We start from the raw sequence: 57,671 nt of genomic DNA, 5'->3' as shown, positions 1-57,671 counted from the left end.
AAAGTGCTGATCGATGATGGTTTTGAGGTAATGGTATATACATCAGACGATCCTATTGTCGCGCAAGAATTAGAGAGTATGGGCTGTGTGGCGATTATGCCGCTTGGCAGCCTTATTGGTTCTGGTCTTGGACTCCTCAACCGTCATACGCTCAGCCTTATCATAGAAAACGCTAAGGTACCAGTATTGGTTGATGCTGGCGTTGGTACCGCTTCTGATGCGGCTATTGCCATGGAGCTTGGTTGTGACGGTGTACTCATGAACTCAGCGATTGCCAATGCTCAAAACCCAGTAATGATGGCTCATGCTATGAAACACGCTATTTGGGCAGGTCGTGAGGCGTTTTTGGCAGGACGGATGCCCATGCGTAAGATGGCACAAGCCAGCTCGCCACAAACTGGTTACTTTTTCCAATAAAATGGTTTTGATACCCAGTCGATTATATACTTAACTTAACCGCTGTTCATATCGATGTGCCGACAGGCTACTTGTCATACGCAGCTCATTGACCTTACTCATTGACCCTAAAGGACACCCCATGCGATTACTGACGGCAGTTGATCAGTTATTTTTACTTCTTGAGTCACGTAAACAGCCTATGCATGTGGGTGGACTGTTTTTGTTTGAACTGCCAGTCGATGCGCAAAATGCAGAGGGTGATTTTGTTTATCAGTTGGTCAGACAAATGCAAACCTCTCAAGTACCTCCAAGCTTTCCGTTCAATCAGGTACTTGAGCGGTTGTTATTTTGGAAGCAAGATGAAGATTTTGATGTTGAGCATCACTTTCGTCATGTCGCCCTGCCAAGACCTTCCCGCGTCCGTGAGCTACTGATGTACGTCTCAAAAGAGCATGGGCGCTTACTTGATCGTGCCATGCCATTATGGGAATGCCACGTCATTGAGGGCATCCAACCAGAAACTGACGATAGTCCTGAGCGCTTCGCTCTATACTTTAAGATTCATCACTCATTGGTCGATGGTATCGCTGCCATGCGTCTGATCCAAAAGTCGCTCTCGCAGTCACCAAACGAACCTATGACGTTGCCAGTATGGTCACTAATGGCACGCCATCGTAATCAAGTAGATGCTCTGTTACCCACTGGGCGCTCTGTGACTCGCATTATAAAAGAGCAATTATCTACCATTAAGCCCGTATTTACCGAACTATTGGATAACTTTAAGCATCATGGCAAAGACGATTATGTTGGCACTTTTGATGCTCCCATGAGCATATTAAATCAGCGTATCTCTGCCTCACGGCGTATCGCAGCGCAATCTTATGACATGCAGCGCTTTGATGACATCGCCGACAAACTCGATGTCAGTATGAACGATGTGATACTTGCCGTCTGCTCTGGAGCCATACGGCGTTATTTACTAAAGCTCGATGCGTTACCCAACAAACCCTTGATTGCTTTTGTACCGATGTCATTACGCAGCGATGATAGTGCCACTGGCAATCAAATCTCATTTGTTTTGGCAAATTTGGGCACCCATTTAGATGACCCCATACGTCGACTACAGCTGATTAATGGCAGTATGAATAGCGGAAAACGTCGGTTTCGGCGCATGAATCAAGCACAGGTAATCAACTATAGTGCCATCGCTTATGCTTGGGAAGGTATCAATTTATTAACAGGGATATTTCCCAAAAAACAAGCTTTTAACCTTATTATCTCTAACGTACCTGGTGCCAAAAAACCTTTGTACTGGAACGGCGCACCGCTCAAAGCCTTGTACCCAGCTTCCATTATATTAGATGGTCAGGCTATGAATATCACTCTTGCCAGCTATTTAGACAAAGTAGAGTTCTGTATTACCGCTTGTAGCAAGCTGTTGCCACATGTACAAGATATGCTGGGCTTGATTGAAGAAGAGCTTGCTGTACTAGAAAACGTGAGCAAAGAAAAACAGCTGGGACTACGTGAATAACAAATAACAGTAACGATTTCATCTTATAAAATTATAACGAAAAAAGCTGACTCCATCACAGAGTCAGCTTTTTCAACTTTTTAAACATAACTTTTTAAGTACAGTCTTATCTGTACAAAATCCTATATAGCGTCACGCCATGTTGGTACCACTATTTGCATCAACGGCTTTAATAGTTTGACGTTGCAAGCAAAGATAGAACCTGACTTCATAGAGTTATGTGCGCCTGTATGATCAACCACAACGCCGCGTGCCTCTGATACGATAAGCTCACCTGCTGCGATATCCCATGGCTTAATAGACATCTCAAAATAACCATCAAAGCGCCCTGCTGCCACATAGCATAAATCAAGTGCTGCCGAACCCAAACGACGCATTTGTCCACCTGCCTCAGATACTTTTTGTAAGCTTTCAAAATGCTCTTTGGCATAAGAGATGACTTCGCCATTACGATGACGCTCAAGCGGATGACCAGTCGTAAACAGCCCACCATCGATGGTCTTACGCTCGCTTACGTTGATACGGCGCTGGTTTAGGCGCGCGCCCTTACCGCGGCTAGCAGAGAACATCTCATCACGAACAGGGTCATAGACCACACCGTGCTGGGTAACGCCTTTGTGCTGCACAGCGATTGACACACAAAACTGCGGCACTCCGTGAACGAAGTTTTTGGTGCCATCTAAAGGATCAATAATCCAGCACCAATCTGCATCTTCACCGCGGCCTTCTTGCATACCAAACTCTTCACCCAAAAACGAATGGTTTGGGTAATTGCTTTTGAGGGTCTCGATAGTGAGTTCTTCACTATAGCGATCGATGCGTGTCACTAAGCCATCGATACCTTTTGACTCAGTATCAAACTCAATTTTGTGACGATTTTGATGCGCGTGTAAAATCTCTGCACCGACTTTTTCGGCAGTACGCGCTGCGATGACGACCATGGGTTCCATAAATAACCTATCTACTTGTTGAATAAATAAAATGAATGAAGACTACAGATATTACTATTACTTGCACAGGGTGGCATATCAATTGTCTGCCATCCTATACCTCTCTTATACGGTCTTAAACAGACTGACCGAAACATACTAAAAAATCAAAATCAAACACAAAAATGATAAATACTCGGCTTACCATGGCTAATGGCTACCATCAAAAATCATGCAAGCTGTAAAAAAATTAGCACCTACGGCAAGCAGGTGTTACGCCAAACTATCATGCTTTGAGCTAAGTCAATAAACGCTGTAACTGTGTGACCACGCCATGAGCGTCTAAACCACAATCCGCCAATTGTTCTGCTTGTGAGCCATGGGCAATAAAACGATCAGGAATACCAATATTACAAATAGCTGGACGACTAATAGCAAATGCAGCAGACGCATTGAGCAAATACTCGTTGACAGCGCTACCTGCTCCGCCCATGACCATATGCTCTTCTAATGTCGCAATATGAGTCACACCTTGCTCAATCAACGTCTCAAGCAAATTGGTATCTAGTGGCTTTACCCAGCGCATATTGACGACTTGCACTTGGCAATCGCTTGTCGCACCATCAGCTGTCAACATCTTGGCCGCTTGCTTAGCAGTCGCAACCATCGTACCAAAGGCCAATAACGCAAGCTTATTAGTAGCGCTGGTATTTCCTAATACGGTCTCTACCACAGCTTGACCTATCTTATAGTTCTGTGCCGGACGGCTTACCATCGCACCAGTTCCAGTTCCACGGGGATAACGAACTGCTGTACTACCTTGATACTCATAGCATGTATTAAGTAGATGATAACACTCGTTTTCATCTTTTGGCGCCGCGATAAGCATATTGGGCACGCAGCGCAGAAAAGCCAAATCAAATACGCCGGCATGGGTTGCACCATCTTCTCCAACAAGACCGGCTCGATCGATTGCGAACGTCACATCGAGATTTTGTAGTGCAATGTCGTGAATAAGCTGATCATAACCACGCTGCAAAAAGGTGGAGTATATCGCAACAATGGGCTTGACGCCTTGCGTTGCCATGCCTCCTGCAAGTGTCACCGCATGCTGCTCAGCAATCGCCACATCAAAAAATCGCTCTGGGAACTGACGAGCAAAGTCAATCATCCCAGAACCCTCTTCCATCGCTGGAGTGATTGCTAATAACTTATTATCTTGTGCCGCCTTATCACACAAAAACTGCCCAAATACTTGCGAGTACTTTAGTTTAGCAAGCTTATCTTCGGCAGCTTTACTTTCAATAGTCGCTTTTTCTTTGACAAAGTCACAGGCGACTATGTCTTCAGCAGGTAATTTGCTAATGGCGTGATAACCGACAGGATCGGCCTCAGCGGGTGCAAAACCTTTGCCTTTAGTCGTATAAATATGGACCAATACTGGCCCTTTTACCTGTTTGGCAAGTGACAATACCCGCAATAGCTCAGGGATATTGTGGCCATCAAAGGGTCCAAAATACGTAAAACCAATGGCTTTAAATAAATTGTCTTCTAACTGCGGTACATCACGTTGTTCACTATGACGTTTACGTCGATCAAACGCTTGCATGTTTGGGCGGTGACGCAGCACTGGTGCACCTGTAGCTGAGATATCAACTTGATAACCTGACTCCCAGAGCATGGCTAAATGACGTGAAAACCCACCAATAGAGCAAGATATCGACATATCATTATCATTTAAGATGACCAATAGATCAGCATCTTGTTGCACAGCATCATTCATGGCCTCAAAAGCCATACCGCCAGTCATTGCCCCATCACCAATCACACAGGCAACCGTCTGCGGTCGCCCTTGGTAACGTAGTGCTAAGCTCATACCCAAGCCTGCGGAGATAGACGTCGATGAATGTCCCACACCAAAAGTATCGTAGACAGATTCAGCCCGCTCAGGGAACGCAGTCAGACCATCTTTAGCACGTATACTACTAATCTTATCGCGTCGGCCAGTAAGGACTTTGTGCGCATACGCTTGATGACCTACATCCCAGACAATCTGATCTTGGGGCGTATTAAGCAAGTAATGCAGAGCGATAGTCAGCTCAACCACACCCAGATTTGCACCAAAATGTCCGCCACTTTGACCCGCAGAATACAATAAAAACAAGCGCAGCTCATCGACCAACACAATTAACTGCTCAGTGCTGAGGGCTTTGATATCTGCTGGTGCATCTATCGTATCAAGCAGCGGCGTACAAGGACGCGTGCGCGGTATCTGCATAAAAGTCTGTTGCAAGCCTGATGGGTGTGCAGCAGAATCGGTAGCCAATGGCGTAGATAGCGACGTATGAGGTGACGCAGATGCTGACTGAGACTGTAAAAAATAAGGTGACTGCTGCATAAATCGTACGATACCTACCAAGCTGCTGACAAGGCGCCATCTTACTATATCGTCATACACCGCTATCATATTGATACGGTGTTATGAAACCATCTACAATAGCTAGGTAATATATACTGCTATTACTTATAGATTGCGATATGCTTAGCGCATCGTCATTGTTTATTAGTATTTACATGAAATCATTTACATGCTTTGCTTAAATGTACCGTTATCATAGCGATAAAATAACAGTAACTATGACAATAGTAAGCCAATAACCGTATATTGCATACTATGCACAAATGACGATACAGTAATGTAAGGACAAAGACTTGTCACTGTATCCGTTAAAATAGTATGGCATAATAGCATTTTTTTTAAACTGTCGCTTTAATCATCGTGCGTCGTCTGTGAACTTTGTGTGTTTTTCTCACAAACACGTTGAAGATATTGTCATCATGAACATTATACAATGATAACCAGATAGTTATAGTTATCATAAGCATGGGTTTTGCAAACATACAGCTTGCTTATCCTGCTGTTCGACACATAGTCGTTACGACTATGACCATCATACTATCTACCGCCACGATGATCGGCCTATGCAGGACATCAATGTCATATCAATTTATTACCAGCGCAAAATTACCCACTCGTCACGGTGAATTTGATCTTCATGTGTTTGAAAATGAAGACGGTCAAGAGCATGTGATGCTTAGCGTCGGTCTGCCAGTGGTAAACCCATTGTTAGAAAAAAACGCGACGCAGACACACTCTATAGAACCTCATGCAAAGTCAGCAGATCATCCAACGCCCCTAGTTCGCATCCATTCGGAATGCTTGACAGGCGACGCTTTTGGCTCGTTAAAATGCGATTGTGGACCACAGCTTAACGCTGCTATGGAAGCAATACAAGCAACTGGCTACGGTGCTATTTTATACTTGCGTCAAGAAGGTCGCGGTATTGGTTTGACCAACAAAATCCGTGCCTATGCTCTGCAAGATCAAGGCCATGATACCCTAGATGCCAATCTTATGTTAGGACTACCTGCTGACGCACGCATCTACGATATGTGTAGCCCTATGCTCGCTCATGTAGGCGTTGATGAAGTTCGTCTTATTACCAACAACCCTGACAAGGTGTCTTATTTAACGGACAACGGTATCAAGGTCGTCGAGCGGGTGCCGTTATTGGTAGGCGTCAATGAAAGCAACGCTGATTATTTGGCAACCAAACGTGACCGTATGGGTCATCTGCTTGATAAAGAGTTTTATACCAAAGCTCATCTTAATAAATAAACTTGTCATCAAAAATCTTTACCAACGGCTATAGTGATAGAAATTTTTATGAGCATTCCTAATCTAAACAATACCCCCAAACAGACCACTGACGCTAAAGGCGACCAAACCACGCCAACCTCCGATGACATCGCGCGTGTACGTGAGTTCTTGGTTGATTTGCAAGCGCGTATTTGTCAAGCATTAGAAGCGCAAGAGCGCGACGGTGGCGGCGATGCAACCTTTGTTCCTGATGATTGGGAGCGCTCAGAAGGCGGCGGCGGACGTTCGTGCGTTTTAGCAGATGGCAAGGTCATCGAAAAAGCCGGTGTTATGTTTAGTCATATCCACGTTCATAACCTGCCAGCTTCAGCAACTGCTCGTCACCCTGATATTGCTGGTCGCAAAGCGCAAGCAATGGGTGTATCTCTAGTCGTACATCCCAAAAACCCAAACGTCCCTACCAGCCATGCTAACGTGCGCTTGTTCGTTGCAGAAGCTGCAGGCGAAGACCCTATTTGGTGGTTTGGGGGCGGTTTTGATTTGACGCCGTTCTACCCTGTATTGGCCGACTGTGTTCATTGGCATCAAGTTTGTCATGATCTGTGTGCGCCCTTTGGTGACAGCGTCTATCCTGACTTTAAACAGTGGTGTGATGAGTACTTTCATTTGCGTCATCGAGATGAGCAGCGCGGTATTGGCGGTCTATTTTATGATGACGTCAATACTGAGAGTCGTGGCTGGGATTTTGAGACCTGCTTTGACTTTATGAAAGCGGTAGGTAATGGTTACCTTGAAGGTATCATGCCTATTTTTGAGCAACGTAAAGATACCCCTTATACTGATGAACAGCGTGAGTTCCAACTGTATCGTCGCGGTCGCTATGTCGAGTACAACCTTGTCTATGATCGCGGTACTTTGTTTGGACTTCAAAGTAATGGACGTATCGAGTCTATCTTGGTGAGCATGCCGCCTCTTGCCAGCTGGCATTACCGTTTTGAACCTATCGAAGGCACATCAGAGTTTGAGCTAACCAATTTTTATCTAAAACCGCGAGATTGGCTTGCATTATCGGGCACGTAAACCTACTTATAGCTTGTAGTCTTGACGACGACTGTCTCAGCGCTCTTTTTTTGAATGAGTTAGGTAGTCAAAATGTTACGCAAAGTTACAAAATTGTACGTAAGTGACCTACCTCATTCATAGTCATCACGGTTACATTTAAGACAGTAATTATCCTTTAATAATAATTACTCACAACAAATAATAAAATTTAGACAGCAGATTCTGTCAATACAACCCAAAAGCTGGCATACGATTGCAGGCTTATTTATAGTTATACATAGAGGAGTTATACATATGCTAAAAGCTCAAACGAATAAATCATTAAAATCAGTCTTTGGTATCACATTGATGGCAGCAGCCTTAGGTCTAAGCGCCTGTAGCAATTCTGTGGATCCTGATGTCAAAGCTCGTCAAGACAGCATGAAAAGCTGGGGTGATGCAATGGGCGTGATGGGTGATATGGTCAAGGCTCCTGATACCTTTGATACAGAAATATTTAAAGAACAAGCGGCATTCTTGGCAGAAGACGCGGTAAACCCTTGGGATCATTTTGAGAACCAGGAAGCCACAGGTAATGCCACTGAAGCTGTCTGGAGTAACGTCGATGGTTTTCGTGCGGAAGCCGACAACTTTCAACAAGCGACCGCTGAGTTAAGTGCTGCTGCGCAAACTGCCACTAGCGTCGATGACGTTAAGCCTGCTTTTGGACAAGTTGGGGAAAGCTGTAAATCATGTCATACAGACTTTAGAGTCAAAAAAGACGACTAAAATGGTTTCAACCATAAATAATAATGCGCTGTTGGCTATTATGATTCATTAAGTATAAGGGTCAGCAGTGCGGTCATTTCCTAGGTTTCGTCAGCGGCAAACAATACGTTGCGTACCACAGAGCGAGAATCTGCCGACCCACCAAGCGAGCCTGACAGCACTCCCACCGCTGCCAAAAAGGCGGCCAGTCGCATATGGGCGGCAAAGGTAGCGCCGTCTTTATCAGAAGTCCACGTGCTCATTAGCGTATCCGGAAATACAAAGACCACCACACCGTACATCAACACGCCAAACATAAAAAACAGACAAATCAAGGTCAGCACCAGTGCCAAATAGGTGGCTGCCGCTGTGACCACTGAACTCTCTGACGTTTGTCCCCGCCTTGTTGCAATCAGCCGAAAAGAAAAAGCTCGGTAGAGCACAAAGCTGGCTGCCAAAAAACTTGTAATTACAAAGACTGTCAGCTGTCCATAGGAAACTGAGGCTGCAAAATCCCACGTCTCTCCGCCAAATATAAGGACAATAATCACTGAGAGCGCTGTTGCGATCATGGTTGGCAGCTTGGTGGTGATGCGTAACGGTTTGGCTCTGATAGCGCCGCGATAAATTCGAGGAAGGTTGCCTAAGATGTGACGTATGATAAAGGTGAGTTTACTGCCCCTAGAGTAACGATCATTGGCTTCTTGCGGCAAATTTTTGACCATCTGCTGCTGCTGAGTCACTGTGAAATGCCGCATGGCGTCAAGATCGCCTGACATCTCCACGTGCGCCAGATAGTTGGTTGGCTCTTTTGTATAGCTTAGATTGAGCAGTCGCCCAAAGCAATGCAGCATTAGCGTGGTAAGTCGCTCGGTACGAAGCCCTTTTTGTAAAAGCTTTTCCTCTCCATGATCGACCAAGCGGCGCGTGGAGATCACAGCCACGTTCGTGAGCTGGGATGGCAGCGCAAGAAGGTAGGACATCGATGCGGCGGCAATCTCCACATCTGTAATGATAAGCAAAAAGGCCAGTTTGCGTTCAGTCTTTTCGTTGATACCGATCTGTACAAAGTCGAGGGCTTGGTAGCCTTGCTTACTAGGAGTAAGGCTATGCCCTGTAAAGGAAAACGACGACACCTCAATATCCAGCGTATTTTGGACAACTTGATTAAACTCAACCATAGCTGCTTTAGTTAAGGCATCTAAAGCACTGTGGTCTTCTTTTTGAGCCACGCTAAGTTTCATGACTCCAAGGGCAATGGTTCTTTTAGTCATAGGCAAAGACTACTCATCATAGACAAACATTGCGGCCAAAGCAGAGGCCTTGCTGTAATCAAACTATTTCGCTGCTTTATCGGTATCAACAGCTTGATGTTCATTTAATCTATTGACGATGGCTTTGACTGAAGGATCGCTTAAATCTATCGTCCTTATTGGGAAAGGAATATTGATATCTGCTGCATCCAGCGCTGTCTTGATCTCGACGATAACTTGATGAATTGAGGCGACTTTGTTTGCTTGAGTACCATCTTCGATAAACCAGCGTACCATCAGATCTATGGATGAGCCTCCAAAGCCGGTTGCAATGACGCTCGGCTTAGCCTTAGTTGATACGCTCTCTACCTTATCTAGCGCTTGTATAATCTCTGCTTTGGCCGTCTCGATATCGTCTTCATAGCCGATACCGACTGCCACTTGCAGGCGGCGCTGCTTATACGCTGTATTGACAGTCAATGCTGATGTATAAAGATCTGAGTTTGGAATGACCACTTGCCGACCGTCGTAAGTCTTAATGGTCGTTGCACGAATCTTAATATCCTCAACGGTCCCTTCATAATCGCCTGAGACAATCTGATCACCGATACGAAATGGTTCTGAGAGCAGCAGCAAGATACCAGATAGTAAGTTTTGGAAAATATCTTTAAACGCAAAACCAATCGCCACCGAGCCAATACCGAGTGCGCCAATCAGCTTGGCGGGCGTAAACCCTGGCACCGCAATCACCATCGCAATCATAAAGCCGATAAAAATAATCAGTGCCCCGCCTACCCGCTGAAACACCTTGACCAGATTTTGATGTCGACTCCGACTACCCAATAGTTTATGAACGATTTTTTTGAAGATTATCGATAAAAACCAAAAAATTAGGACAACGATAATTGACGCTACAAAATGCGGTATACGCTCAAAAAAACCGACCAGTATCTCATTTGCTGAATTAATAATACTGTGATACGTCAGCTCATCGGGCGTTGTAGATGGATCAACAGCGATAGTGTCTGCCTCAGTGCTAGGCATGTAGGGGGCACTCCTTAAGTTATTTACCTTTTTTGCTCAATCATCGAATTTTTGACGCTGCAATCTAACGCATCAAATCAGCTTGTACGATCTCAATCCAGTAACCATCGACATCTTTGATAAAAGCAATATTTTTCATACTGCCATCTTCGGGACGCTTTTTAAATTCCACATCGTTTTTATCAAACCAAGCTATCGCTTCATCTAAATTGGGTACACTAAAGCAAATATGACCAAAGCCTTGCGGCTCACTATTACCATCGTGATAGCTAAAGTCGGCCTTGCTCTCAGTTCCATAGTTGTGAGTTAGCTCTAAGATACCGCGCTGACGGAACGCGAAAATCTCCAAATCACTACCTGCTGGCAAGTTTTCACGCTCGCTTTCTGTCAGCTTGGCTAAAAAGTATAAATCAAATTCCATATCAGGAAATTTTTTGACTGCCAATAATGTCATGCCAAGTACGCCGGTATAAAACTCAAGTGACTTGGCAGGGTCTTTTACCCGTAGCATGGTGTGATTAAACGTAAAACCTGAGGTTTGAGCTGCGATGGATTGAACACCATTTGCGTTTACGCTAGTCGTAGGTTGGGCTATCGTTGCTTTGTTGTCGTCGGTTGCCGAGTTAGAAGCTAAATGAGACATAATTATCCTAGTATTTGACAGAAAATGATTGGGAAGCCAGCAAACCCCTATAGTAGCGAGCTGCTGAAACACTTCATCATAATAAAAATTTATAAGACCATTGATAGGGTTTTGTAAGAGCGTGTCCTTAATATGCTTAGCTTACAATACTAATTAACTCTCCAAAAACCGTACTTTACCTGTCTTTAAGTCATACTCTGCACCAACGATAAGCAGTTGACCACTATTGGTTAAATCCTCTAGCGCACGTGAGCCATGTTTTAGTTGACTGACCGACATACGCACGTTGGCACTGATAGAGCGCTCAAGCAACTCGTCTGCATCGACGTCTTGACCATTGGCCGTCGCAAGCTCATGCAAGTTATAGACGCTTGGACGAATACGATCGACGATAGATTGTAGGTTTGGCGTATAGTTTTGCTCAGGGTTGATAAGCGCCTCAACACAAGCCGTCACCGCCCCGCAGTGTGAGTGACCGAGCACCACTACCAGCTTGGTACCGAACTTTTCGGCAGCAAACTCAATTGAACCAATTTGCGAAGGAGCAACCACGTTACCTGCCACCCGAATGACAAACAAATCACCTAAGCCTTGATCAAAGACAATCTCAACCGGCACGCGCGCATCTGAGCAGCCCAAGATAATCGCTAAAGGGTCTTGATCACTGATAAGCTCTGGACGTCTTTGCATACAGGGATCGGTATTAGTCAAGCTATCGACGTAGCGTGCATTGCCTTGTTTTAAAAGCTCAAGTGCTTCTTGACCGGTTTTTGGGCGTGTATCGTTAGGCATAAAGTCTCCTTAATTATTAATAACTCTTAGAATGTTAAATGGCTTTAGATCTCGTTTTTAGATATCACTTAGCTCAATGGTTTGTTAGTAATTATTAAGCTATTTGGCTCATTATGTTTGTCAGCCATAAAGTAATTGTATAGGAATAGAGGCTAAAAAATGACAAAAAATTTGTGTTAAAGTCATTTTATTCAAGTAAGAACTATTGACAGTGTCGAATATTTCAGCGGTAAGCAAGCTATCAAACACTTATGTTAAATGTGGAGATCATAATGAAATATTTGAATAAATACAGAGACCTCTACCACCGCAACCTACGCAACAGATAACGAACTTACCTTAATTTATATTATCGGTTTGTTATAATACGCAGCAACTAGACCATGCTTACGCTCATGTTAGCCCTTGTCGTGTCTTATACTAAAAAAGTACTGATATTAAAAAAGGTACTGATATTAAAAAAGGTACGGACAGGCGGGAGGCTTAGGAACCAGATTTATGACCCAATCTTCAGCACACGCGCATACCAACCCTGCGTCACCAGACACTGTACTGCTACAACTGACTGGCCTAAAAAAAACCTATGATCAAACTGAGGTCTTAAAAGACATCAATCTTGATATCCAGCATGGTGAGTTTTTGACCCTGCTTGGACCATCAGGCTGCGGCAAGACCACGCTGCTACGCTTAATCGCGGGGTTTGAGCAGCCGACGGCAGGGGCGATTTATCTAGACGGCGTGCAGATGGCAGGGCTGTCCGCGGATAAGCGTCCGGTCAATACCGTGTTTCAGCAGTATGCGCTGTTTCCGCATATGAGTGTCGCGCAAAACGTCGCCTATGGCCTCAAGCTCAAAAAAGTCCCCAAAGACGAGATTCGGTCGCGGGTGCGTGAGATGCTGGCAATGGTGCAGCTAGAGCACCTTGCCAATCGCAAACCACAAGATTTATCCGGCGGTCAGCAGCAGCGCGTGGCCATTGCGCGCGCGGTCATCAATCGCCCCAAACTACTGTTACTCGATGAGCCTTTATCGGCGCTCGATCACAAGCTGCGTCTGCAGATGCAGTCAGAGCTCAAACGCTTGCAGCGCGAGCTTGGCATTACCTTTGTCTTTGTCACTCATGATCAAGAAGAAGCACTGTCGATGTCCGACCGTATCGCGGTGATGAAAGACGGCAAGTTTCAGCAAATCGGTACGCCGATCGAGATTTATGAAACCCCTGCCAATCTATTTACCGCCAAATTTATCGGTGAGACCAATCTGTTTAAGGCAGAGGTCAAAGGCGTGTACCCCGATCAGCCAGATCGTGATGGCCGCGTGACCAATGGCCGCATCGAGGTTGAAGTCTGTGAAGCGCAGGTGCAAGAAGGTAAAGCCACATTGCGTAATCTACGCCGTCCTGCTTTTGCCAACGATGTACAAGTAGGCGACATCGTCAACCTACTGCTGCGTCCTGAAGACTTACGCATTTATGATCCCAAAGACGACAGCCATGCAGGCTTGCTGGGCCGTGTCATCGAGAGTAACTATAAAGGCAGTACCTTAGACTCGATTATCGAGCTGGCCAATGGTCATATCATCAAAGCTTCTGAGTTTTTTGATGAAGACGATCCTAGCTTTGATTATAAGCTCAATGAAGCGGTCAAGGTGGCGTGGGTCGATGGCTGGGAGTGGGTATTGCCCGAAGACAATTTAACAGAACCACAAGCGCCTGAGCAAAGCGCGGCTATACAAAAAACAGCCATACAAAAGGATGTCAGCTAATGGCGCGTACTAGCCGTTTTAACTTGGGCAATAAAAGCCCGTTTCGTACAGCAACGCTATGGCTCATCTGGGGTTGGCTGCTGATATTTGCTTTGTTGCCAAATATCTTGGTCATCGCGGTCAGTTTTTTGACCCGTGATAGCAGCGCCTTTATCAGTTTGCCCGTCAATATCGACAGCTATATACGTATGGTGGATCCGCTGTATTTTGAGGTATTTGTCCACTCCCTCTGGATGGCTGGTATCACCACGGTGATTTGTTTATTACTCGGCTATCCGTTTGCTTGGCTGGTTTCCAAAGCCCAGACGCGCTGGCAGCCGCTGCTGATGATGCTTTTGATTTTGCCATTTTGGACCAACTCTTTGGTGCGGACTTACGCGCTCAAATTATTGTTTGCCAATAATGGTTTGATCAATAAGTCCCTACTGACGCTGGGTATCATCGACGCGCCTATCGATATTTTGTACACACAAGGCGCGGTGATAGCAGGCCTGACGTATTTGCTGTTTCCGTTTATGGTGCTGCCGCTGTATGCGGTCTTTACCGATCTGCGTCATGATATGCTGCTGGCCTCGCAAGACTTGGGTGCGTCGAAAACTCAGACTTTTTGGCACGTGGTGCTGCCACTGACCACGCCTGGGATTATCTCAGGGGTGCTCTTGGTGCTGCTGCCTGCGATGGGGATGTTTTATGTGGCAGACGTGCTGGGCGGCTCGCGTAACCTGCTGGTGGGTAATATCATCAAAAACCAGTTTTTGGATGCGCGTGACTGGCCCTTTGGAGCAGCGGCAAGCGTGCTGTTGACACTGGCGATGGCCGTGCTATTGCTGGCTTATCGTGCCAGTAGCCGCCGCATTGGTAAGACTGATTTTAATGAGGTGGCCTAATGTCTGATAACCAACGCCACATCAAACCACCAAGCCTCGGCAACATCGCGGCCAAAGGCTATCTGGGCCTGATTTATGCTTTGCTATATCTGCCCATCATTGTCTTGGTGGTGATGTCATTTAATAAATCAAAAATCGGCTACAACTGGGGCGGCTTTAGCCTCAAATGGTACGAATCGCTATTTAATAACCAAGCGATGCTCGATGCATTTTGGCATTCTATCGTCTTGGGTTTGGTTGCGGCCACCGTCTCAACCTTAATCGGCACGCTCACCGCCCTTGCCCTACATCGTTACGACTTTCGCGGCAAAGGCTTGTTGAACGGGCTGTTGTTTGTACTGATGATGTCGCCTGAGATTGTCCTTGCGATTTCACTGTTGGCCTTATTTTTGTTAATTGGTCTGCAGTTAGGCTTTGTCTCGCTGCTGCTTGCCCATATCACCTTTTGCTTGCCCTTTGTGGTCATCACTGTGTTTGCGCGCCTAAGCAGCTTGGATGAGCGCTTGATGGAAGCGGCACGCGACTTGGGCGCTAGTGAATCGACCATGGTACGCACCGTCCTGATTCCTGTCATCTTACCGGCGGTAATGGCAGGTTGGTTACTGGCCTTTACCTTATCACTCGATGATGTGGTGGTATCGACCTTTGTCACGGGGCCTAGCTATGAGATTTTGCCGCTGCGGATTTATTCGATGGTACGCGTCGGCCTCAAACCTGAGGTCAACGCCGTCGGTACGTTGCTACTGGTAGCCTCTTTGGTACTGGTCGTCATCTCACAGCTATTATTACGGCGACGCTAGACGTTGAAGGCTGGCTAATGGCAGGCACTTGATAAAAATATTTGAGTGGAATTCACCGATAGATTGTTTATAATGAATTTTTCTCACTCAAGTGCTTAGGTTATCTTATGTTAGAGCTTCGTCATCTCAATACATTGACGGCACTGCGCGCGCATGGCTCGCTGGCTGCGGCCGCCGATGAGCTGCATGTCACCGCCTCTGCCGTCTCGCATCAGCTAAAAGAGCTGGAAAACTATTATGATGTCAGCCTCGTCAATCGCCGCACGCGCCCGCTGAGCTTTACCCCAGCAGGCAAGATAGTGCTGGCATTGGCCGACAGCATCTTGCCGCAAGTCACCCGCACCAAATCCAATCTCAAACGCCTCGCCCATGGGCAGGCTGGTCGCCTGCGTCTGGCCTCTGAGTGCCATAGCTGCTTTGATTGGCTAATGCCAATACTCAACCAGTATCGCCGCGAGTGGTCGGATGTCGAGCTGGACTTTGCCACAGGGTTTGAGCCTGAGCCGCATCATCTATTGATGGAGGGTGATATTGACCTGCTGATCACCACCAGTGATTTGCCGATAGAGGGTATCAGCTATCAGCCGCTATTTGAGTATGAGAGCCGCTTGGTACTGTCGCCCACGCATGACTTGGCGGCGCAAGACTTTATCGCGCCTCATGACTTAATCGATGAAACCTTGATCGCTTATCCCGTCGAAGCCAAACGCCTCGATATCATCGCAGGCTTTATGACGCCAAGCGATGTGAGCTTCAAAAATGTCCGTACCACAGAGCTGACAGCGATGCTGATACAGCTGGTCGCCAGTGAGCGCGGTGTGGCTGCTCTCCCTGATTGGGTAGTGGCGGAGTATGAGAAAAAAGGCTGGGTGGTATCCCGTCCATTAGGTAGTGGTGTACATTGTCAGCTATATGCCGCGACGCGTACGTCAAGTCAAGATACCGCGTATATGCAAGGGTTTGCGAGCTTATTGGAAGGGATAGTAAAACCTTTGTAGTTTCATTACTAATTACTTTCTTATAGTTATATAATATCGACTACTTTCTTATATCTTAACAGACTTTATATTAAATGATGGTTCCCTAGTGAGGACTTGAATCTTTGGCTGTGAGCTAATGGTATTAAGGTTTCAACTTGCTGAGATAGCCACAGTGTACTTCATGATGTACTTACCATAGATATTCTATCTATGATCGGTGCGCTAGTGAGGACTTGAAGAGACCATCCCAGATTCTGTGTAACTGACGTTTAGATTAAATACTTACACAAAATTTAGGAAGGTCTCTGAAAATTAACCACCTGACACAACTCGTCACCTACTAACAGATCTTGGCGGTCATAAAAGTTGCCCCAACGCTTATAATTATTATCCGTTCTCGACTCAGGGTTATAAGTAATGGCGATGTAGGTTTGAATTTTATTAGTGTCCTAAATTAGTTGACCACCACCAGATTCTTATCAAAGACTTCATCATCTATTATTCGCCAAACGGCAACTTGCTGATGGTCTTTGGTGGTGACTAGATTTAAAGTTTGTTCAATCATTGCTTGAGGTCTCATATCCTTATGATGTTTATTTGCTTCAAACCCAGTTACTTTACACTTAGCGGTTTAATTAAGCTACTTACTTGAGCTATTTGCTTCAGTTATTAGGCTTGGCTACTTACTCAACTTCAATATTCTAAAGGCGCCCTGAATAACTAAAGCAAATACGATGCTACCAATAATCAAATCAGGCGTACTAGAGTGTAACCAATTAACCAAAATCCCTGCAACAATTACCCCTAAATTGATAATCACATCGTTTGAAGTGAAAATCATACTGGCTTGCATATGGGCTTCTTCTTCTTTGCTTTTCGATTTTTGTAGTAAATAGAGGCAAATCGAGTTTGCAATTAGCGCAAGAATCGATATGACTATCATGGTAGAAAAGTCAGGTAACTGCTCATTGCCAAAGAAACGTCTTAGTACTTCTAAAAAACCAAGAATCGCTAGCGTAATTTGAAAATATCCGGCAATTCTAGCAATCCGTTTTTTCTTAATGACCGTTCCACCGACCGCAAATAAGCTAATTCCGTACACGAAGCTATCTGCTAACATATCTAAGCTGTCGGCGACCAACCCCATCGAACGAGAAATCAGTCCCGTGCTCATTTCAATAATAAAGAAAGCAAAGTTAATGACCAGCACTATCCATAGTAGCTTTCTTTGCTCAGCATCTTTTTTGTGACTAGAATCAGCATCAATTTTAAAATTATTGTTGGGATCAGAGGGGTCAATGGTTTCGGTCGAGAGTAGGGTGTCTCCTAATTTTAGGTCATGAATAGCAGTCTCTATCCCTTCTATATTGTCATGATGAAACACAGTTAATTGACGGTTAGGAATGTCGAACTCAAGATGTTCAATATTCGAGTGGCCCTCTAATTTCATTCGGATTAGGTTTTCCTCCGAAGGGCAGTCCATCTTCGATATTTTAAAAGTTGTTTTATTCATAGCTACATTTATATCCGGGTGGTGGTTCAAAAAGTAGGCTGGAAAAAAACAGGCTGAGAAATTGATAAATAGTGAAATGCAAATGACACTATACATCAAATGCCCAGCCTGTCTAAGTGACAATATAAAGAAAAATGGTTTCAAAAGCTATACCTCAAGGGAACCAGCTATTTCATCATTCAAACCTATTAATAGACCACTTAAAATAGACTGCTGTAAAGCAACCACTTATATCAGACCATTAAACGAGTAATATATAGCAAAGCTTATAAAACCAACTTAAAAAAATAAAACCCAATCGCGGTTGCCAATAAAGTCAGTCCGACGTGCAACCCTATCAATGCCAAACCTGCCAACAGCCGTCCATCATGGATAAAGCTAAATACCTCAGCACTAAAGGTACTAAAGGTCGTCAATCCGCCCAAAAACCCAGTTATCACAAATACCCGTACATGATCAGGCAGATGGCTCCCCATACGCTCAAACCATACCAGCGCCAGACCAATTAGCAGACCGCCCAACACATTCGCGCCAAGCGTACCAAGTGGTATCCAGCTATGTACGGGATTAAAACGCGACAGCCACGCCCGCAGGCATGCGCCAAGTGCTGCTCCCAAACCGATGGCAAGCCACTGCATAGATTATCCTTCCTTTGTATGGCTTTTAAACTGTATATGGCTGCTAAACATTACACCGCAGGTAGCTCCGTCATCGGCCAACGCGGTACGCAGCTGACGGCTAGATCATCAGACTGCCCTGCTTGCAGACGCTCATAGCCTGCATAAGCAATCATCGCCCCATTATCGGTACATAACGCTGGCGGCGCGTAATGCACGGTGGCATTGATCTTGGCCAGCTCACGCTCCAAGGTCTCCCGCAAGTGCGTATTGGCGCTGACCCCGCCAGCAATCACTAGGCGACTCATCTCTACTTGTTTTAACGCTTTCACGCATTTTTTTACTAGCGTATCGACCATGGCATGTTGGAAGCTGGCGGCAATATCGGCACGCACTTGTGGGTCGCTGTCAGAGCCAGCAGTGTCTTTGATAAGATTATGCACCGCTGTTTTCATACCGCTAAAAGAAAAGTCCAGACCACGATGCAGCATCGGACGCGGCAAATCATAAGCACTGGGATCGCCATTTTCGGCTAATTTAGCAATATTAGGGCCACCAGGATACGGAAGGCCGAGCATTTTGGCCGCTTTATCAAAGCACTCACCTGCGGCATCGTCGATGGACTCACCTAGGATTTCATATTGTCCAATACCGTGTGCGGCGATCAGCTGCGTGTGCCCGCCAGATACCAGTAGCGAGACAAACGGAAACGCTGGCGGATTGGCACCCATCAGCGGCGCCAGCAGATGCCCTTCCATATGATGGACCCCAATCGCAGGGATATCCAAGCCGTATGCCAAACTGCGACCAAACAGCGCGCCCGTCATCAGCGCACCGATTAGGCCTGGGCCTTTGGTATACGCGACGGCATCGAGCTCACTTTTTTTGACATCGCACTGCTCGAGCAGCTCATTGAGCAACGGCACCAGTTTGCGAATATGATCGCGGCTGGCAAGCTCGGGTACCACGCCGCCATAAAGAGCGTGCAGCTCTATTTGTGAATACAGCACCTGCCCGACCAAACCTTGATTGTCGCTACCCATTTGCTCACTGTCAAAGATCGCCAGCCCCGTCTCATCACAAGACGTCTCTAAACCCAATACCTTCATATTTTTGCCTTTATCATACCTTGGTCTGCGTGTTGGTTTTGATCACGCTTTTATCTGCGACTCTCTATCTAAGCACTTGCACAAAAAAACCGCCATTGTCTGTCACAATGACGGCCAGTTTAGCAAATTTCAATGGCTCATATGGCCTAAATCAGCTTACGGCAGCTACCATATAATCGACCGCTGCATAGACCTCCGCTTCGCTTACTTTGTCAGTCGCCTGCGCGGGCATCTTGTTAAAGCCCTGCGCTGAGTGCATATGTAGCGTATCTATACCCTTAGCAAGGCGGGGCGCCCACGCTGCTTTATCACCGTATTTTGGTGCATCGAGCAGACCTGCTTCGTGGCAGACTTTACAGTTGGACTCGTATAGCTTCGCCCCTGCATCAGCTGCCAACACTTCAGGCTCATCTGCTGTTGATGGCTCGACTGCTTCGGCCGGTTCAGCTGTCGTCGTTGCTGGCGCTTCTACTGCGGCTGGCTCAGACGTCTGCAGTTCAGACGTTAACGGCTCAGACGCTTCAGGCGCGGTGGCAGGTGCCTCCTCTACTGCCGTGCTCGTTTCGGCAGGCGCGTCAGCGGGCGGCTCGGCAGTGTTATTATCACTACAAGCGCTCAATAACAACAATGTGCTAATACCAAAAGCATATAAAGTCAGTTTTTTTATCATCAGCACAGCTCCTTTCGTAGTTTAGGTTAGCAGCTATTCAGTCGTCGCTGGCTCAGCGTCGCTCTCTGTTGTTTCGGCATCAGTAGCTGGCATATTTGCATTATCAGCCACCGCTGCGTCTGTATTGGTATCATCAGCAGTAGCTTCTGCCGTAGCAGGCTCAGTCATGCCTTCTTCTATAGTCGTAGTAGCTCCTGCTTCCGTACCGTCTGCGGCAGCTTCGCCCTCTACAGGCATTGGCGCTGTCTCTGGAAACTCCATGTCTTCGGCCTCAGGTGCATTTTGACGAGCCAGTTCAGCGGCTTCCTCCACTCTATCTACTGCTAAGACCTCATGAGACTCGCCTTCTTTATCACCACTACAGGCGGTAACGCCAAGCCCAAGAGTAACAACCATTGTCGCACTTAACACTGTATTTAGTACTGTTTTTTTCATTCCAACACCCTTAATAAAATGGACACATCGTCTTGAATATGCCTACTGCTATATGGGAATTATCATAGCATAAACTCAAACCAAACCGTTATAAGCAGTAAGGGTTTTTTGTTCTTTCACTTATCCTCGCTTATTTAGTTTTAGTCAAGTTTACAAAGATTTATAACCTGGACAAAGACGCATATTTATCGTCCACCTTACATGACAGTACTGATAGTTAGATGTACTAAAAGCATTGACTTTGTTGCCATTTTTTATTAAAATACCTGCCCTTGTGCTATAGCGCAAAAATTATCCTAGTTTGAGCTGATGCCGGTAATCTTGAGATATTACGGCTAAATACTAATACACAGCCAAATTAATGCCTTTATATCTCATCCTAATCAAGGAGTCTTCATGCCTGCAGTTAAGGTTAAAGAAAACGAACCAGTTGATATCGCTATCCGCCGTTTCAAACGTGCTTGTGAAAAAGCTGGTGTATTATCAGACGTACGTAAGCGTGAGTTTTATGAAAAGCCAACGCAAGTACGCAAACGTAAAAAAGCTGCTGCCGTAAAGCGTTATAAGAAAAAACTACAACGCGAAACTATTCGTACCACTCGTATGTACTAATCAATAATACGATTAGTTAAGTACAAGCGCTACACTAACGCCACTGTTATCGATGAATAACAGTGGCGTTTTTTATGCTACAATTTTTGTTATTGCTGTTGTTTACACAGGCTTTTATTGACGAGCCAAGCAAAAATTGCTTCTTTAAAAGCCTAATGAATAAAATTTAACGAATAAGGATAATAATAGTGAGCCAACTTAAACAGAACTTATCGGACAGTATCAAAGCTTCTATGAAAGCGCGCGAGCTTGAGCGCGTCAAAGTACTACGCAATGTGCAAGCGGTCATCAAACAAATCGAGATTGACCGTCAAAAAGAGCTTGATGATGCAGGCGTCTTAGAAGTGCTACAAAAGCAGCTAAAACAACGCCAAGAGTCATTGGCTATCTTTACTGAAAATAGCCGTGATGACCTAGCGACCAAAGAGCAGTTTGAGATTGATATCATCAACGAGTTTATGCCACAGCAGATGAATGATGCTGAGCTTGCAGCTTTGGTCAATGCAGAAATCAATGAGCAAGGCGCAACATCGATGCGTGATATGGGTAGTGTTATGGGCGTGCTTAAAAATAAAACCGCTGGTCGCGCTGATCCGGCACTAATCTCTAAGCTGGTAAAAGAAGCGTTACAAGGCTAACAATTACTGCCTCATAACAGCTGCTATATAAACAACCGCCTAAGGTTTAAATTCTTTGGCGGTTTTTACGTTTTTAATTTCTTGTTTAATACTTGCTAATAGTGGACGAGCACTGCTGCTCTGTGCGCCAGCGTGTAATTGCTCGGCCAACTGCTTGGCCTGCGTAAGTGAGATAAGTGCCGACTCGTAACGGCCATTCCATAGCTGATCATGACTGCGATAACGCAGCGCATTAATCGTAGCGATACGGGCAACCTGCGGTGATGTAGCGGTTTTGGCCAGTTTTTCATTGGCCAGCTGTAGGCTTTGCCAGGCATAGCGATCACTTGGCTGCTGCTGGGTCAAAGGCTTGAGTAGCGCTTGTGCTTGGGTCGACTGATTACTATTGGTTAACGCTTCTGCCAAATACAGACGCAAATCGCGGCGCTCAGGATACAGGCGCTGTTGCTCTGCCAATACGTCTGCTGCCTTTGACCAATTATTTTGTTCACTCAATACTTGGCTATGGGTGATAGATAATAGTGGCTCTAGCATTTGTTGCTCAGCTGCCGGTAATACCTGTAGCTGCTGTATTATTTTATTCGCTTCCTCAAAGCGCTGCTGCTCGCCATACCAATGCGCTAAAGCCAGCTTTGCCCCGACGCTATTTTTGGCAGCAGTCGTTAAAACTGTCTCTGAGACATGCTGACCCGTCGTCTGTACTCGCCAATAAAGCAGGTCAAATAAAGCTTGATGACGCTGCTGCTGGGTCAATGATAAGGGTGGATAACGCTGAGCTCGGCTTTGTGACTCGCTTAGACGTTCATTACTAAGCGGATGTGAGCGTACAAAGCTTGGCAAAAAGCGGTTGGCAACTTGATTTAACTGGTTTCGCTGGTTCATTGTGGCAAAGAATCTTGGCATTGCTCGTGGATCATAGCCTGCCTGCGTCATAATCTGCATGCCCACGCGGTCAGCCTCGCGCTCATTATTACGGCTAAAAGCCATGCTACTATTCATGGCAGCAGTTTGGCTGCCCATCATGACAGCGGCACCAGCATCACCGTCAGCTGCTGAGGCAGCAATAGCTGCCAACATGCCGCCTATCTGCATCAACATGGCTTTTTTGCGCTCATCTGCACCGCTTTCGTAATGACGCTGGCTAATGTGGGCCACTTCATGAGCCACAACGCTTGCCAGCTCATCCATGCTGCTGGCCGCTAGTATCGTCCCTGTATTGATACCTATAACGCCCCCTGGCGCGGCAAAAGCGTTGATACTTGGGTTATCAATGATGACCACGGCCAAAGGTGCTTGCTGCCGTACTTGGGCGTTGAGACGCCATGTCATGCCTTTTATGGTTTCTTGAACCCAAGGATCATGCTCCATCTTGGCACGACCATTGATATTTTGTAGCGACCATTCACCCAGCAGTTTATTTTGATACTGGTCAGCGAAGCTTAAGCCCTGACCTTGCAAATTTGGTAGCTGTAACTCATCAGGTTTTTCAGTTTGCCAAGTGCCATACGTTGAGCCAGTCATTAATGCTGATGGCGTTAATGGTGTTGTCGGCTGCGGGGTAACAGTAGCAGCGTAGCTCTGATGGCCAACTAGCATTGAGAACATAAGCAGGCCTGCATGTCGCAATGTAGGCTTTTTATATAGCTGGGATAACGCCCACAATCGAGTGAGCGGCTTGTCGGTTACACGTTGGTCTGTTGTAGACTCAAGGCTTAAAAAACGATTTGAATAATTCAAAGATATGTCCTGTTCTATTAGCTGCTGATGGCCATAGCGTTTTTTGGCTATACGAGGTTGACTGCTTATCGTCAATTCTTAGGGTAATTTTAATAGGTCAATCATAACGATGACTATATTCAACTGCTTTTGCTCTATTACAGTTTGTTATAATATAACCATTGTTTTAGCATAACTATGTTTCATAATTATAATGGTTTTACTTTGTAGTAGTTTACAACGACTTTAAACGTTGAGTTTTAAAGCTTAATTAATCAAGACTCAGATGCTAAGGATTTTATCTATGTCTGCAAAAGGCAATTTGAATACTACGATATACGCACCTCATCAGGTCTGCTTACAGCAATCATTATCTGATAGCGAGCAGGATAAGATTGCGTCATTACTACGTTTATTACCAACTTACTGCATCAACTATATTGAGTCAACAGAGGCCCTAGACCATACGCAGCCTGTCATTAAAGTAAAAGGTATGGTGGATGGACGCGGACTTGCTTGTCCCATGCCACTGTTAAAAACTAAAGTCGCACTACGTAGTGTCGTTAGTGGTGAGTCGTTATATGTCGTGGCAACTGATCCCAACTCTCAAGCAGATATTACGGCATTTTGTCATCAATCGCGTCAAACCAATGATGGCGAGCTGCTGCTTTTAACTGTGAATCAAACGACTACTGGGCAAGAGACGGATAGCACCTTAACGAAGACTTCCGATACAATATTTCACTTCATCATTACCAAAACCGATAGCAACTAAGCGTCGCTATCCTTTACAATTAAGACAATAAAGATTTTTATCTGAATATTTGCTCGTTTAATATTTGCTTACCTATTTAATCAAGGTCAAGAATATGACTACTCCATCTACTGAATCTTCCACAACAAAAAAGACGCAAGACAGTGCTGGTACTGAAAAAAATGCTGCACGTGAAGCGGCGCTGAATGCTGCAGCGCAGCGCCCACCCTACGATGCTAGTGCACTAGAAGACACCAGTACACGCGATTTAGTACCTGCCATGCCGACTCATCTGTCTGCACCAGGGGTGAATTTGGGTGCGTATATCAATACTGTCCATCAAATCCCTATCTTGACACCGACTCAAGAGCAAGAGCTTGCCCATCGCTACTACGATGAAGGCGATGTTGAGGCTGCACGCTTACTGGTCATGTCACACCTGCGTTTTGTCATTCATATTGCTCGTAGTTATTCAGGGTACGGTCTACCGCAAGCCGATTTGATTCAAGAAGGTAATTTAGGATTGATGAAAGCGGTCAAACGTTTTGATCCCAATAAGGGTGTACGTTTGGTGTCTTTTGCAGTGCATTGGATCAAAGCTGAAATTCATGAATTTGTGATTCGTAACTGGCGCATTGTGAAAGTTGCCACTACTAAGGCACATCGTAAGTTATTCTTTAATTTACGTAGTCTCAAAAAGACCAATAATCAGCTGACATTAGAAGAAGCAGATGCTATCGCAAAGGATTTGAATGTCACACGTAAGCAAGTGCTAGAGATGGAGTCGCGTCTGACGTCATACGACGCATCGTTTGAGACGCAATCAAGTGACGATGATGATGGACGCTATGCACCGCAGTTGTTTTTAGAAGACGGTATTGATCCTGCTGAGATGATAGAAGAGTCTGATTGGGAAGAGAGTAACTCATCAGCATTGATAGCAGCGATGGATACCTTAGATGATCGCTCGCGTGATATTGTTGAACAGCGTTGGCTGACAGAGCAGAAGTCTACTTTGCATGAGCTGGCTGCCGTCTACTCTATCTCAGCAGAACGGGTACGCCAGATCGAAAAAAATGCCATGGACAAAATTCGTGATGCGATGACTATTGAGAGTGTCATTTTACCTGATGACATTCAATAAATAGTCAGATATCAGTCTAACTGTATTACTTATAATAAGCGTGGTCGTATGTTGAATTGGATAAGTGTTGCAGCGATAAATCTCGCTATCGCTGTTGGTCTAGGCGCGTTTGGAGCACACGCTATCAAAAGTATGGTCGATGCTCAGCAGCTTGAGTGGTGGCATACGGCAACGCTGTATCTATTTATTCATGCACTTGGGTTATTGGTCGTTGGACTCTTGATTCGCCTAGGTTATGCTACTCATGTTAGTGCTTGGCTACTACAGATTGGTATTGTTATATTTGCTGGTAGCTTATTTGCGATGACTCTAGGCGCACCGCGTTGGTTTGGAGCCATAACACCTGTGGGTGGTATCTTATTAATAGCGGGATGGCTGTGGCTTGCTGTCACTGCATTTAAAATGAGTAGATAACGTTAAAATGTAAAACGTCATAGTCCTAATATGACCAATCAAATAGCTATTGAGTTGAATCATTGTTTTGAGGGAACAAATATTATGAGTACTATTCATGTTAATGGAAGAACTTTACAGACCACTCATCAAACTGTCCAGTTAGTTGTTAATGAATTGGGACTTAGCAGTGGTCGCTATGCGGTCGAAGTTGATGGTGAGCTCGTCCCCAAAAGCGAGCTTGCACAGCTACGTATCGTCGAAGGTATGAATATAGAAGTCGTACAAGCAGTCGGTGGTGGTTAGATTTTATCCGTCTTTTGTATTGAACCAATAACATATAAAAAGACCTCAACATAAGATGTGTTGAGGCCCTTTTTTATTAAGTTTTTATTGTATTTATTAGGGCTTTATTGCCTGATTTTTATTAACTGACTAATGCTGTCGTTAAGTCGCTGGAGCCGCTTCAGCTCCCAATACTTCTTCATAGCGCCCTTCACGTCCTGCACCGCGGACCTTTTTACGCTCTTGACGAGTTTTGTATTTGCGCACTTGTCTATCAAGCTTGTCTGCCATCTCGTTAATGGCTTTATACATATCATCTTCACACGCTTGGACGAACATTTCTTGACCTGAGACTCGCATGATCGCTTCAGCTTTATGGCTTTTTTTGCCTCCGTCATTTGCTCCACTATTATCTAATGATAATATCACTTGGATACTTTGAATCTGGTCAAAGTGACGCTCTACTTTTTCAAGCTTTTCACGTACAGCTGTGTTCATTGCCTCGGTTACGCTGATATGGTGACCACTGATAGAAACGTTCATATGCTGATCCTTATATTTATTACTCATAGTCAACAGATGGTTTGGCACTCCGGCCTATACCACCTTGCCTTATCAATAACAGTAGTAGAGTCATCGTATATTCATTCTGTGGTAAATCCTCTAATAACCACCTACTCATAATATAGATCAACTGCTGCAAATTTATTATTGATATGCCTCTAATTTGTCATGAAAGCACATAAGTAGCAATACGCTATATTGTAACTAAACGTAACCAGGTCTTTTGTTATTTTCACAATTCTATATAATCAGGAATTTTTATTTTTTATTTATGACGTTGTATAAAGCAATCTTTCTAATAGATGTCAGCCTCTACCAAAACGCTAAATCTTTTATTTAGTATTATCTAATTTTTATAGTTGAAGTACTTTTTACAAAATAGGCAATTTTTAATACTTTTGTTTGCGCTGCGTAGAAGAGCTGATATTCATTGCTTCTCGGTATTTGGCCACTGTACGTCGTGCGATATCTATACCGTCAGTAAGTAGCTGAGTTTGGATACGGCTATCGGATAAGGGCTTTTTGGGATTTTCATCCCTTATAAGCTGTTTGATCATGGCGCTGATGGCGGTGGACGAGATGTCCCCATCATTACTACTAACGTGGGATGAAAAGAAGTGTTTGAGAGAAAATAGACCTTGAGGGGTTAAAATTGTCTTGCTAGTGGTCAGACGCGAGATGGTAGATTCATGCAGTTCTACTTCTTCTGCTACATCTTTTAGAATCAGCGGCTGCATCGCTGTGGCACCATGTTGCAAAAACTCGTCTTGACGGCGTACGATACTAGTGGCGACCTTTAACAAGTTTTGATTGCGCTCCTCGATACTACGAATAAACAGTCGTGCATCTGTGAGGTTTTCGCGTAAATATTGATTGTCAGGACTGTCATCACCGCGCTTAACCAAACTTGCGTACTCTTGGTTAATCCGTAGTTTCGGTAATGTGGCTGGATTTAGACGCACGTGCCAGCCGCCCTCTTTTGCTTCGCTATTGGACGGTTGACGTAACGGGGTCACCAACACATCCGGAATATCGTAGCTGGCAGGTGGTTGAGTATAGTCGGGCTGCGTGTTTTGAAAGGACAATCCTGGTGCGGGGTTCAATGTACGCAATAAATTAATGGCAGGGGTAATATGCGCAGGTAACAAACCTGTAGTCTCAGTCAGTGCTTTGATATTGTTACTAACCAAATAATCACTAGCAGATAGCAGCGCCTGAGCATGCGCTAAATGTTCCGTATTAGGATCAAGCTTGTTCAATTGAATCGCAAGGCATTCACTTAGATTGCGCGCGCCTACGCCAAGCGGGTCACAAGATTGAATAATATGCAGCACCACTTCTATCTCGTCACGCTCAATCTGCTCATCCCATTGATAAAAGCTTGCCATTGTATCGAAACTTTTGAACAGCTCGTCAATATCCAACTGCACAAAGCCCATATCATCCATCGAATCTACCAGATACTCTGCTATTAGCATATCTGAATCTGAGAGATGTTTAAAATTCAGCTGCCAACGTACATAATCTTGAATACTAGCACTCGTACTTCCTTGATAATCATCAAGCTCGTCGTAATCTGTGCTCGCTGCGGCGCTACTCCCACTAAAGCTTCCGATATCATAGTTACCGTAGCTTTCATCGCTATCCGTGCTCTGATAATCGCTATTTGAGTACGTATTGTCTGCATCAGTGTTGTCCATAGCACTGCCATCAATGTTTGCCTGTTGCAGTTTGTCTAAGCTATCACTAAAAGTGTCGTCATACTCAGTAGCACCATATTCAAAATCATCATTACCATCCGATGAGTCAGACATGTCAGTCGATAGACCTACCTCGCTATTGTCATTCCACATCTCAAGTGTTAGAGAGTCATCTAACGCATCTGCTGCCGTATCACCACTGTCGTCATACTCGTACTCATCTTCCTCGATGCGCTCAAGTAATGGATTGCTATCTAGCTTCGCTTGAACCTCTTGTGCAAGCTCAAGGCTAGAGAGCTGCAACAATTTGATGGCTTGCTGCATTTGCGGGGTTAGCTTTTGGGAGGTAGATAGCGTGGTCGCCAATCCAAACGACATACTCATAGCTTATGTATTACACTCCGATATTATTACTTTAATCATATATATTTACGGCTCATGGATAACGACCAATCATAAATAACGGCTCATATTTTTAAGCGTATGCATTTTTATAAGCTTATACCATTTGCAAAAATAAAAATAGCAGGCAAAACGAGTACCAATACTTAATCGTAGCTTAAATGAGATTAGGCGTGTTAAACCATTTTCAAGCTGTTCATGTTCGGCAGTACAACTGTCCTGAACAATGACGATAGCATTATTTACCCTAATTTTGCTATGATAATTTATATCTTAAAACAATAACTGAGAATAAATACATGAATAACCACTTGCATAATCATAAACTTACGGTCGCTGCGGTACAAATGAATAGCCAACAAGACATCGATACAAACCTAGCGACTATAAAATCTGCTATTGAGGAAGCTTGTGCTCAAGGCGCGCAGCTTGTAGTGCTGCCTGAGAACTGCTGTAGTATGGGACGGCAGTTTGCAACTGCTGAGCGTTTTGAGTCTCTCTCAGCTACCCTAGCGGACTATGCCCGTACCAACCGCGTTTATTTATTGGTAGGGTCGCTACCGTGTTCTTATCGACCAGATGGAGTCGTCGTACCCGATGGGCGTCTACGCCAAGTCAGCCAGCTGTTTGGTCCTGATGGAACGCAGGTCGCACGCTATGACAAGATTCATCTATTTACTGCAACGGTGGCTGATAAACAAGGCAGCTACAACGAAGCGGCAACGTTTGAGCCTGGCATGCAGACAGTCGTGGCGCCAGTTGAAGCAAACGACTCAGTCTATCAACTTGGAATGATGGTATGTTTTGATTTGCGCTTCCCAGCCTTAGCTCAGCGTCTACGTCAAGCTGGAGCCGACTTATTAAGCGCGCCCTCTGCTTTTACTTATTTGACAGGACAAGCGCACTGGTCGCTGCTCTTGCAAGCTCGTGCCTTAGACAGTCAATGTATGGTGATTGGGGCGGCGCAAGGCGGTGATCATGCGTACAAAAATGGTAACATTCGTCAGACGTGGGGACATACCGCCATTACTGATTTTAATGGTACTGTCAAAGACTGTTATGACAACAGCCATCTAGATAATCAAACCGAAGACAAAAACTATGCGTTGGTGTTCGCTGACTTAGACAAACGTGCTCAAGAGCAGGGACGACAAAAGATGCCTATTTTTCAGTGTCATCGCTTAGCATGATTCAGCGCTGTTAAGCTCAGCATGTGTCGTCTCATTATATGGTCTGGTTTTATGTCAATCTAGTCTTTCTCGTTTTGCGTATGCGTCGCACGTGGATGAGCGCGGTCATAGACTTGGGTCAGCTTGGCAAAATCTACATGAGTATAGATCTGCGTGGTACTGATGTCACTATGTCCTAGCATCTCTTGGACAGCCCGCAAGTCGCCACTACCTGAGAGCATGTGTGAAGCAAAACAATGGCGCAGTAGATGCGGATATAGGTTTTGTGCAATACCCGCTCGCGTTGCTGCTACTTTGAGACGCTGCTGCACAGCGCGCGTTGACAATCGGGTGCCAAGCTTTTCACTGATAAATAAAGCGTTGTCCTGCTGCTCTACCCATAAATTACGATGCGGTAAATAGCGATTGATGGCAGCGGCAGCCTTCCTGCCTAATGGTACGAGACGGGTCTTATTGCCTTTACCCGTGACCCGCACCCGCAAATCGGACAAATCTACGTCAGTGACATCAAGCGCCACCAACTCCCCCACCCGCAGACCACTACTATACAGTAGCTCAAACATTGCTTTATCACGTAGCCATAAGCGGGCTTGCTCAGGTGTATCAGGTATCTCTTGATCGAGCAATTGGGTCAACAAATCCACATCAGCGATAGAAGGCAATGGTCTAGCGCTGCGTTTTAGCTGATAGCCAGTAGTGGGATTGATACGTGCCAACCCCTCTTCAATCATCCAGCCATAAAAATGGCGAATAGCTGACAGCTCTTGTTGGACACTTGCCAGTGCCAGCTTATCTTCATCCAAGCGTTGACTGATATGCTGCGCAAGTGTGCGTTTATCACAGCGCGTCCAGCTCAGCTGCTTACCACGTAAAAACAACGCGAGTTGATTGAGTCCAGCAAAATAAGACTTTAAGGTATGCACGGAGTGATTGCGCACCGCCAAAGTGTTTAGCCAGCGATGCACTGGTGACAACAGCTCACGTAGCGTCTTATCTATTTCTATAGATTCAGCAGGCATATAGATATAGTCATCTTTAATAGACATAAAGTGTCCTTAATGCCTCAAATACCAAGTAGTTGACTCAGTTTGATGAGTTGACTGGGTTGGGTTTGATTCCTGCTTGCGCCATTAAACCATCTGGGCTAAATACACCTTCATAAACAAAGGCAGTTGGGCCTGTCATCATGACTGAATAGCCTGGTTGCCACTGGATAATCATACTACCGCCATATAGCTGCGCCCGTATTTCTTCGCCTTCGTCAAGCCAGCCCTCACGCACACCAACGGCTACTGCCGCACAAGCGCCTGTACCGCACGCTTGAGTCTCACCGACGCCGCGTTCATAAACACGCAAACGTATATGACGCTGATTCATAACCTGCATAAAGCCTACATTCACATGCTCTGGGAATGCTGGGTGTGACTCAATGGCTTTACCCAACGTTTCGACTTCAGCATCAAGCACATCGTCGACTTTGATAACCGCATGCGGGTTGCCCATGTTGGCAACATAGAGCTGCACAGGCGTACCATTGACGTCTAGATGATAGGCGTTTTGAATTTTGGTCGTCGCTCTGGGCGTAAATGGTATCTCATCTGGCTCAAACTTGGGTTTGCCCATATCCACCTCAACCCAGCCATAGCGATCAGTGGTCAAAGCAATAATACCGCCTGCGGTCTCGACACGTAAGCGCTGTTTAAATGACAATTTACGCGCTTGCACAAAACGGGCAAAACAGCGGGCACCATTACCGCACTGCTCAACCTCTGTGCCATCGGTATTAAAAATACGATAACTAAAATCAACATCCGGGCGCATTGGTGGCTCGACGACGAGCAATTGATCAAAGCCAATACCTAGATGACGATCTCCTAATAACTGCACCAACTCTCTGGTCAAATCCAAGCGCTGAGTTACCAAATCAATGACCATAAAATCATTGCCCAGACCATGCATTTTGGTAAATTCTATTAGCATATCCCTTTGTCCTATTCTATTTTTATGTGTCTGTTATATTAGCATGCTGTCTGTCACAATGATAACTATCAAAGCTCCAGAGGCTGTATGAATCCATTAAAATAATAAATAACTGTGCTTATCACAATGAAACCTTTAGCGACCATAATCACCGCCATAAAAAACCCATTGTCATGATAACAATGGGTCGTTATTACATCGGCAAGAGTGGCAGTTACTAAGAGTGGCAGTTACTCTATTTATAATGCACTCTACTTTGCGTTTTGCCAAAGTATTTCATCTGCATATAATGCTTCAACAGTTTCACGTTTGCGAACTAGCTGATGATGACTTCCTGCAACCATGACTTCACTTGCACGCGGGCGTGAATTATAGTTGCTACTCATGGTAAAGCCATACGCTCCTGCACCAGTAATCGCTAAAATGTCACCCGTTGCGAGTGATAATAGACGATCTTTTGCTAAGAAATCCCCAGTCTCACAAATCGCCCCAACGATATCCCACGGCTGGGTGTCATCTGTATCGATACCTTCGCTGGGTAATGTCATAGGAATCACTGCCATTTCAGCTTGATAAAGCGCTGGACGAATCAAATCATTCATCGCAGCATCAACAATGGCAAAGTTTTTGTGCGCTGTTGGTTTTAGTACATCGACACGGGTAAGCAAAATACCTGCATTGGCAACCATGCTGCGACCTGGCTCAAAAAACACTGGTAAACCAAGCTCAGTTAGTTTCGGTAGGAGTGCTTGCGCAAAATCATGAATAGAGACGGGCGACTCATCAATATAACGCACCCCCAAGCCGCCGCCCAAATCAATATGACGCAGCTCAATACCTTTTTCACGCAAGCTATGGACCAGCTCAATGACTTTATCCAGAGCAGCAATAAAGGGTTCGACTTCTGTTAATTGTGAGCCAATATGACAGTCAATCCCAACGATATCGATATGCGATAAAGCAGCGGCCTTTTCATAGACAGCGACGGCCTCTTCATGGGCAATGCCAAACTTATTGTCTTTTAGACCGGTTGAAATATAGGGGTGGGTCTTGGCATCGACATCAGGATTGACCCGTAGCGATATCGGTGCATGCTTATCAAGCTGCTTTGCTACCTCATCAATTAGTGTCAACTCGCTAATAGACTCAACGTTAAAGCAGCCAATACCTTGAGTTAGCGCATACTCGATATCGCTTTTGGTTTTGCCCACGCCTGAAAACACGACTTTATCGGCCTGCCCACCTGCTGCCAATACGCGCATAAGCTCACCGCGCGAGACAATATCAAACCCCGCACCTGCTGCTACGAGCACACCCAACACAGCAAGATTTGAGTTGGCTTTTACTGCATAACAAATCTGATGATCAATCGCTGCAAAGCTATCGCTATAGGCTTGATACACATCAAGTATTGCCTGCTGCGAATACACATAGCACGGCGTATCGTAGCGCTCTACCAACTCATGAATACTTACCTGCTCCATCCATAGTTCACCTTGGTTATAGTGAAGTTCAGGTAGATGGTTGGTTAAGGCGGCCGGATCGACATACATTCCTTGCTCAGTATGGATAGTTACACCGTCAGCTTGTAATTTAGTCTCACTCATATCGGGTTCTCTAATCTAATCAGGTTATCAATTATTAAGGTTAGTAATCGTTGGGATCGTCACTGGCGCTAGGAAGTACCTGCTGTTGCTCCAAATAGCGGCTCTTGTCATAGCTGTCATCATCGAGAGTAGCAAAAGCAGCATCTTGGGGATGACTGGTACTATCTATTTGATCTGAGGCAGCAACCGTCTGACTACTCGGCTCTGCTAAGTAAAGATCCCCTTTTTGTCCGCAACCCGACAGTCCAAGCATAACAGCGCTACCAATCATCAATGTCCAGATAGCATGACGACCGGAGTTGGCAGATAAATTTTGAGTGCCTCTGATATCTAAAGAGCGGCGTATAGTAAACATATGACAGATAACCTTGCAACAGTGGAGATGCTATAAGAAGTGTTATAAAAGAGCATTAAAATTTAGCACGAGCCAATCATAGCATTATTCACTAAAGCTGTGCTGGTCTTGAGTTTTATTGAGGGATAATTTGCTGGTTTTTGGCTACATGAAACTAAAACCTCGCCTTGTTATCTCTCTATCTATTTGACTATTCTTAATTTATGCCATGTGAGTCTGACTGTGCTTAAATGTTTACGGATTATCAAAAAAGGCGTTTAGAATGTTGCTGACAAACTTTCTTACAATTTTGATAACAAGCAAACTTACCTTTATAGCGCTTGCTATAGCCCCTGCAAGCCAATAGCTATGTTCAGTGAACAGATGTTATGATGCCTTGACGAGCGCCAATCTTTAACCTTATAGTTATCGAGGTATAGCAACCACCCCTCATAAAACACAATCTAAGGATAGAGCATGAGCGACAGCGCCGTTAACCCCACTCTCAGCGATCAAGACACGACATCAACACTGACTAATCCTACCTTGGTACTTAACTGTGGTTCATCTTCTATCAAATACGCTCTAATCAGCGAAGATGAATCAACCCGCATCACTGGTCTCGCTGAAAACCTAGGTCTCGATACTGCCCGCATTAAACACAACACCTTAGATGGCAAAAAACTAGAGATTGCCATTGCAGGTGGCCGACATGAGCTGGCCTTAAAAAGAATCCTTGAGCTACTCGAGCAGTATCATTTCGTTGCAGTCGGTCATCGCGTGGTACATGGCGGCCGTGAATACTCAGAAGCCGTTCGCGTAAATGAACATGTGCTATCAGAAGTAAAACGCCTAAAGGTATTGGCTCCGCTACACAACCCTGCCAATGCGCTTGGTATCGAAGCTGTACAAGCTATCTATCCTGAAATCCCGCAAGTCGTCGTCTTTGATACCGCCTTTCACCAAACCATGCCACCAGTTGCCTATCGTTATCCGCTTCCAAAATCATTATATGAAGACCACAAAATCCGTCGCTATGGTTTCCACGGTACTTCGCACGCCTACGTCTCAGAACGAGCAAGCCAGATTACAGATGCCAAAGGCCCTCATGGTTGGTTGACCGCGCACTTGGGTAATGGCTGCTCTGCAACCGCTGTCTATGATGGCGAAAGCTTAGATACCAGTATGGGACTCACACCGCTTGAAGGTCTGATGATGGGTACGCGTAGTGGTGATGTCGACCCAAGCTTACATATTCATCTAAAGCGTCAGCTTGGTTTGAGCTTAGAGGAGATCGACAAGATGCTCAATAGCGAAAGCGGTCTGCTTGGCATCTCAGGGTTATCTAACGATCTGCGCACCATCGAAGAAGCGGCCAATGAAGGCCACAAAGATGCGCAGCTCGCCATTGAAATGTTCTGTTATCGCGTTGGCAAGTATCTGGCCAGCTTGAGCTGTGCGTTGCCCGAATTTACTGGTATCGTGTTCACTGGTGGTATTGGAGAGAATTCAAAGACGACTCGTGCGCGCATCTTAGATGTCATGCGTCATTTTGGTATCAAGTTTGATGCGGACAAAAACGCCAGCCTAGTCGGCGGTAGCGAAGGTAGCTTCCATAGCGACGATAGCAGCATTGAGCTATGGGTTGTGCCAACCGATGAAGAGTGCCGTATTGCGCAAGAGACCCGCCAAGCGCTAGGACTCGCTTAAAAAGGAGGCTGCTTCTACGAGAAGTAAGCGCTTTTTATGACTTCCTCGATATAATAAACTCCCTCAAGGATATAATAATTAAACAGTAGGATACGCTATGCAAACCATATTACTTGTCCCTATCAGCCGCGGTATTGGTGTGACGTCAGCTGCGCTAGGCTTGATTCGCGCATTGGATTATAACGGTATCAAAGCGGGCTTTATGAAGCCGTTTTTGCAAGATGATACGCTCGATAAACAAAACAGCTTGGACAGCTCAAGCGCATTAACCATGCACGCTTTTGGTTTAACCCCGCCCAAGTCCATCAACCGTCAGCGCGTTGAGCGTATGATTGGAGATGGCAACCTTGATGACTTGATGGAAGAAGTGGTTATTAATTACCACACCATCGAAGGTGATCAAGATGTGATCATTTGCGAAGGCTTGGTTTCGACGACTGAAGCTTCTTATGCAGCCCAGGTCAACCGCGCTATCGCTCACGCACTTGATGCAAGAGTTATCTTTGTCAGTACGGCTGATACCCAAAACCCCGCCCACCTTGCTGATAAGCTCGATATGCATGCGCGTGAGTTTGGCGGCATCGCAAGTGAGCGTACGTTAGGCTGCATCTTGATGCGAGTCGATGTGCCCAATACCTTTGAGAACCAGCCAGTTGCCCCTGGTGAAGCTGTCTTTGAGCTTGACAAGAGCTTCATTCAAGAAGTGCAACGCTTGTCACCGCATTTTGATACTGAGCAATTTCGCTTAATCGGTGTCGTACCGTTTAGCGACTCGTTATCTGTCCCTCGTACTTGGGATATCGCCGCTGAGCTCGATGCCACTTGGCTAAACGTTGGCGAAGCAAAAACGCGCCGAATCAATCATATCAGTTTAACGGCTCGCTCGATTGCACGTATCGATGAAGTGTTTAATCGTGGTACTTTGATTGTCGTACCAGGTGACCGTGATGATTTATTATTGGCCGCAGCTTTGGCTTGTATCAACGGTATTCCTTTGGCAGGCCTAGTATTAACAGGCGGCGTCATGCCAAATGAGACCGTCGCTGGGCTATGGCAATCTGCGATCAAAACTGGCATTCCTGTCATGAGTGTCGAGACCGATAGTTATGAGACCGTGCAAAACCTTATGCACATGAGTGCTGAGATTCCAAGTGATGATACCGAGCGCGCGCTAGACGTTACCCGTTATGTGGCGGCGCATTTAGACTTAAGCTGGATTAAAGAGCAGTTCAGCGGCGATCACAAACCGCGCTTATCGCCAGCCGCTTTTCGTCATCAAGTCGTCGTAAAAGCACAAAATGCCAAAAAGCGTGTGGTATTGCCAGAAGGCTCTGAACCACGTACTGTAGAGGCTGCGTGTATCTGTCAAAGCCGCGGTATTGCTAACTGTGTGCTGCTCGCTAAGCGCGAAGATGTCGAGCAAGTCGCCAAAAATCGCGATTTAATCTTGCCAGAAGGGCTTGAGATCATTGACCCTGATACGCTCGATATGAATAAATATATCGCGGCAGTCGTTGAGCGCCGTAAAGGTAAAACGACAGAAGAGTTGGCGGCTGAATATCTACAAGATACGGTTTATCTAGGCACTATCATGCTACAAATGGATGAGGTCGATGGTCTGGTCTCAGGTGCAATTCATACCACAGCCAATACTGTACGCCCTGCATTTCAGCTGATTAAGACCGCACCGCAGTACTCGTTAGTATCGTCAGTCTTTTTTATGCTACTGCCTGAGCAAGTGGTCGTATATGGTGACTGCGCTATTAACCCAGACCCAACCGCTGAGGAATTGGCTGAAATTGCTATTCAATCAGCGCAATCTGCTGCTGCGTTTGGTATTGAGCCAAAAGTGGCTATGATCAGCTATTCGACAGGTGCCTCAGGTACTGGTGCAGACGTTGAAAAAGTCACACGCGCCACCGAAATCGTTCGCGAGCGCGCACCTGAATTGGCAGTTGATGGCCCATTACAATATGACGCCGCCTCGGTCATGAGTGTCGGTAAACAAAAAGCACCTGACTCCAAGGTTGCTGGACAAGCCAATGTGTTTATTTTCCCTGATCTAAACACGGGTAACACCACTTATAAAGCGGTGCAGCGTAGCGCCAATGTCATCAGTGTCGGTCCAATGCTACAAGGTTTGAATAAACCAGTGAACGATCTATCGCGCGGCGCACTGGTTGATGATATCGTTTATACCATCGCTTTGACCGCCATTCAGGCTTATAGTGATTTGATTTAAGCATTTATTATCTGCTAGAAACCTAGAGCCGACTATCATATAGATAGTCGGCTCTTTTGTGGTTGTTAATGACAGCAGTGCCCTTGTCCTCTACAATGAAGCCAATCTGTTTCGCTATTGTGTATTATTTACGTATGTCAGCTCCTAATCTTCATAAAGACGATAACTTAACATCCCCTCCCGCTATCCGTGCTTATCTTGGTGGCTCGTTTGATCCTGTGCATAAAGGTCATTTGCAAATAGCCATGCGTGTCTATCAGGTTTTATTACCTATCGCTGAGCGGCAACAGCGCGAACTGCATGTGTCATTGCTACCCAATGCGCGCTCGCCCTTTAAAGACGAGAGCACCAATCCTAAGCATCGTCTGGCGATGTTAAAGCTTGTGACAACCAACACCCCCCTACAGATTAACGAGCTTGAGCTGTGGCAGACGCCACCTGTATATACCATCAATAGCGTACAGACACTGCGTGAGCGCCATCCAAACGACAGCTTAATATTTATTATGGGTATGGACAGTGCTCGCAGCTTGGATATGTGGAAAGATGGACTCAACCTCACCAATTATGTAAATTTATGGATTTTTAATCGTACAAAAAGCTCCAATTTATCAATACCAAGCTTAGTCGCTTATACAGACAATGACCCATGCTCGCTGTCTTTGCAAGATATCGATAATCTCTATAGCGAACTTCCTAAGCAGCTACAAGCACAAACCACCAGAACCGTGCAAGACTTGGTGCAGCCGTTCAATGGATCGGCTCACAATCGCTCATCCTTCTTGAAAAGTGCTAGCAGAGGACGCATTTATATTGATCAGCACCAAGTCAGTGCCATATCGAGTACTGAGATTCGCAAACAGCTACAGAAAAGGGCTGCTAGAGCGGATACCGCACCAAATACCTTAATTCAACTAATAAATCCTACTGTTTATCAATATATTATTGCCCATCAGCTATATTCTGCTGTTCAATTCCGTTAAAATCGTTTTATCATTGTCAATTTGTCCTTTTGATTGTCTAGCCCTCACCCATTACTGGGTATGTAGAATCAACTGAGTAAGACAACTTGGCTATTCACTACTTTACTTTTACTACTTCATTTTTAATATTTACGTTTCAAGAGATTAAAATTTATGATTAATACTATGAACGACAAACGCTTAAAAGAGTGCTTAACTGTCGTTGAAAACACGTTAGAAGATATGAAAGCCAAGAACATCACCGTTATCAATGTCGAAGATTTGACTGATGTCATGGAACGAATTGTCATCGCTGAAGGCACCTCTAAGCGTCATGTGCGTGCGATGGCTGATAGTGTCGGTGCTGAAGCTAAGCAAGCTGACTTTATGCCTCTTGGCCGTGAAGGCGGTACAGACTCTGACTGGACATTGATTGATTTGGGCGCAGTCGTCGTGCATATGATGACTCCGCAAGCGCGCGAGTTTTATGACCTAGAGGGCCTATGGTCATCACCAGAGAGCCTAGCTGAGCTAGTCGCGACTCCACGCGAAAAGAAAGCCGGTCGTCGCAACTAAGTTTGTCATTTAGACGGCTTATGACAGTGCATTACTAAAGATAAAGACCAGATGCCTATTCTGGTCTTTTTTTTGTTTAAATTTTTAAGCGTAAATAAGCTTTACCGTACTTAAGCCGTATAATCAGATTCGTGATTAGACTAAGATAATACTCATCATTGTTATCAGCAATGATATAACCCCTCGCCTAATAAATCCTTACAAATTGGGAAAAGCCATGAGTATCAAAGTTTCTACCCAAAAAAACGCAGCTGACTTTACCCAAACCCTGCCCGTGCATATCGCTGATCTAACCTGCGTCCGTGCAGGCAAGGCCATGCCATTCGCCCGCGAGCAGATGAGCGCCATCGATAAAGTACCGATCAAAGCCCCCGTTGCCGTCAACTTTATGGGTTTGACTACCGATGAGCAAGCCGATCGACGGCATCATGGCGGTCCACTAAAAGCGGTGCATCAACTACCGCCTGCGACTTATGAAAAGATTAATGCAGAATTTGGCTTAAAGGTACGCATCGGCACACTGGGTGAAAACCTAACCACCGAAGCGCTAGATGATTTGCCTGAGATGGATGAAACTACCGTTTGTATCGGTGACGTTTTTCAATATGGGGATATTAATGACGTCAACAGCGTACAGCTACGTATCGTCCAACCGCGCCGCCCTTGCTATAAGATTAATGACCAAATCGGGCAATTTACCAAGGTGCCCAACATCGCTGCATGGGTGAGCAAGCAAGGAATCGCTGGTTGGTACTTTGAAGTCGTACGTGATGGCATGATTGATGCGGGCTTGCCTGTTTATCTGATAGAGCGTCCCTATCCGTTCGCCACGCTTGAGAAACTATGGCAACTATCAAACTCAAAAGAAAAATATGATGCTGAGGTGATCAAGCCGTGGCTGGCGATTGAATGTTTGGAGGAAAGTTGGAAAACCGTTTTGGCTAAAAAGATCCGGAAGGACTAAAAAGATTTAATAAAAAAAACCTTTAGTATCATCTTCGAACTTAATCAAAGACAAAGTTTGATTCAGCTTTTTATACTGATAACCATTATTCAAAACCATTTACCACAAAAGTTAAAGGTGTTTTATCTGCAATATCGACTTTACGACAAGTAAGCTTTTGCAGCAAGCATCCATTTGGCTCTCAAAGAGGAACATATGCGTAAAAAAACTGAGAGCATCAGCTACCTGCAAGCAATAGCAATTAGTGTAGGCGCGATTATCGGCTGGGGTGCTTATGTGATGCCAGGCGATTTATTTTTGCCGCAGTCGCAGCTGTTAGGCTCATCTGTCGCCATCATCATTGGCACATTGGCCATCTACATGGTTGCCCAAGCCTATATTAATTTATTGACCCAAACGCCAGAGAATGAGTCAGGCGGTATCTATTGGATTGAAAAATATATCAATAGAAAACACGCCTATGTCTATGGCTGGGGCGTGGCGATAGGCTATATCTCTATCGTGGCGCTCAACATATCGGCCGTCGCATTGCTACTAAGGTATTTATTGCCCAGTAGCTTACAAATAGGCTATTTGTACACGATTGCAGGTTGGGAGGTCTACGCCAGTGAAGTGTTCTTATGCAGTGCTGCCATCATTTTGTTTAGCTATATTAATCTCAGAGGAGTACAAGTCGGGGCAAAAATTCAATTGTATATTGCCCTATTTATGATTGTGTCAGTCACCGCACTGTTTTTTGGCTCGCTTTGGGCCACGCCAGCTACGCAGCCCTTTTTGCCCACTGATATGCAAAGCAGCTCTATCACTAGTTTGGCATGGTTACCTATTCTTGCTGTTATGCCTTGGGCATACGTCGGGTTTGAGACCACCCCGCAGATTTCCAAATCTATTAGTGACTCAAAAACCAAGACCAAAAGCATTATCCTAATCTCGCTTATCGCGGGTGTTTTATTCTATTTTTTGATCAATTATTTTACTGCTTTAAATATGAATTTTGATTACCAAGCGATCAAAGATAGCAATTGGGCCACTGGCGAAGGGATAGACAATCGTATCGGTAGCATTGGCATTTGGCTATTGTCCATCGCTATGATTGGTTCCATACTGAGCGGTATCAATGGCTTTATATTATCCTCAGTCAAACTATTAGAATCGATGGGCGACTCCTCTTTACTGCCTAGTGTGTTTACCGATAATAACCATCATTTTAGTAAGAAAAAAACCGTCATATTGATATGTTTGGTTTGCCTGTTTTCGCCATGGCTTGGTAGAAACTATCTACTTGATATTGTCAGTATGGCATCGCTGGGTATTACTGTCGGATTCACTTATGTGACGTCCGCTGATTTAATCAATGAGCGCAGAAAGAAGCAAGCAAGCCTGTTAAATTATCTCGCAGTCTTGGTCAGCCTCATCTTTATATCGCTGTTGCTACTACCCTTCTCTCCTGCTGCATTGTCATTGAACGCTTATATATTATTGGCAGTGTTTATCGTTTTAGGTGCGATTGGTTATAAGAGGATAATTCCTGTTAGTAGCGTCAGTCTTGGTTAACAATAGCGGCTGTTATGAGTAATAATATAGGCGGTTTAAAATTAAACAGATATAAAGATTAAAACGTGCGACTGTTATAGTTTTTTCCTATTTATTTAATATAGTTAATTCACTTTAAAACCGATACAGTGCAGCTGGTATGAATTTTGCGCAGCCTCTGTCAGCGTAGACACAGCAAGCCAGGAAAATTTATACCAGTTGCACGTTAGTATGAGCGTATCGATTTTATTTCGAACTGACTATAGTACTCTCTTCAATACAGAGCATTTCATGGCAAAAAATATTACCTCTTTAGCACTAGCATCAATATTAACATCGTTCATGACATTGCCATTAATCGGCTGCGTCGCAACATCGACGCCGCGTTATGTCATCGATAGCGAAACCTACCAAGCTACTGGCAAAAGCCAGCGTATCAAAACCATCGTCTTGCACTATACGGTCTCAGATAATGAACGTTCGATCAAAACCCTGACCACAGGACAAGTCAGCGCCCACTATCTCATTTTGGATACGGACGACGATAAGATTTATAACTTAGTGCCAGAGTCTGAGCGCGCATGGCATGCCGGTGATAGCGGCTTTGCCGGTAGAACGATACTCAACGATACCTCTATCGGCATCGAGATCGTCAATGCTGGCATCAAACCTGAGTATCGAGACGCGCTAAAAAATGGCAATATGGATTACCATCCTTATGAGCATTATGTGGCGTTTGATGAATTACAGATTAAAAAAGTTGCCGAGCTGGTGCAAGATATCGCCAAGCGCTATGACATCTCACCGAAGAACATCATCGGCCATGCCGATATGGCACCCTCGCGTAAAATCGACCCTGGTGCCAAGTTCCCTTGGGAGCGACTGTATGTCGATTACGGCATTGGTGCTTGGTATGATGAATTTGATAAGCAATTCTTTATGCATCCAGACGCCTTTGCCGCGGCGACGATACCTGAGATTAAGCAAGAACTGCGCGAATATGGCTATCGCATTAATGACAGTGACGAATGGGACAAGTCTAGCCGCGATGTAGTCTATGCCTTCCAGCTACGTTTTCGCCCGCAGCGACCAACGGGCGAGATGGATTTGGAGACTTACGCGATACTACGCGCACTCAATCAGAAGTATGCTGGTCGTGATGACTTTTATTGAGATTGAATTCTAAAGCCTTGGCAAAAGGTGTTCTTTAACTGATATTTGCTAATCAATGCTTGCTAATGAAGTATCTTATGACGCTACGCATCCATGCTCTATTCCATACTGATTATGAAGACTTGAGCTTTATCACGCAGTGGGCGAATAGTCACAACCATATTATTAATGTCAGTCGCTCTTACGATAATGATTCGTTACCTGCGCTAGACAGCTTTGATTGGCTTGTCGTAATGGGTGGGCCAATGAGCGTCCATGATGAGGAAAAATACCCATGGTTAAGCGCGGAAAAACGCCTGATTAAACAAAGTATCGATACTGGTAAAACGGTCATTGGTATTTGCTTAGGGGCGCAGCTTATCGCCCATTGTTTGGGTGCTGAGGTTAAAACGTCTGGGGTAAAAGAAATCGGTTGGTTGCCGATGCGACTGACGCCCGCAGGTCAGGCGCATCCTTTATTACAAGATTTACCCAAACAGGATTTTACCGTATTTCACTGGCACGGTGAGGGCTTTGACTGTCCAACAGGCGCGAGCATCATTGCGGAAACGGATGCTTGGGCGAATCAAGGTTTTGTCTATCAAACACCATTGCACGTAGAATTAGACACTTGGATACTCGCGTGGCAATGTCATTTTGAAGTCACCAAAAAGAGCCTTGCTAAAATGATAGTTAATGGCAATAACGCCATTCAAAGTGGGCTGACAGAATACCCCGAAACGGTACAATCACCCGCTGAGATAATCGCGCTGGGTGATAAATATATCGAAGCAAATAACGCAAGGCTATCCGCTATACTAAATCGGATAGCTGAAAAATAAATAGTAAGGAGTATAGCTATGACTGATTCACAACATAACGAACAGGATGAGCTGCAGAAATATCTAGAAGAAAAAGCCAGACAAGAGCAGGAAAAAGAACAGGAGTCTGAGCCGCTTTCTGAATATGAGGCTTGTGTGCTAAGAGAGAGTGCTAAGATTCATGAGTTGATTGCTGAGGCTCAGAAGTAGACTAATGAACATTCAGAGGATGAGTAGCTTTTATAGAAATATATTTTCAATAAAGCTACTGAGGTATCTACTGGAAAGATGTTTGATATTCAATTACCCTAGCAAACCAAGAGGTCTATGAATACTTTATCAATAACTTATTAAGTCTCTCAATAAAGCTGTTACTATCTAGAAAATAATTAGGATAGGCTTCTTTAATTTTATTAACATCCCCAACAGATACTAAAACAACATCAAATCTATCACTATCTTGATAAGTTTTTTCTAATCGAAAATAATTTTCATTAGCCTCTTGCTCATCAGAGTAAGGTAAAATACTTGTTTCACGAGACTCTAAGTCTAATTGAATTAAGTAATATTTGGCTGCTGTATTTTCTTCTGAGAAGCTAATAGAGTTGACACTTTTAAGTTTTTCAATAACTCTCAATTCTTTTTCAAGTTTATTTAGCTCAATACATACTTCTGCTGGGGTTAACTTTTCGTAGTTAGAAATGACAGGAGCTTTCTCTTCTATCGAGAACAAGACACTTGTTAGCTTAAGAAACTGTAAATAGCTCTCTTCCCCTTCACCTGTCTTAAAAGAAACTTCATTCAATGAGCCTAGTATTTCTACAATTGTTGCCCATTCATGTTGTATCTTTGTACGAATTTGCAGTTCTATTTTAAAATCTTTGTCTTCTACTTTACAGTTGAAAATTTGATGTATTCCACGATATCCATCAGATTTAGGTTCACAAATATAGTCATGTATTTTGATATTATTATCAATATAGTATGAATTAATTATTTCACAAAACACCTTATCATCAGTGAATTTGTTAAGTGATTTCATATCAGGTAAGGTAACTCTAATACCTACTAAATCATCCAATTGAGATAATCTAGTGGTAGTAAATCGAACCAACTTCATTGAAATTGATTCCAATCTTTTCGTGCGAGAAGAAACAATACTGTCCTTTGAAATATCTAATCTGTCTAATTTTTTTTGTAATAAGTTAGAGAGTATTACGAGGCATGGCGTATGGTTTTCCCTGTACTTTCTGAGAATCAGCAGTGCGTTAGTAAATTGCTCTTCGCTTATATTATGGGAACCACTTGAATCTGAGTAATTCATGTAAGTGCGTATAGTTTTACCAGCTTTCGTTACAGCGCTATTAGAAATAGAAAAAGAGAGTGGCGTTTCTTGATGAACGTCACTCTCTTCAACATGCTCGAAAGTTGTTTTTATATCTAAAACCATAGTAAAACTATCAAACTTTACCTTCAATCATATCTTGTAAGTTGATGAGCGTACCGACCTTTCCTCTTGACCATGCAGTTTCTGGTTGGTGTGTCATCCAAGATAGTTCAGTGCCACTGTAATTACCATAAATATCAATTATTTTTTCTAAGAAATCAATTACTTGATGATCACTAGAATTTACTTTCTGACGTTCGCTCCACATATCAGAACCGAACTCATTAATATTTTTAGCTCCAAACTTTTTAAACTCATGATAAATTTCAGGTAAAACAGGACCATACTGCCATCGTTCGAAATTACCATCGAACAGAGGTATGTTACTTGATTTTAGGTACCATGATTGAGTAAAAAACATTAGCTTTTGCAACTTCATAGGGGTTAAGTTATTAGTTTTACCATTATTAGCTTGTTCAATAAAAGCGTTTGCAATTGCAATTGCTGAATATTTCATAATAACCTCCTTATGATAGTTAATGAACGGTAGTCAATAATATTTTGTGAAAGAAAAGGATGAGCAGGAAGTATGAAATTAGGAATATATTACAATATTCTAAAGTATCTTAGAAACGCAAATAAGCTATATTGCAATTTGAAGTGGGCAATTAAAACTGAAATCAATTCCATACCACTATTTTTGATTAGAAAATCAGTATATCACAGCCCTCTTACAAACATCTAGCTTCAATTTGTAGCATAAATTACTCTATCTATGTTTTAAAATGATGCCCAAAAACTAATATTATTTAAAAGTAATGAACTTTTACTACGATGCTTGCTAGCAAGAACACGGTGTCATCGCCTCGCCCAGACTGGCAGATACAAGTAGAGCAGAACACTCCCTTTAAGAAATCTTCACTTACGAAGCTAAAATTGCAATGCAATTTTTTAACGCTTTTCAGGGATTAGCTCCTTTACTTTAAACCCCAAACACAAAAAAGGTGAGCCGAAGCCCACCTTTTCATTTTAAAAAACAGCTATCTAAAACTATAAGCAATTGCTAGAAGTTTGAGTAGCGAGGAAACCATGCGCAAGCATTACCTATCGTAGGCTCAGCAGGTTTGACGATGCTAATCAGTCTCTAGAGTTGCGACTAACGCAACCAAGCCCGCGCATTACGGAACATACGCATCCACGCGCCGTCCTCGTCCCATGCTTCTGGTTTCCAGCTGTGATTGTAGGCGCATAGCGTACGCTCAGGGTGCGGCATCATAATGGTGACGCGACCGTCGGTGCTACACAGACCCGTGACACCGCCGAGCGAACCGTTTGGATTGAGCGGATAGGTTTCAGTTGGATGACCTTGGCTATCGACATAGCGCATGGCCAGCTGACCGTGTTTTGCCATACCGTCAATCTCTGTATTGTCCAGCGTGGCATAGCCTTCACCATGCGCCACAGCGATTGGCAAGATACTGTCTTGCATACCTTTGAACAGGATCGACTTGGTACGCTCAACTTTAACGTTGACCGTACGCGCTTCAAATCGTGCTGATTTATTGGCGATAAAGCGTGGGAAGTTTTCCGCGCCTGGGATCAGGTCTTTGAGCTGCGCCATCATCTGACAGCCGTTACAAACGCCAAGGCTAAAGGTATCAGGACGGGCAAAGAAGCGTACAAACTGCATGCGCAATTCGTCATGGAACAAGATAGAGTTCGCCCAACCAGAGCCTGCGCCGAGTACGTCACCGTAACTAAAGCCGCCACAAGCGACTAGACCGTCGAAGTCACGTAGATTAATGCGACCTTCTAGCAAGTCACTCATGTGCACGTCGACCGCTTCAAAGCCTGCTTGAGTGAAGCCTGCTGCCATCTCGGTCTGACCGTTGACGCCTTGCTCGCGCAGGATAGCGACTCTTGGCTTGCTGTTATCAGAATCAGCGCGGCTGTTTAGATATGGCTCTTCGACTTTTTGATTGAGATCAAAGTTTGGCGCAGCGATTAGGCCTTTATGGCTCGCATCAGCAATCAAGTCATACTCTTGCTGCACGCATGCTGGGTTGTCACGGCGACGGGCAATCTGATAGCTAACCTGACTCCATTCTTGTTGTAGCTCAGAACGGCTAAAGCGTAAGGTGTCATCGCCAATATGTAACGGTGTTTGAATGATGAGGCTGTCTTCCTCAGTACTTTGACCGACGAGACTAAGCATGTCGCTGACATTATGCTGCTCTGCTAGCTCCATCAATGTAGTGACGTTTTCAGGTAATACTTGGATGACTGCGCCCAGCTCTTCACTGAATAATTGACCGAGTAGGTTTTTATCATCTAATGACAGCTTGATACCTTGACGGCTGGTAAATTGCATCTCTGCAATCGTCGCCAGCAAACCACCATCACCGATATCATGATAAGCGCTGATGACGCCTTGCGCATTGCCTGCTTGGATAAAGTTAAAGAAATCGATTAAATCTCTTGGCTTATCAAGGTCTGGGCACTCGTTACCCAATTGACTTGCCGTTTGCGCAAGAATTGAGCCACCAAGGCGCAATTTACCTTTGGATAAGTCAATACGGTAGAAAGCGCTATCACCGTTGATTAGCTCAGGCGTTAAAGCTTTTGCCACATCGACGACAGGCGCAAACGCGGTAATCACAAGGCTCATTGGCGAGACCACTGATTTGTCTGCGTTACCATTTTCATCGCTGTCTGTCCAGTTAGCACGCATCGATAGCGAATCTTTACCGACTGGAATAGCGATACCCAGTGCTGGGCACAGCTCTTCACCGACTGTATGGACGGCGTCAAACAATGCCGCGTCTTCCGCATCGTCACCGCAAGCGGCCATCCAGTTCGCTGACATAGTGATATCAGATAGCTGAGCGATACGTGCGCCTGCGATATTGGTAATGGCTTCACCAACCGCCAGACGCGCCGAGGCTTTTGGACTAATAAGGGCAACAGGGGTACGCTCACCGACACTCATCGCCTCACCAGTCATTGGTTGACCATCAAGCGCCACCAGACCTGATGCGGTGATTGCGCAATCTGATACAGGCACTTGATAGCGACCAACATATTGATCGCGCACTACCATACCTGTGATAGAGCGGTCACCAATACTAATCAAGAATGACTTGCTCGCAACGGTTGGATGACGTAGCACATCTTTAATAGATTCAGTTAGGTTAAAGTCATTAAGCGCAAGCGGCGACAATTCATTCTCTTGACGACTAAAGCTGCGCTGCATCTTTGGCGTACCACCAAGCAGTACTTGCATCGGCATATCGACTGGCTGCTCAGGGAGCAACTCATCATCAACGATAAGCTGACGTATTTCAGTCGCTTCGCCTAAGATAGCATACGGACAACGCTCACGGGCACAGATTGCATCAAATTGCGCTTTGCTCTCTGGGCGAATCGCGAGGACATAACGCTCTTGCGCCTCATTTGACCAGATGGCCATTGGCGACATGCCCGCTTCTAGCGATGGAATCTTACGCAGGTTCAGATGCGCGCCCATGTCATGGTCATCGACCAGCTCTGGCATGGCATTTGACAGACCACCTGCCCCAACATCATGGACAGAGACGATTGGGTTGCCGTCTTGGCTGGCATTACTAGCGTCAATATCGTTACCCGCTAAGGCCCAGCAGCGATCGATAACTTCTTGACAGCGACGCTCCATCTCGGCGTTGTCACGCTGTACTGAAGCAAAGTCCAAACCTTCATCCAACTCACCACTATCGACCGAAGACGCTGCACCGCCGCCAAGACCGATTTGCATCGCAGGGCCACCAAGGACGATCAGCAAATCCCCTTCGCGAATGGCGTTTTTTTCAATAATGTTGCGTTTGATATTGCCATAACCACCGGCCAGCATGATGGGCTTATGATAGCCGCGCATCTCGCTGCCGTCTTTGGCCGCTGAAGTATCAAGCTGAAAACTACGGAAATAGCCGCATAGGTTAGGGCGACCAAACTCGTTTGAGAAATTGGCTGAGCCTAATGGCGCTTCGGTCATAATCTCAAGGCTGGTCGCCATACGATCTGGCGTACCATAATCCTGCGTACTTAATTGACCAGACTGCTCCCACTTCTCAGGCATCTCAGGGATATGAAGATGCGATACGTGGAAACCTGTCAGTCCCGCTTTTGGCTTACCGCCGCGACCCGTTGCACCTTCATCACGAATCTCACCGCCTGCGCCTGTTGCAGCGCCAGCATAAGGAGCAATCGCCGTTGGGTGATTATGGGTTTCGACTTTCATTAAGATGTCGATAGCTTCTTGATGGAAGTCATACGGATGCGCAGAATTGGCGTCCATCGCATCAGTCGGCACAGGATAATAACGTAGACCCTCTGCTCCTGCCATCACCGCCGCGTTGTCCTTATAAGCAGACAAGATGCCTTGCGGGTTTGATTGATAGGTATTTTTGATCATCTGAAACAATGACTTTGGCTGCACCTCGCCATCGATCGTCCACTCGGCATTAAAGATCTTGTGACGGCAATGCTCTGAGTTGGCCTGCGCAAACATCATTAGCTCAACGTCGGTTGGATTACGGCCTAGCTCATTGACATAGGCATTCATCAGATAGTCGATGTCATCACTCGACAACGCAAAGCCAAACTGGGTATTAGCCGACTCAAGCGCACTGCGTCCTTCACCCATCACATCGATGCGATTGAGCGATGCTGGTGGTTCGTCATCAAATAATTTGCTCACGTCATCTAAGTCATAAACCAAGCTTTGGGTCATGCGATCAAACAATAACTGCTCAGCGGCACTTGATAACTTGTTATTAATCGCATTCCCCTCACCGTCTGCTTTTCCATCAAAGGTTAGCGTATAAACGATGACGCGCTCGACGCGATTAATCTCGATTTCACAGTTATTAAAGATGTCGGTCGCTTTACTTGCCCATGGCGATATGGTGCCAAAACGTGGGCCAACGACGACTTGTAATTGGTTGTCTTGCGGGGCGACAAATTGAATATCTTCTTTAATACCAAATAGGTCCAGCGCTTTTTTTTGCTCATCACCTTCGAGCTTCCGTGATAGCACATACACTTGCTGGGTATTGATTTGGCTGACATTTAGCTCGGTTTTTTGCTGAAACTGATTGATGAGTTGCTGCGTCTGAAAATCGGTAAGGAACGGTTGTCCGGCGATGGTCATCATAAAGGCATAATCCGTAAGATCAAGGCATCACTGCAATGCAAAGTAAATGGTCTGTGTATTATAACAAGAAGGCTCATAATAAGCAGGTATAAACCAGGATAAATTGTCCCTAACACACATAACTCATTTAAGAGAGTCTTCGCTATCTTTGTTTTTTTATAGCAGCAAACTTTTGCCTAACGCACTACACTTTTTACTTAATTATCGTATACCTTACAAACACTAACATCGTCTTACGGGCAGACTATATAACTGTGCAGGTGACTATCGTTATTCTACAACCAGCTAATAACTAAAACCATTAACAGCGACCTTTCACTAAAATTTCAATTTCAACGCAATAAGGATATCTATTATGAATAAACAAGAACAAATCGATAAAATCCAAGACGTGATTAAAGACGTAAAGTTTGCCATGATGAGCACTATTAATAGCAAAGGTGATGTCCATGCGTGGCCAATGACTACCAGCGAAGCGAGCATTGGAGCCAAAGAGATTTGGTTTATCGGTGACAAAACCTCAGACGTGGTAAAAGATATTCAAGACAATCAAAAAATTGGCTTATCTTATGCCACTCAAGATGAAAAAGATTACGTCTCTATTAGTGCCAATGCAGAGTTGCCAACGGATAAAGACAAATTAGATGAACTATGGTCTCCTGTCTACAATGCATTTTTTGAGCATGGTAAAGAAGATCCAAATGTACAACTTATTAAAGTTGTACCGCATGGCGTAGAATGCTGGTTAAGTGGTAGCTCTACTGTCAACATGTTTAAGATGGCCGCAGCAGCAGTACAAGACGGAGAAACTGCAGAAGATATCGGTAAGCAGTTTTCAGTCTCTCTGTAATATAAATATTTATAATATAAGTCACTGTATAACATAGATGAATCTGTAAAATTAGATCATCTTATATAAAAATAACAAGCAGTTTAACGACTTTGAACGCCAGTAAACCACTGTTTATTGGCGTTTTTTATAGACTAAATTTTGCTAAGATAAAAACAAGATAAAAAGATAATATTACAAACCGTCACAGCGTATTACAGAGCGCCAGTATAGTTTTACTGCCCAATTTGGCTATATTAATAATTGATTATATATTTTGAAAGACCGCATGTTATCAAATCATAACGAAGATGGTTTATATTAATTTTGCTTTTATATATGCGTTTTTCAATTTATTCACAACCTTAAATTTTATAGAGAAAAGGATAACTATTATGAGTAAACAAGAACAAATGGATAAAATCCAAGCAATGGTTAACAATATCAAGTATACAATGATGACCACTCGTACTCACGAAGATCATCTTCATTCTTGTCCGATGAATACGACAGAAACCAGCATTGGGGCCAAAGAGATTTGGTTTATTGGTCATAGTCCTTCTGAAACTGTTGACAATATCAATAACAATCCGGAAGTAAACTTAGCGTACGTCAGTCAGGATGACAAAAGCTACTTGTCCGTCACGGGTAGAGCTGAACTAGTAGAAGATCGAGAAAAGCTTGATGAGCTATGGTCAATGACATACAACGCTTATTTTGAGCAAGGCAAAGAAGACCCAAAAGTGCAGCTAATTAAAGTTGTCCCTCATGGTGCAGAGTATTGGGAAAACGGTAATGCGATTGCTAGTGCTGTTAAGATGACAGCAGCAGCAGTCACAGATACTGCTATCGAAAAGAGTTTGGGTGAGAATTTTTCAATAGATCTTTAATAACTCAATCGGCATTAATACAAAAAAGCCAGTCGCTTATCGCTACTGGCTTTTTTATATTTTTTATCAGATAAAATAGATCAAACTGATATTAATACTTCACATCTAACCACTTTGTTTTAGATATGGCCATGCTGCCCTTAGATAAATAAACATGGACCACAACGTTAAAACCACTGCCGCTACCATCAACACGTAACCTATCATCTCAAGTGACTCCCAGTTTAATAGGAGCACCGTAATAGCTATCATCTGAAATGTCGTTTTGAGTTTACCTACATACGATACTGCCACACTAGTACGATTGCCCAGCTCTGCCATCCATTCTCGTAGAGCCGATACTGCAATCTCACGCGAGATAATCACAATCGCTGCTATCGCCATAATGATGTTAGGATGCCACTGTACCAAGATGATAAGCGCTGCCGCTACCATCAACTTATCAGCGACTGGATCCAAAAACCGCCCAAAGGCTGACATTACATTAAGCTTACGGGCGAAGTAGCCATCAAGCCAATCTGTAATCGCAGCAATAATAAACACCCCAGTTAGTAATAAATGACGCACTAAACTGTCACTAAACTCGCTCATCCCGACTTGGGCGATGACATTATTTGAAATAGCTGGCATTCCAATACCCATGGCTGGTGGCCAATAGGCAATCGCTACAAATAATGGGATCATTAAAATACGGGCAATAGTCAAATTATTGGGTAGGTTAAAGATACTTTTATTATTTTGTGGTTGTAGCGGCTCTTTTGTATGCAATTGTGTGCTTTTGGTCATGGTAAGCCTAGTTTATATAGACATAAGAATGTTTGCTAGCTTAGCATTTTTCATGTATCTCGTCATGCCATCTTCTGCAAGTTCATCGTTACTATTTTTTATAAAGCTATTCGCTCTGCCCTGTACGATACAAGATTTGAATGCCGATAGCCTTATCTGTACTTATGCTAAAAAACATAGGGAAAACAAGAAGCCTCGACACACAAAAATATTTCAAAATGTGACATTGTATTAAAACTCTCTTAAGAGTAACTTCATGTAACTTAAGTAGCTAATTAATGGCAACTTCGGGTAATATGATTGTATTAGAAGAAACAGTTGTACACTGAATTTTTATTCTAAATTATAACTGTTTGTGTTTCTAATAACGTTAGGATCGCTATAAAAATAATAAGTTTTTACTGTAATTGTAGACGCACTACATACTCAGTTTTCCTCAGCCCACAGTTTCCTCCTCTGTGGGTCTTTTTTTGTTTTAAATTTCTAAACGCTGTTTCTTAAAATTATAGTGACTTCATTATAGCAACTCAATTACAGCGACTTCATTATAGTGGCTTAATCGTTTTGCTACTATTTGCTAAAAATTTAAATTAGCACCTATTTTTTAGCTTTTTTTCCCAAGAAAAGAATTTAAGGAAGCAAGTAGCGTCTCTTGGTTTATACCCTCTCCTATAAATACAATGTCTTCAGGTGTAGGGCTATTTTTGTTAGCAGGGAGAATCTCTGGTTGCTGCATTACCTTACGTACAGATTGCAGTAACAGCGGGCCTTCATCCGTCTGCAAAACACCTTTAACCCGCAGAATCGTATCACCCCGGGCGTGCAACAGCGCCGATAGCCAAACGGTAAACTCGACCCAATCTACTTCTTTTGGCACTGGCAGCGAAACCACAGTCGTTGGTTCTCCTACATTAGTGAGAGTCGATTTGTAGATTTCGGTCGGCGTTGGCAGCTCAGGTACAGGGCTTTCGACACCGAATGCGGATAATGACATCGGTGCGGCTGGATTGATTTTGCTGATGGTTGAAACAAGGTTCGATAAAGACTGCTCGGATACTTCCTCTGATTTTGCAATAACGATGCGATCAGCCGACAAGATTTGCTGACGACATAGTGCGTCAGTCTTTAACGATGTATGGAAATGTAGGGCATCAACCATAATAATGGTTTCTTTGAGTGCAAAATGATAGACCAAAATGGGATGCTCTTTAATAGCGACGATAATCTCTTCAGGATCAGCTAAACCACTGGTTTCTATTATAAGCGTGTCTAGCTGAGCATTGGTTTGTATAGAAACGCCGCTCGTTCGAGATTCGGCAACCGTAAGCAGTGCAGATATGAGCTCCTCTTTGCCTTTCGGTGTGCCTGCGGTTCCAGTCAGCACTTTGACACTCATCGCCTCGCCCAACAGCAAGTCGTCAACGGGCTGCTTGGCCGCTTCTTGGGTAAAGACTTGAGCACGACCAAATGTCTTAGTAAACAGCGTATGACGCAGCCATGTGGTCTTACCTGAACCCAGATAGCCACTCAATAAAATGATGTTAAGACGGTTGTCCTGCAATGTTTGCATCAAATTTAAGCCACTGAAAGCGTTGTTAAGGGGTCGATTGGAAAGCCTTGACGGCGTTCTACTTCAGCCCACAGCTCAGTTAAGTTGTCGACCATGACACGAGCCCCGCCTGGACATAGCAGCTGAATCTGCGGAATCACCCCATCGGCATAAACTGAGAACCCATATGGTTTTAGCACGCGCTTTAGTATCGATATTCGATGAAACATCGCTCTGAGCCGGATACCACCTTGCTGTGCGCCTGCTTCTGTCCAATGCCCTGGAGCCGCTGGGTTGCCACATGCATTACACATGATTCTTCTCCCTATAAGTAACCTTAGCAGCATTTTTAAAATACCACTAAGGTCAATAAACTTATCAACACAGAGTTATTAAAATTAAATAACGTCTGGTCGTTTACCCCCTTCAAACGGGAAGCGCTGACGAAAGTCGGCAGCGATATCTTCAAATGGCATCCAAACCACACCTTCATGGCTGTTGATATAGTCGATTAGTCGCTCAAGCATCATCAGCACTTGCGGACGTCCAGACACATCAGGATGAATGGTGAAAGGATAAACTGCATAGTCCATGTTGCGATAGACCCAATCGAACTGGTCGCGCCACATCTCTTCGATATCACGCGGATTGACAAAACCGTGACTGTTAGGCACGTTTTTCATAAACATCATCGGCGGTAAATCATCCATATACCAGTTGGCAGCGATTTCAACCAAATCAATCTCGTCACCATGGGTCATAGGATGCATCCACTCTTCTGCTGTCTTGGAGTAGTCGATAAGGTTCCATTTATCACCAACCCGCGCGTAAAATGGCTGGAAATCACGATAGCCTTGACTATGATCATATTTAAAATCATATTTGGCTAAAATCTCAGGGGTCGCGGCTGACATCTCCCACCACGGTGCTACGTATCCACGCGGGCTTTGACCTGTCAGCTTGGTAATCAGCTCAACCGACTTTTCCATGACCGCTTCTTCTTGAGCGCGGGTCATGGCAATGGGGTTTTCATGTAAGTAGCCATGCGCGCCTACTTCATGTCCATGATCGACGATCATTTTAGCAATGTCGGGGAAGGTCTCGAGGCTATGACCGGGGATAAAAAACGAGGTGCGCATGTCATATTTTTTGAACAGGCGCAATAAACGCGGCACGCCAACCTCAGAGGCCCAGACACCGCGCTGGATATCTGACGGGCTTTCGCCGCCGCCGTACGAGCCAATTTGTCCTGCTACGGAATCAACGTCCGTGCCGAATCCACATATAATAGTTTTAGCCATATTTCATTCCTTTGATATTTTTATTTTGGTTTGGTTTCCTTTTTTTTGGGGTTTTAGCTCTGTTTTACTCCTCTGTTAGATGGTTATGATAAGTTTTGAGAAAGCATGTTTTCGACAGAGAGTGCCGCAGCTAATAGATCACTGTCGCGGCCGCTGGTCATCGATAGCAAGATACTAGTAGGCATCTGGTTTTCATCTATTCCATTTGGTAAAGCGACGCCGCACCAGTCCAAAAAATTGCCTAGTGCGGTATTACGCAGCATCAACTTATTAGTTCGCAAGTACAATTCATCATCTTGTTCAAGCGGTTTAAGCTCGGGCGCCGTAATAGGCGTGGTTGGAAACAGCACAATTTGCTTGTCTAAATTTTGGCGGTTTTTTTCGATTAATCTTGCGCGCTCTCTTTGAATGACAAGCAAATCTCGTGCACTCATATCTCCTGCATCAAGAATACGGGTAAGGATTCTTGGGTCTATCTGCTCTGCATCTGCCGAATGTACTAGATCCCAGTGCACATCTAGCGCTTCTGGACCGACTAAGTAACCGTGTTCACGAGCAAGCGCACCTATTTCATCAAACTCACTGCACACGCCGCGAGTAACCGTCGCGCCTGTCTGCTCAAGTGCGCGTACAGAGGCTTCAAAATTCTGGATCACCGCATCTTGTGCATTTTTAAAAACAACATTGTTAGGAATAAAAAATTTGAGTTGGTTGATAGGTGTTGGCTTGGGTATGACGATCGCTCGCCCGCTGAGAATTTGTGCGGCACCAATACAGCTTTTTAGGTCAGCTGCAAGGGGACCAAAAGTGTCCAATGTCGGTGAGAGTGGCAACGTCCCACCAGTTGGAAACGCGACGCTAGAGCCTTTATAGCCGACTATACCATTTAACCCAGCAGGAATACGTATCGATCCCCCAGTATCACTGCCAATGGCCAGTGGTACGAGTCCGCGAGCAACAGCAACCCCGCAACCTGAGGATGAGCCACCAGGTATACGTTCTGGGCCTGTACCATGAGGGTTTTTGGGTGTACCAAAATGCGGATTGAGACCAAGGCCAGAATAGGCAAACTCGGTCATATTAAGACAGCCGATTGATACAAGGCCTGCCTGAGTGGCATTGGCAACCATATTGGCATCATGAGTGGCAGGTGCGTTGGATTTGAGCACCACTGATCCTGCGGTGGTTACCCGACCTTTTATATCAAAAAGATCTTTCCATGCGATGGGGATACCATCCCATGGACTAAGTGGCTTGCCCTCATGGCGACGTTGCTTAGAAGCATGGGCTTCTTTTAGCGCTCGCTCTTCAAGCAGTTCTGTAAAAATAGCAGGATCAGAAGATCGGATATTTGCAAACGTCTCTTCTATCAGCTCAACCGGACAAAGACTGCCTTCTTCAAGGCGAGCTGCCATATCTACCGCTGAAACAGACTCTTTGGTAATTTTGCTCACAACCCACTCCATGTTATTTATTTTTTAGAGACTGCATTACCAACCATAGGCCAAAAAAACAGAGGAGTCAATTAGCGTCATTTAGTAAAATCCTTCTATTTACCAATAAGAAACAATCATCTAAATTTATAATTTTTATATGAGTCAATGACAAACAAAACGCATGATT

The 57,671-nt window shown here is 44.6% G+C and carries 54 protein-coding genes and 1 pseudogene (1 of these 55 only partly in view); 28 read left to right on the top strand and 27 right to left on the bottom strand.

Annotation, left to right across the window (positions count from 1 at the left end):
* Together BTV98_RS08520 and BTV98_RS08515 are read left to right on the top strand one after the other, a co-directional pair.
* Positions 1–417: the 3' portion of a thiazole synthase gene (locus BTV98_RS08520; RefSeq protein ID WP_058367996.1), read on the top strand. Its footprint begins 411 nt before the window's first position; 417 of the gene's 828 nt are visible here — the last part of the coding sequence; its start codon lies beyond the left edge, outside the window; it ends in the stop codon at positions 415–417.
* Between the two features lie 121 nt (positions 418–538).
* Positions 539–1,933, top strand: coding sequence for a wax ester/triacylglycerol synthase family O-acyltransferase (locus BTV98_RS08515; RefSeq protein ID WP_058367995.1), 1,395 nt, complete (start codon positions 539–541; stop codon positions 1,931–1,933).
* Between the two features lie 122 nt (positions 1,934–2,055).
* Here BTV98_RS08515 and BTV98_RS08510 read toward each other — a convergent pair whose 3' ends face one another.
* Together BTV98_RS08510 and dxs are read right to left on the bottom strand one after the other, a co-directional pair.
* Complete coding sequence (locus BTV98_RS08510; protein WP_058367994.1) at positions 2,056–2,883, bottom strand: inositol monophosphatase family protein; 828 nt, start codon at positions 2,881–2,883, stop codon at positions 2,056–2,058.
* A gap of 277 nt (positions 2,884–3,160) precedes the next feature.
* Positions 3,161–5,260: a 1-deoxy-D-xylulose-5-phosphate synthase gene (gene dxs, locus BTV98_RS08505; protein ID WP_082637945.1), complete on the bottom strand. Its 2,100-nt coding sequence runs from the start codon at positions 5,258–5,260 to the stop codon at positions 3,161–3,163.
* 597 nt (positions 5,261–5,857) lie between these two features.
* On the opposite strand from dxs, the gene ribA reads away from it, so the two are divergent.
* From ribA to BTV98_RS08490, 3 genes are all read left to right on the top strand, one after another.
* The gene (gene ribA, locus BTV98_RS08500; RefSeq protein ID WP_058367993.1) at positions 5,858–6,541 is read left to right on the top strand and encodes a GTP cyclohydrolase II; all 684 of its coding nucleotides are present in this window, start codon (positions 5,858–5,860) and stop codon (positions 6,539–6,541) included.
* Positions 6,542–6,589: 48 nt separating this feature from the next.
* A complete protein-coding gene (gene hemF, locus BTV98_RS08495) occupies positions 6,590–7,603 on the top strand; it encodes an oxygen-dependent coproporphyrinogen oxidase (RefSeq protein ID WP_058367992.1) in 1,014 nt (337 codons plus the stop codon).
* Positions 7,604–7,879: 276 nt separating this feature from the next.
* Positions 7,880–8,353, top strand: a complete 474-nt coding sequence (locus BTV98_RS08490; RefSeq protein WP_058367991.1) for a cytochrome c — start codon at positions 7,880–7,882, stop codon at positions 8,351–8,353.
* Between the two features lie 80 nt (positions 8,354–8,433).
* Here BTV98_RS08490 and BTV98_RS08485 read toward each other — a convergent pair whose 3' ends face one another.
* The 4 genes from BTV98_RS08485 to BTV98_RS08470 form a co-directional block, all read right to left on the bottom strand.
* Positions 8,434–9,606 (bottom strand): hypothetical protein, encoded by a 1,173-nt coding sequence (locus BTV98_RS08485; RefSeq protein ID WP_143505708.1) that lies wholly within the window; start codon positions 9,604–9,606, stop codon positions 8,434–8,436.
* A 63-nt stretch (positions 9,607–9,669) separates the two neighbouring features.
* Entirely contained in the window at positions 9,670–10,629 is a 960-nt protein-coding gene (locus tag BTV98_RS08480) for a mechanosensitive ion channel family protein (protein ID WP_058367989.1), read from the bottom strand.
* 64 nt (positions 10,630–10,693) lie between these two features.
* A complete protein-coding gene (gene gloA / locus BTV98_RS08475; protein WP_058367988.1) occupies positions 10,694–11,272 on the bottom strand; it encodes a lactoylglutathione lyase in 579 nt (192 codons plus the stop codon).
* 153 nt (positions 11,273–11,425) lie between these two features.
* Positions 11,426–12,064, bottom strand: coding sequence for a carbonic anhydrase (locus BTV98_RS08470; RefSeq protein WP_058367987.1), 639 nt, complete (start codon positions 12,062–12,064; stop codon positions 11,426–11,428).
* A 498-nt stretch (positions 12,065–12,562) separates the two neighbouring features.
* Between BTV98_RS08470 and potA the strand changes: the two genes are divergently transcribed.
* From potA to BTV98_RS08450, 4 genes are all read left to right on the top strand, one after another.
* The gene (potA, locus tag BTV98_RS08465; protein WP_058367986.1) at positions 12,563–13,828 is read left to right on the top strand and encodes a spermidine/putrescine ABC transporter ATP-binding protein PotA; all 1,266 of its coding nucleotides are present in this window, start codon (positions 12,563–12,565) and stop codon (positions 13,826–13,828) included.
* The gene (gene potB / locus BTV98_RS08460) at positions 13,828–14,715 is read left to right on the top strand and encodes a spermidine/putrescine ABC transporter permease PotB (protein ID WP_058367985.1); all 888 of its coding nucleotides are present in this window, start codon (positions 13,828–13,830) and stop codon (positions 14,713–14,715) included. Before potA ends, potB begins: the two co-directional genes overlap by 1 nt.
* The gene (gene potC / locus BTV98_RS08455) at positions 14,715–15,515 is read left to right on the top strand and encodes a spermidine/putrescine ABC transporter permease PotC (RefSeq protein WP_058367984.1); all 801 of its coding nucleotides are present in this window, start codon (positions 14,715–14,717) and stop codon (positions 15,513–15,515) included. The genes potB and potC overlap by 1 nt, the downstream gene beginning before the upstream one ends.
* A 107-nt stretch (positions 15,516–15,622) precedes the next feature.
* On the top strand, positions 15,623–16,513 hold the full coding sequence (locus BTV98_RS08450; protein ID WP_058367983.1) for a LysR family transcriptional regulator: 891 nt from the start codon (positions 15,623–15,625) through the stop codon (positions 16,511–16,513).
* Between the two features lie 436 nt (positions 16,514–16,949).
* Here the strand turns inward: BTV98_RS08450 and BTV98_RS13775 are convergent, their stop codons facing one another.
* Both BTV98_RS13775 and BTV98_RS08445 read right to left on the bottom strand, forming a co-directional pair.
* Positions 16,950–17,075: a hypothetical protein gene (locus BTV98_RS13775; RefSeq protein WP_256713876.1), complete on the bottom strand. Its 126-nt coding sequence runs from the start codon at positions 17,073–17,075 to the stop codon at positions 16,950–16,952.
* 99 nt (positions 17,076–17,174) lie between these two features.
* Positions 17,175–18,008 (bottom strand): cation transporter, encoded by an 834-nt coding sequence (locus BTV98_RS08445; protein WP_025644116.1) that lies wholly within the window; start codon positions 18,006–18,008, stop codon positions 17,175–17,177.
* Positions 18,009–18,084: 76 nt separating this feature from the next.
* Here BTV98_RS08445 and BTV98_RS13560 point away from each other — a divergent pair.
* Positions 18,085–18,159 (top strand): annotated as a pseudogene (locus BTV98_RS13560) (IS1 family transposase); the annotation flags it as partial.
* Between the two features lie 115 nt (positions 18,160–18,274).
* Here BTV98_RS13560 and crcB read toward each other — a convergent pair.
* The 4 genes from crcB to BTV98_RS08420 all read right to left on the bottom strand — a co-directional run bounded on the left by crcB (position 18,275) and on the right by BTV98_RS08420 (position 20,839).
* The gene (gene crcB / locus BTV98_RS08435) at positions 18,275–18,646 is read right to left on the bottom strand and encodes a fluoride efflux transporter CrcB (protein WP_058367976.1); all 372 of its coding nucleotides are present in this window, start codon (positions 18,644–18,646) and stop codon (positions 18,275–18,277) included.
* Positions 18,647–18,696: 50 nt separating this feature from the next.
* Positions 18,697–19,734 (bottom strand): tRNA (adenosine(37)-N6)-threonylcarbamoyltransferase complex transferase subunit TsaD, encoded by a 1,038-nt coding sequence (tsaD, locus tag BTV98_RS08430; protein WP_058367975.1) that lies wholly within the window; start codon positions 19,732–19,734, stop codon positions 18,697–18,699.
* 151 nt (positions 19,735–19,885) lie between these two features.
* On the bottom strand, positions 19,886–20,404 hold the full coding sequence (locus BTV98_RS08425) for a cytochrome c5 family protein (RefSeq protein ID WP_058367974.1): 519 nt from the start codon (positions 20,402–20,404) through the stop codon (positions 19,886–19,888).
* Between the two features lie 33 nt (positions 20,405–20,437).
* Positions 20,438–20,839 (bottom strand): hypothetical protein, encoded by a 402-nt coding sequence (locus BTV98_RS08420; protein ID WP_058367973.1) that lies wholly within the window; start codon positions 20,837–20,839, stop codon positions 20,438–20,440.
* Positions 20,840–21,235: 396 nt separating this feature from the next.
* Here BTV98_RS08420 and rpsU point away from each other — a divergent pair, with 396 nt between their 5' ends.
* Positions 21,236–21,451 carry a 30S ribosomal protein S21 gene (rpsU, locus tag BTV98_RS08415; RefSeq protein ID WP_010195908.1) on the top strand — a complete coding sequence of 72 codons (216 nt, stop codon included), beginning with the start codon at positions 21,236–21,238 and terminating at the stop codon, positions 21,449–21,451.
* 188 nt (positions 21,452–21,639) lie between these two features.
* Positions 21,640–22,089: a GatB/YqeY domain-containing protein gene (locus BTV98_RS08410; protein WP_058367972.1), complete on the top strand. Its 450-nt coding sequence runs from the start codon at positions 21,640–21,642 to the stop codon at positions 22,087–22,089.
* Between the two features lie 39 nt (positions 22,090–22,128).
* Here the strand turns inward: BTV98_RS08410 and BTV98_RS08405 are convergent, their stop codons facing one another.
* A complete protein-coding gene (locus BTV98_RS08405; protein ID WP_227511680.1) occupies positions 22,129–23,826 on the bottom strand; it encodes a M48 family metalloprotease in 1,698 nt (565 codons plus the stop codon).
* 283 nt (positions 23,827–24,109) lie between these two features.
* Here BTV98_RS08405 and BTV98_RS08400 point away from each other — a divergent pair, with 283 nt between their 5' ends.
* The 4 genes from BTV98_RS08400 to thiS all read left to right on the top strand — a co-directional run bounded on the left by BTV98_RS08400 (position 24,110) and on the right by thiS (position 26,402).
* Positions 24,110–24,580, top strand: coding sequence for a sulfurtransferase TusA family protein (locus BTV98_RS08400; RefSeq protein ID WP_058367971.1), 471 nt, complete (start codon positions 24,110–24,112; stop codon positions 24,578–24,580).
* Between the two features lie 259 nt (positions 24,581–24,839).
* Positions 24,840–25,703 carry an RNA polymerase sigma factor RpoH gene (gene rpoH / locus BTV98_RS08395; protein ID WP_197409062.1) on the top strand — a complete coding sequence of 288 codons (864 nt, stop codon included), beginning with the start codon at positions 24,840–24,842 and terminating at the stop codon, positions 25,701–25,703.
* Between the two features lie 48 nt (positions 25,704–25,751).
* Positions 25,752–26,117: a DUF423 domain-containing protein gene (locus BTV98_RS08390; protein WP_058367969.1), complete on the top strand. Its 366-nt coding sequence runs from the start codon at positions 25,752–25,754 to the stop codon at positions 26,115–26,117.
* An 84-nt stretch (positions 26,118–26,201) separates the two neighbouring features.
* On the top strand, positions 26,202–26,402 hold the full coding sequence (gene thiS, locus BTV98_RS08385) for a sulfur carrier protein ThiS (protein WP_058367968.1): 201 nt from the start codon (positions 26,202–26,204) through the stop codon (positions 26,400–26,402).
* 141 nt (positions 26,403–26,543) lie between these two features.
* Here the strand turns inward: thiS and raiA are convergent, their stop codons facing one another.
* A complete protein-coding gene (gene raiA, locus BTV98_RS08380) occupies positions 26,544–26,924 on the bottom strand; it encodes a ribosome-associated translation inhibitor RaiA (protein WP_058367967.1) in 381 nt (126 codons plus the stop codon).
* A gap of 410 nt (positions 26,925–27,334) precedes the next feature.
* Positions 27,335–29,029, bottom strand: a complete 1,695-nt coding sequence (rpoN, locus tag BTV98_RS08375; RefSeq protein WP_075103386.1) for an RNA polymerase factor sigma-54 — start codon at positions 29,027–29,029, stop codon at positions 27,335–27,337.
* A gap of 317 nt (positions 29,030–29,346) precedes the next feature.
* Between rpoN and BTV98_RS08370 the strand changes: the two genes are divergently transcribed.
* On the top strand, positions 29,347–30,237 hold the full coding sequence (locus BTV98_RS08370) for a carbon-nitrogen hydrolase family protein (protein WP_058367965.1): 891 nt from the start codon (positions 29,347–29,349) through the stop codon (positions 30,235–30,237).
* 59 nt (positions 30,238–30,296) lie between these two features.
* Here BTV98_RS08370 and BTV98_RS08365 read toward each other — a convergent pair whose 3' ends face one another.
* The 4 genes from BTV98_RS08365 to BTV98_RS08350 all read right to left on the bottom strand — a co-directional run bounded on the left by BTV98_RS08365 (position 30,297) and on the right by BTV98_RS08350 (position 34,179).
* Positions 30,297–31,283, bottom strand: a complete 987-nt coding sequence (locus BTV98_RS08365; RefSeq protein WP_058367964.1) for a tyrosine recombinase XerC — start codon at positions 31,281–31,283, stop codon at positions 30,297–30,299.
* 37 nt (positions 31,284–31,320) lie between these two features.
* Entirely contained in the window at positions 31,321–32,217 is an 897-nt protein-coding gene (dapF, locus tag BTV98_RS08360; protein WP_058367963.1) for a diaminopimelate epimerase, read from the bottom strand.
* Between the two features lie 251 nt (positions 32,218–32,468).
* Positions 32,469–33,824 (bottom strand): diaminopimelate decarboxylase, encoded by a 1,356-nt coding sequence (lysA, locus tag BTV98_RS08355; protein ID WP_058367962.1) that lies wholly within the window; start codon positions 33,822–33,824, stop codon positions 32,469–32,471.
* Positions 33,825–33,864: 40 nt separating this feature from the next.
* Entirely contained in the window at positions 33,865–34,179 is a 315-nt protein-coding gene (locus BTV98_RS08350) for a lipoprotein (protein WP_058367961.1), read from the bottom strand.
* A 456-nt stretch (positions 34,180–34,635) separates the two neighbouring features.
* On the opposite strand from BTV98_RS08350, the gene BTV98_RS08345 reads away from it, so the two are divergent.
* The 9 genes from BTV98_RS08345 (at position 34,636) to BTV98_RS13650 (ending at position 44,328) form a co-directional block, all read left to right on the top strand.
* Positions 34,636–35,868 carry an acetate/propionate family kinase gene (locus BTV98_RS08345; protein WP_058367960.1) on the top strand — a complete coding sequence of 411 codons (1,233 nt, stop codon included), beginning with the start codon at positions 34,636–34,638 and terminating at the stop codon, positions 35,866–35,868.
* A gap of 97 nt (positions 35,869–35,965) precedes the next feature.
* Positions 35,966–38,110: a phosphate acetyltransferase gene (gene pta / locus BTV98_RS08340; RefSeq protein ID WP_058367959.1), complete on the top strand. Its 2,145-nt coding sequence runs from the start codon at positions 35,966–35,968 to the stop codon at positions 38,108–38,110.
* 134 nt (positions 38,111–38,244) lie between these two features.
* Entirely contained in the window at positions 38,245–39,093 is an 849-nt protein-coding gene (locus BTV98_RS08335; RefSeq protein WP_058368020.1) for a nicotinate-nicotinamide nucleotide adenylyltransferase, read from the top strand.
* 153 nt (positions 39,094–39,246) lie between these two features.
* Positions 39,247–39,648, top strand: coding sequence for a ribosome silencing factor (gene rsfS, locus BTV98_RS08330; protein WP_058367958.1), 402 nt, complete (start codon positions 39,247–39,249; stop codon positions 39,646–39,648).
* Between the two features lie 217 nt (positions 39,649–39,865).
* Positions 39,866–40,612: an MOSC domain-containing protein gene (locus BTV98_RS08325; RefSeq protein ID WP_058367957.1), complete on the top strand. Its 747-nt coding sequence runs from the start codon at positions 39,866–39,868 to the stop codon at positions 40,610–40,612.
* 195 nt (positions 40,613–40,807) lie between these two features.
* Positions 40,808–42,166, top strand: coding sequence for an APC family permease (locus tag BTV98_RS08320; RefSeq protein ID WP_075103385.1), 1,359 nt, complete (start codon positions 40,808–40,810; stop codon positions 42,164–42,166).
* Between the two features lie 270 nt (positions 42,167–42,436).
* Positions 42,437–43,318, top strand: coding sequence for an N-acetylmuramoyl-L-alanine amidase (locus tag BTV98_RS08315; protein WP_058367955.1), 882 nt, complete (start codon positions 42,437–42,439; stop codon positions 43,316–43,318).
* A 77-nt stretch (positions 43,319–43,395) separates the two neighbouring features.
* On the top strand, positions 43,396–44,139 hold the full coding sequence (locus tag BTV98_RS08310) for a type 1 glutamine amidotransferase (protein WP_058367954.1): 744 nt from the start codon (positions 43,396–43,398) through the stop codon (positions 44,137–44,139).
* 18 nt (positions 44,140–44,157) lie between these two features.
* Positions 44,158–44,328 carry a hypothetical protein gene (locus tag BTV98_RS13650; protein WP_156410051.1) on the top strand — a complete coding sequence of 57 codons (171 nt, stop codon included), beginning with the start codon at positions 44,158–44,160 and terminating at the stop codon, positions 44,326–44,328.
* A gap of 115 nt (positions 44,329–44,443) precedes the next feature.
* Here BTV98_RS13650 and BTV98_RS08305 read toward each other — a convergent pair whose 3' ends face one another.
* The 3 genes from BTV98_RS08305 to purL form a co-directional block, all read right to left on the bottom strand.
* Positions 44,444–45,595, bottom strand: a complete 1,152-nt coding sequence (locus tag BTV98_RS08305; RefSeq protein ID WP_143505706.1) for a RelA/SpoT domain-containing protein — start codon at positions 45,593–45,595, stop codon at positions 44,444–44,446.
* Positions 45,579–46,022 (bottom strand): Panacea domain-containing protein, encoded by a 444-nt coding sequence (locus BTV98_RS08300; protein ID WP_058367952.1) that lies wholly within the window; start codon positions 46,020–46,022, stop codon positions 45,579–45,581. The genes BTV98_RS08305 and BTV98_RS08300 overlap by 17 nt, the downstream gene beginning before the upstream one ends.
* A 639-nt stretch (positions 46,023–46,661) precedes the next feature.
* Positions 46,662–50,693 (bottom strand): phosphoribosylformylglycinamidine synthase, encoded by a 4,032-nt coding sequence (purL, locus tag BTV98_RS08295; protein ID WP_075103384.1) that lies wholly within the window; start codon positions 50,691–50,693, stop codon positions 46,662–46,664.
* A 355-nt stretch (positions 50,694–51,048) separates the two neighbouring features.
* Between purL and BTV98_RS08290 the strand changes: the two genes are divergently transcribed.
* Complete coding sequence (locus BTV98_RS08290; protein WP_058367950.1) at positions 51,049–51,543, top strand: pyridoxamine 5'-phosphate oxidase family protein; 495 nt, start codon at positions 51,049–51,051, stop codon at positions 51,541–51,543.
* Positions 51,544–51,917: 374 nt separating this feature from the next.
* Positions 51,918–52,412: a pyridoxamine 5'-phosphate oxidase family protein gene (locus tag BTV98_RS08285; RefSeq protein WP_075103383.1), complete on the top strand. Its 495-nt coding sequence runs from the start codon at positions 51,918–51,920 to the stop codon at positions 52,410–52,412.
* Positions 52,413–52,517: 105 nt separating this feature from the next.
* Here the strand turns inward: BTV98_RS08285 and pgsA are convergent, their stop codons facing one another.
* The 5 genes from pgsA to BTV98_RS08260 all read right to left on the bottom strand — a co-directional run bounded on the left by pgsA (position 52,518) and on the right by BTV98_RS08260 (position 57,502).
* The gene (pgsA, locus tag BTV98_RS08280; RefSeq protein ID WP_058367948.1) at positions 52,518–53,198 is read right to left on the bottom strand and encodes a CDP-diacylglycerol--glycerol-3-phosphate 3-phosphatidyltransferase; all 681 of its coding nucleotides are present in this window, start codon (positions 53,196–53,198) and stop codon (positions 52,518–52,520) included.
* 604 nt (positions 53,199–53,802) lie between these two features.
* Positions 53,803–54,768: a GTP-binding protein gene (locus tag BTV98_RS08275; RefSeq protein ID WP_058367947.1), complete on the bottom strand. Its 966-nt coding sequence runs from the start codon at positions 54,766–54,768 to the stop codon at positions 53,803–53,805.
* Between the two features lie 5 nt (positions 54,769–54,773).
* On the bottom strand, positions 54,774–55,061 hold the full coding sequence (locus BTV98_RS08270) for a hypothetical protein (RefSeq protein WP_058367946.1): 288 nt from the start codon (positions 55,059–55,061) through the stop codon (positions 54,774–54,776).
* Positions 55,062–55,145: 84 nt separating this feature from the next.
* Entirely contained in the window at positions 55,146–56,048 is a 903-nt protein-coding gene (locus BTV98_RS08265; protein ID WP_075103382.1) for a polysaccharide deacetylase, read from the bottom strand.
* Between the two features lie 83 nt (positions 56,049–56,131).
* Positions 56,132–57,502 (bottom strand): amidase family protein, encoded by a 1,371-nt coding sequence (locus tag BTV98_RS08260; RefSeq protein ID WP_058367944.1) that lies wholly within the window; start codon positions 57,500–57,502, stop codon positions 56,132–56,134.
* Positions 57,503–57,671: the final 169 nt, after the last annotated feature.

Source organism: Psychrobacter sp. Cmf 22.2, from assembly GCF_001921745.1.
Classification (GTDB): Bacteria; Pseudomonadota; Gammaproteobacteria; order Pseudomonadales; family Moraxellaceae; genus Psychrobacter.
Note: the sequence above shows the minus strand (reverse complement) of the source record. Positions and strands in the feature narration are given on the sequence as shown.

Bases quoted from the DNA above. Each gene is read 5' to 3' on its own strand.
- BTV98_RS08445 (WP_025644116.1), bottom strand. From the start codon at position 18,008: ATGAATAAAACAACTTTTAAAATATCGAAGATGGACTGCCCTTCGGAG.
- BTV98_RS08480 (WP_058367989.1), bottom strand. From the start codon at position 10,629: ATGCCTAGCACTGAGGCAGACACTATCGCTGTTGATCCATCTACAACG.
- BTV98_RS08275 (WP_058367947.1), bottom strand. From the start codon at position 54,768: ATGCAAACATTGCAGGACAACCGTCTTAACATCATTTTATTGAGTGGC.
- BTV98_RS08320 (WP_075103385.1), top strand. From the start codon at position 40,808: ATGCGTAAAAAAACTGAGAGCATCAGCTACCTGCAAGCAATAGCAATT.
- lysA (WP_058367962.1), bottom strand. From the start codon at position 33,824: ATGAGTGAGACTAAATTACAAGCTGACGGTGTAACTATCCATACTGAG.
- BTV98_RS08310 (WP_058367954.1), top strand. From the start codon at position 43,396: ATGACGCTACGCATCCATGCTCTATTCCATACTGATTATGAAGACTTG.
- dapF (WP_058367963.1), bottom strand. From the start codon at position 32,217: ATGCTAATAGAATTTACCAAAATGCATGGTCTGGGCAATGATTTTATG.
- BTV98_RS08515 (WP_058367995.1), top strand. From the start codon at position 539: ATGCGATTACTGACGGCAGTTGATCAGTTATTTTTACTTCTTGAGTCA.
- BTV98_RS13775 (WP_256713876.1), bottom strand. From the start codon at position 17,075: ATGAGACCTCAAGCAATGATTGAACAAACTTTAAATCTAGTCACCACC.
- BTV98_RS13650 (WP_156410051.1), top strand. From the start codon at position 44,158: ATGACTGATTCACAACATAACGAACAGGATGAGCTGCAGAAATATCTA.
- BTV98_RS08390 (WP_058367969.1), top strand. From the start codon at position 25,752: ATGTTGAATTGGATAAGTGTTGCAGCGATAAATCTCGCTATCGCTGTT.
- rpoN (WP_075103386.1), bottom strand. From the start codon at position 29,029: ATGAGTATGTCGTTTGGATTGGCGACCACGCTATCTACCTCCCAAAAG.
- crcB (WP_058367976.1), bottom strand. From the start codon at position 18,646: ATGCAGTGGCTTGCCATCGGTTTGGGAGCAGCACTTGGCGCATGCCTG.
- BTV98_RS08315 (WP_058367955.1), top strand. From the start codon at position 42,437: ATGGCAAAAAATATTACCTCTTTAGCACTAGCATCAATATTAACATCG.
- BTV98_RS08325 (WP_058367957.1), top strand. From the start codon at position 39,866: ATGAGTATCAAAGTTTCTACCCAAAAAAACGCAGCTGACTTTACCCAA.
- BTV98_RS08350 (WP_058367961.1), bottom strand. From the start codon at position 34,179: ATGTTTACTATACGCCGCTCTTTAGATATCAGAGGCACTCAAAATTTA.
- BTV98_RS08290 (WP_058367950.1), top strand. From the start codon at position 51,049: ATGAATAAACAAGAACAAATCGATAAAATCCAAGACGTGATTAAAGAC.
- BTV98_RS08420 (WP_058367973.1), bottom strand. From the start codon at position 20,839: ATGAAAAAAACAGTACTAAATACAGTGTTAAGTGCGACAATGGTTGTT.
- BTV98_RS08490 (WP_058367991.1), top strand. From the start codon at position 7,880: ATGCTAAAAGCTCAAACGAATAAATCATTAAAATCAGTCTTTGGTATC.
- gloA (WP_058367988.1), bottom strand. From the start codon at position 11,272: ATGTCTCATTTAGCTTCTAACTCGGCAACCGACGACAACAAAGCAACG.
- BTV98_RS08425 (WP_058367974.1), bottom strand. From the start codon at position 20,404: ATGATAAAAAAACTGACTTTATATGCTTTTGGTATTAGCACATTGTTG.
- BTV98_RS08270 (WP_058367946.1), bottom strand. From the start codon at position 55,061: ATGTGTAATGCATGTGGCAACCCAGCGGCTCCAGGGCATTGGACAGAA.
- BTV98_RS08365 (WP_058367964.1), bottom strand. From the start codon at position 31,283: ATGTCTATTAAAGATGACTATATCTATATGCCTGCTGAATCTATAGAA.
- potB (WP_058367985.1), top strand. From the start codon at position 13,828: ATGGCGCGTACTAGCCGTTTTAACTTGGGCAATAAAAGCCCGTTTCGT.
- rpsU (WP_010195908.1), top strand. From the start codon at position 21,236: ATGCCTGCAGTTAAGGTTAAAGAAAACGAACCAGTTGATATCGCTATC.
- BTV98_RS08345 (WP_058367960.1), top strand. From the start codon at position 34,636: ATGAGCGACAGCGCCGTTAACCCCACTCTCAGCGATCAAGACACGACA.
- BTV98_RS08370 (WP_058367965.1), top strand. From the start codon at position 29,347: ATGAATAACCACTTGCATAATCATAAACTTACGGTCGCTGCGGTACAA.
- potC (WP_058367984.1), top strand. From the start codon at position 14,715: ATGTCTGATAACCAACGCCACATCAAACCACCAAGCCTCGGCAACATC.
- BTV98_RS08285 (WP_075103383.1), top strand. From the start codon at position 51,918: ATGAGTAAACAAGAACAAATGGATAAAATCCAAGCAATGGTTAACAAT.
- potA (WP_058367986.1), top strand. From the start codon at position 12,563: ATGACCCAATCTTCAGCACACGCGCATACCAACCCTGCGTCACCAGAC.
- BTV98_RS08470 (WP_058367987.1), bottom strand. From the start codon at position 12,064: ATGCCTAACGATACACGCCCAAAAACCGGTCAAGAAGCACTTGAGCTT.
- tsaD (WP_058367975.1), bottom strand. From the start codon at position 19,734: ATGAAGGTATTGGGTTTAGAGACGTCTTGTGATGAGACGGGGCTGGCG.
- pta (WP_058367959.1), top strand. From the start codon at position 35,966: ATGCAAACCATATTACTTGTCCCTATCAGCCGCGGTATTGGTGTGACG.
- rpoH (WP_197409062.1), top strand. From the start codon at position 24,840: ATGCCGACTCATCTGTCTGCACCAGGGGTGAATTTGGGTGCGTATATC.
- ribA (WP_058367993.1), top strand. From the start codon at position 5,858: ATGTCATATCAATTTATTACCAGCGCAAAATTACCCACTCGTCACGGT.
- BTV98_RS08265 (WP_075103382.1), bottom strand. From the start codon at position 56,048: ATGGCTAAAACTATTATATGTGGATTCGGCACGGACGTTGATTCCGTA.
- BTV98_RS08485 (WP_143505708.1), bottom strand. From the start codon at position 9,606: ATGACTAAAAGAACCATTGCCCTTGGAGTCATGAAACTTAGCGTGGCT.
- raiA (WP_058367967.1), bottom strand. From the start codon at position 26,924: ATGAACGTTTCTATCAGTGGTCACCATATCAGCGTAACCGAGGCAATG.
- dxs (WP_082637945.1), bottom strand. From the start codon at position 5,260: ATGCAGCAGTCACCTTATTTTTTACAGTCTCAGTCAGCATCTGCGTCA.
- purL (WP_075103384.1), bottom strand. From the start codon at position 50,693: ATGATGACCATCGCCGGACAACCGTTCCTTACCGATTTTCAGACGCAG.
- pgsA (WP_058367948.1), bottom strand. From the start codon at position 53,198: ATGACCAAAAGCACACAATTGCATACAAAAGAGCCGCTACAACCACAA.
- thiS (WP_058367968.1), top strand. From the start codon at position 26,202: ATGAGTACTATTCATGTTAATGGAAGAACTTTACAGACCACTCATCAA.
- BTV98_RS08400 (WP_058367971.1), top strand. From the start codon at position 24,110: ATGTCTGCAAAAGGCAATTTGAATACTACGATATACGCACCTCATCAG.
- BTV98_RS08300 (WP_058367952.1), bottom strand. From the start codon at position 46,022: ATGAAATATTCAGCAATTGCAATTGCAAACGCTTTTATTGAACAAGCT.
- BTV98_RS08335 (WP_058368020.1), top strand. From the start codon at position 38,245: ATGTCAGCTCCTAATCTTCATAAAGACGATAACTTAACATCCCCTCCC.
- BTV98_RS08510 (WP_058367994.1), bottom strand. From the start codon at position 2,883: ATGGAACCCATGGTCGTCATCGCAGCGCGTACTGCCGAAAAAGTCGGT.
- BTV98_RS08450 (WP_058367983.1), top strand. From the start codon at position 15,623: ATGTTAGAGCTTCGTCATCTCAATACATTGACGGCACTGCGCGCGCAT.
- rsfS (WP_058367958.1), top strand. From the start codon at position 39,247: ATGATTAATACTATGAACGACAAACGCTTAAAAGAGTGCTTAACTGTC.
- hemF (WP_058367992.1), top strand. From the start codon at position 6,590: ATGAGCATTCCTAATCTAAACAATACCCCCAAACAGACCACTGACGCT.